This is a genomic window from Burkholderia paludis, from assembly GCF_000732615.1.
Lineage (GTDB): Bacteria > Pseudomonadota > Gammaproteobacteria > Burkholderiales > Burkholderiaceae > Burkholderia > Burkholderia paludis.
Map to the genome: position 1 here is coordinate 56936 of NZ_JPGL01000015.1, position 55698 is coordinate 112633.

The following is a 55698-nucleotide window of genomic DNA, read 5'->3' on the forward strand; positions in this document are numbered from 1 at the left end:
GAGTTTCTCCGGATGGTGCGGTGTTGTCAACGACAATTTTAGAGATAAGCTGAGGGCGTCGTCGCGCTTCACGTGCTTCACGTGGCGGCCGCACACCCGGGCGGCGATGCGTTCGTCATTCGCGACTTCGCCATCGGTCGCGCAGCAGGCCGCGCATCCGGGCGAGGGCGCGCGCCGGCCACCCGCCGCGTTTCATCGGGTACGCGGTCGTGATCGATGCCGCGGCCGGGCGGTCGTCGTCGGTGCCTATCCAGATGCGGTCGCCACGTCGCACGCGCAGCATGTCGCCGGGGCGCAACCGGAAATCGTCGACGCAGCTCAGCCGTGTGATCCACAGCGTCGCACCGTGCACGCGGATCTCCGCGTCGTGCCGCGCGCGCCATGTCAGCGTCGTGCGCGGCGCGACCGTGAAATGCATCTCGATCTTGGGCAACGCGATCGCGTCGGTGCGGCACCGGTCGCGGCATACCATCAGCCGGCTTGCATGGTTCATCGTCATCTCCGTTCGTTGAGCCGGGCGGGACGACGCGCTCCATGAAAAAAAGGCCTCGTCCGTTTCCGGCGAGGCCTTGTGACATGCGTAACTGAATCTCGATGCTAACGCACAAGCGCCCCCCGTGATCGCCGCGTATGGGCGTTCACCGGTTTTGTAGTCGCGATGGCGTTGGGCTTGAGCATGGGCATGCGGAGCAGTGTGTCTTGGCAGCGCCGCAATGTCAACGGCGTTTTTGAGATAAGACGGGTTATGCGTCGCGTTGCGCGAGCCCGTTCACGAGCAGTTCGGACAGCAGGCCCGTCATCCCTTCCGGGTGCGTGGCCGCGCGCGCCTTGAGCTGTTCGACGAGCTCGGCGTTGAGCTTGCACGCGAACGGCACGAGGCCCTGTTCCTGGTCGAGCTTGCGTTGTGCGCGACGGTCGAGCTTGGCCGCATCGTCGGCGCTTTTGCCGAAACGCGCGGAGCCCGACTGCTTCATCGCGTGCGTCAGCTTGAGCGCCTTGTTCTTTTCGAGATCGGTTTTCTTCATGGCCATCGCGGCACCTCCGGGAAATGAAGCCGCGATTGTACGCATTTCGGCGGACGACGCCCGCCGGGCCGGCAGAAAATCCGGTCAGGCGCCCTTCGTCGTGCCCCAGTTGCCGCCGTGCGCGGCCGCCTGCGCCGCCGGCGAGCGGGCGAGGTAGGCGAGCGCCTGCTCGGTCGAGCCTTCGTGGTGCGGCGTATAGCCCGGTTTGAAATAGCGCAGCGCCGCGCCGATCACCTTCCAGAACGACGGCAGGTGCCCGCGCCGCGAACCTTGCCACCACGCGAGCACGAAGCCCGGGTAGCGGCCGGCGCCGGGGTCGCGCCGGTACATGAACTTCGCGCCCGTCGTGATGTAGTAGAGCAGCAGCACGATCACGAACGTCATGTGCAGGCAGCGCTCCGGATAGGTGCCGCCCATGTGCCGGTAGATGTCGAACGCGACGGTGCGGTGCTCGACTTCCTCGGCGCCGTGCCAGCGCAGCAGGTCGACCATCGTCGGGTCGGCGTTGCCTGCGTCGAGCCCGTGCGCGTTGAGCACCCAGTTGCCGAGATAGCCGAAGAAATGTTCGAGCGACGCGATCACGGCCAGCTGCTGCCGCAGCCAGAAACGCGTATGGCCGATCTTCAGCCCGAGCGGCTGTTCGCCGAGCACGCGCGTGAACAGCCGGTTCAGCTTTTGCGTGAACGGCTTCGTGTCGATCCCGTGCCGGTCGTAGTAGTGCTTGAGCACGCCGCCGTGCGAACGCGAATGCACGGCTTCCTGCCGCAGGAAGCCTTCGGCCTCGTCGCGCAGGCGCGCGTCGGTGATCAGCGGCAGCGCCTTGTTGTACACGCGGCAGAACCACAGCTCGCCTTCCGGGAACAGCAGGTTCAGCGTGTTGATGATGTGAGTGCTGCCCGGGTCGTTCGGCACCCAGGTGACCGGCGTGTCGCTGAAGTCGAACTTCACGTGCCGGGCCTTGATCTTGTGATAGTCGGCGGTATCGGTCATTCGTGTCTCCCTGTGCGGCGGCGTGCGCCGTCAATGCGATGCCATGCTGACGCGGGCGATCATCCGGCCCAGCCACGGCATGAAGCGGCCGACGAAGCGCAGCGCGTGCGCCTCGCCGCCGACCGCGACGACGGGGCGGTTGCGCAGCACGCCGTCGACCATCGCCTGCGCCACGGTTTCGGGTTTCAGTCCGCGCATCTGGTACAGCTTCGTCGCGCGCTTGCGCAGCCGCGCCTCGTCGCGTGCGTCGGCGCCCGCGTACTGCGTCGACGCCATGATTCCGGTTTCCGCGAAGCCGGGGCATACGGCCGTCACGCCGATGCCTTTCTCCGCGAGTTCCGCGCGCATGCATTCGCTGAGCATCAGCACGGCGGCCTTCGTCGTCGCATAGGCGGGCAGGTCGCGCGACGGCCCGAACGCGGCGGCCGACGCGGTGTTGACGATGTGGCCGCCAGTGCCGCGCGCGGCCATCTGCCGCGCAAACAGCCGCGAGCCGTGAATCACGCCCCACAGGTTCACGTGCAGGATGCGTTCCCAGTGCCGCGTGCTCGTGTCGAGGATGCCGCCGGCCATGCCGATGCCCGCGTTGTTGATCACGACGTCCGCGCCGCCGAGTTCGCTGCCGACCCACGCCGCAAGCGCTTCCATCTCGTCGGCGGACCCGACGTCGACGCGTTTCGCGATCGCTTGCGCACCGGTCAGCCCGATCAGCAGCGCGGTGCGTTCGGCGCTCGCGGCATCGATGTCGCACGCGACGACCGTCGCGCCTTCGCGGGCGAACGCGAGCGCCGCGCAGCGGCCGATGCCGCTGCCCGCGCCGGTCACCACCGCGACCTTGCCGCTGAACGGGCCGCTCGTCGGGCGGCGGCGCGCGTTCGCGAGCGCGGGCGGTTCGTTGCCCGATTCGACCGCGTCGATCAGTTCTCCGGCGAGGCCCGCGAAGCGGGCCGGGTCGGAGAGCGGCAGCCAGTGGCCGGCCGCGACTTCGCGGCGGTAGTACTGCGGCACCCAGCGCGACAGGTTCTCGGACAACGCGGGGCTCACGTACTTGTCGCCGAGCGGCACGATCGTCTGCACCGGCGCATGCGCGTGGCGCTCGCGCGGCGTGAACAGGCAGCGGATGAAGTTCGCGCGATAGAGGCGCACGCCGCGCGCGCCGTCGTCGGCCTGCGTCGGGCGCGGCGCGGCGGGCGTCTTCTCGAGCCGGCGCAGCAGGCGCGGCCACGCGCGGCCGAGCCACAGCCGCCAGCCGAGCTCGGGGATGAACGGCAGGTGAAACAGGTACACGTACCACGACCGCACGAGCTGGCCGCCGAGCCTCGCGAGCGACGCGGGCGTCGGGCGCAGCAGGCGTTCGCGCAGCCAGAAGCCGACATGGTCGAGGCACGGCCCCGAGCACGACGTGTACGACGCGATGCGGCCGGCGAGGCGCGGATCGGTGACGAATTCCCAGCCCTGGATCGAGCCCCAGTCGTGCGCGACCAGATGGACGGCCCGGCCGGGGCAGAGCGCGTCGATCACCGCGACGAAATCGTCGGTCAGCTTCGCGAGGTGGTAGTCGGCCGTGCGCTTCGGGGCGCCGGACAGGCCCGCGCCGCGCACGTCGTACGCGATCACGTAGTGCTTGCGCGCGAGCAGCGGCGCGACGTGCTGCCAGACGCTGCTGTCGTCGGGATAGCCGTGCACCAGCACGACCGGCGGGCGGGCCGGGTCGCCCCAGGTCCTGACCGCGAGCGTCAGGTCGCCGGAGGCGACCGCCGTCTCGCTGTGTACCGATTCGAACAGGGCCAGCGGCGCTTCGTCGGAGAGAGGCTGCATCGTGAGTCCGTCGTTCAGGGAGTCGGGAGGAAGAAGGGCGCGCGTCAGGCGGCGGCCGGCACGGTCGCCGCGGCCTGCGTGCGTTCGGCCAGGCGGTGCTGCCAGCGGCGCACGTGCGGCAGGTCGTCGTCGAGCCAGTACGCGTCGTCTTCCGTGATCACGAGCAGCTCCTCGAACTTCGCGCCGACACCGGCGAAGCCCAGGTGCGGCTCGACGGCCCACAGGCCCGGGACGGGCGCATGCTCGGAGCGGCGGTCGATCGACCACAGCGGCGACCAGCCCTGCTGCTTCGCCGCGCGGCCCTGGTCGAGCAGCAGGTTGCGCGTCGCGTTCAGCCCGAAGCGCGCGACGAAGCGCGGCTTCGACAGCGTGTGGATCTTCGCGACGCGATGCGCGAGCACCTTGAACGGATAGGCCTTGTGGCGCGGCTCGACGCCCTGGCGGCGGCACAGCGCGTCGACTTCCTGCGCGACCTCGGCCATCGGGCGGCGCGCCTTCACGAGCCGCACGATCAGGTCGCGATGGTCCATCAGGTCGTCCTGCAGTTGTTCGAGGATCGGGTTGTGGCCGAGGCAGTGCGCGTAGCCGACGTCCGCGACGATGCCGTCGAGCACGGGCGCGACGTCGAGGATCACCGGCATGTCGGTTTCGAGCTGGCGATTGCCCGGGAAGAACGCGAGATTGAAGCCGCCCATGTGCCTGAGGCCCGAGAAGCCGGCGAACGCGGTGCGGTCGCCGAACCAGGCGAACGGCTTGTGCAGCCAGTCGCGCACGCCGTTGTCCTGCAGCCATTCGGTCAGCAGGCGCGCGGCTTCCTTCTCGGTGATGCCCGGGTAGAGCATCGCGCCGACGGTTTCGACACAGCGGTAAGCCAGCTGCTGGACCGCGCGGAACTGCGGCAATTCGTCGAGGTGGACTTCCGGCAGCGAATGGCGGTCGGCCATGATGCGTCTCCATGTGTTGGCCCGCGCCTGCGCGTCGGCGCGGCTCGGGTCCGGTTCAAGGCGGGGTGCCGATCCGGAATGCATCCGCGCCGTTGTGTCGCGAATTATTCAGTCAGCATTTAATGTGCCATTGAGCAATGTAATTATCATAGCCGGTTCGCCGTGGCGCGCCAGCCCCCGAAGGTGAGGATTTCTCCTAATGGAAGGGGGAAATGGAGGGGACGCTCTAGGTTTCCGTCGCTCGGGGAGGGGGGAAGCCGCATGCGCGTGCGGGCCGGCGGGATCGGCCGGAGGGCGGTGCGGGCGGCTCCGGCGCCGGGCCGGCAGGTCGCGCCGGATCAACTTCGCGTCGTATCGCGGCGGGACGCTGTCAAATTGCCGAAATAATTTCGTCACATCATTCGCCCCCTGTTCCAGGCCGCCCGGCCGGGCGGTGCCGGTGCATCGCGCGCGGGGCGGCCCCGAAGCCGATTCGACATTTCACGGAGAGAGACCATGCAACGCCGCCAGTTCATGAACACCCTTGCCGCGGCGACCGCCGCGACGTCGCTGATGCTCAAGGCCGGCACGGCCGACGCGGCAAGCGCATCCGCGCCGGACGCGCTGGACCCGGGCCGCTGGTCGCCGTTCAACGCCGCGCGTCTGCAGGCGGTGCTCGACGCGCATGGCGTCGCGAGCGCTCGCTACGACGGCAAGCGCCGCCCGTACGCGGTGTTCGACTGGGACAACACGTGCATCATGAACGACTGCGAAGAGGCGTTGCTGATGTACCAGATCAATCATCTGCAGTACCGGCTGACCCCGGACGAATTCGTCGGCGTGATGTGGAAGGACGTGCCGAAGGGCGCGTTCATGAAGGATTACACGACCGTGGACGGCAAGCCGGTGACGATGGAGGATCTCGCCGCCGACGTCGAATCCGACTACCGCTGGATTTACGCGAACTACAAGGGCTTCGGCGGCGACAAGAGCCTCGACGAGATTCGCGAGACCGACCAGTTCAAGGATTTCCGCGCGAAGCTGTACTTCATGTACGACGCGATCTGCGACACGCATCCGCTCGAAATCGGCTACAAGTGGATCCTCTACTTCTACAAGAACATGACGACCGCCGAGTTGCAGGCGATGGCGGAAGCGTCGAACAACTACGGGATCGGCGACGCGCTGCGCAAGGTCCGCTACGAGAGCCCGAAGGCGCTGCCGGGCAAGGCCGGCGTGGTGGCCGACACGCATTTTCACGGCATCCGCATTCACGAGGAAATCCGCGCGGTGATGCATACGCTGCGCGCGAACGGCATCGACGTGTACGTGAGCACGGCGTCGCTCGACGACGTCGTGCGCGTATTCGCCGGCAATCCCAACTACGGCTACGGCGTGCCGCCGGAAAACGTGATCGGCCTGCGTCTCGACATGCAGGACGGCAAGTACACGAGCACCTATCCGGCCGGCTGGCATTTCAACTGGGGGCCCGGCAAGACGGTGGGCATCCGCAACGTCCTCGCGTCGAAGAAGGGCTATGGCCCGCTGCTGGTGTTCGGCGACAGCGACGGCGACGCGTGGATGCTGCGCGACTTCAAGGACACCGCGGCCGGCGTGATCGTCAACCGGATGAAGACGGGCGAGATCGGCGCGGACAGCAAGCTCGCGGCCGGGCAGATCGGCAACCCGGACGCGCGCTTCCTGCTGCAGGGGCGCGACGAGCACACGGGCCTGATGATTCCGGACGAGAAGTCGATCAAGTACGGCAAGACCGAGCGCAAGCTGCTGGCCTGACGCCCGACGGGCGTTGAAGCGCACGGGCCGGGCCCCGCGCGCTTCACCCCTCCCGCTTCCCGTTCCACCGCTCCAGCAACACCCCCAGCAGGTCGATCGGCAGCGGAAACACGATCGTCGAATTCTTGTCCGCCGCGATCGTCGTCAGCGTCTGCAGGTAGCGCAGCTGCATCGCCTGCGGCTGCTGCGCGAGCCGTTGCGCGGCCTGCAGCAGCTTTTCCGACGCCTGCAGCTCGCCCTCCGCGTGAATCACCTTCGCGCGCCGCTCGCGTTCGGCCTCGGCCTGCCGCGCGATCGCGCGGATCATCGTTTCGTTGAGGTCGACGTGCTTGATTTCCACCGTCGACACCTTGATCCCCCATGCATCGGTCTGCGCGTCGAGCGTCTTCTGGATGTCGGCGTTCAACTGCTCGCGCTCGGCGAGCAGCGCGTCGAGTTCGTGCTTGCCGAGCACCGCGCGCAGCGTCGTCTGCGCGAGCTGGCTCGTCGCCTCGAAGAAGCGCGCGACCTGGATCACGGCTTTCTCCGGATCGACCACGCGGAAATACACGACCGCATTCACCTTCACCGACACGTTGTCGCGCGTGATCACGTCCTGCGCGGGCACGTCGAACACGACGGTGCGCAGGTCGATCCGCACGACCTGCTGGACGATCGGGATGATCAGCACGAGCCCCGGCCCCTTCACCTTCCAGAACCGGCCGAGCATGAACACCACGCCGCGCTCGTATTCGCGGAAGATGCGGATCGACGACGCGACGAGCACCGCGACGAAGACGATCAGGACGCTGCTGAAGCCGAACGTGTAGCCGATCATGACGGCTCTCCTTGATGTTGTTCTTGCGCGGCCACGTCATAGAGCGGGGCGACGGTGAGCAGCAGCCCCTGGCGGCCGGTGACGCGCACGCGGCAGCCCGCGGCGAGCGGTGCATTGCTGGCGACGCGCCAGCGCTCGCCGCGCACGCGCGCCCAGCCGGCGGCGGACGGCGCGACGCCGCCCGCGCCGTGCGGCTGGTCGGCCAGCAGCCCGTCGTCGAGCACTTCGCCGATGCTGCCGACCATCGCCTCCGCGCCCGTCACGACCGGGCGGCGTCGCGCCCGCAGCGCGACGCTCGACACGCCGGCGACGAGCAGCCCGCCGCCGAGCGCGAGGCTCGCGATCACGGGCCACGGAATCCCGTAGCCGGGCACGTCGGTGTCGATCAGCATCAGCGCGCCGATCGTGAACGACACGATGCCGCCGAAACCGAGCACGCCGAAGGTCGGCAGGAACGCCTCGGCCACCAGGCAGCCGAGGCCGAGCAGCACGAGGCCGAGCCCCGCATAGCTGACCGGCAGCAACTGCATCGCGAACAGCCCCACCAGCAGGCAGATCGTGCCGACGACGCCCGGCAGCACGAAGCCGGGGTTCGCGAATTCGAAGAAGAGGCCGTAGATGCCGATCGTCAGCAGGATCAGCGCGACGTTCGGATCGGCAATGATGGCCAGGAAGCGGCTGCGCCAGTCGGGCTCGACCACGACGAGCGGCGCATGCGCGGTCGCGAGCCGCACCGTGCCGGCGGCGGTCACGGCGGTGCGGCCGTCGAGCTGGCGCGCGAGGTCGTCGGGATCCTGCGCGATCAGGTCGATGACGTGCTGCGCGCGCGCCTCGTTCGCCGACAGGCTGACGGCTTCCCGCACCGCCCGCTCGGCCCACGCGGCATTGCGCCCGCGCAACTGCGCGAGGCCGCGGATGTACGCGGCGGCGTCCTGCGTCGCCTTGCGGATCTCGGTGGACTGGGTGTCGTTCGGCAGCGCGGCCGACGTGGCGGCCGCATCGGACCCGCCCGCCGCGCCCGGCGCCCGCGGAGCGGCCGGGTTCGCGCCCGGCGGCGCGGCGCCGCCGATGCCGAACTGCACGGGCGACGCCGCGCCGAGATTGGTGCCGGGCGCCATCGCCGCGAAGTGGCTCGCGTAGACGAGGTAGGTGCCCGCGCTCGCGGCCCGCGCGCCGCCGGGCGCGACGAACGCGGCGACCGGCACGGGCGAGCCGAGGATGGCCTTGATGATCTGCCGCATCGACGTATCGAGGCCGCCGGGCGTGTCGAGCTGCAGGATCGCGAGCGGCGCGTGACGGCGCGCGGCGCGGTCGAGCGAGCGGACGATGAAATCGGCGCTGGCCGGCCCGATCGCGCCGTTGACGGGGATCACGACCACCGGGCGATCGGCGGGCGCTTCGACCGGCTGGGGCGCGGCGACCGCGGCGCATACGACGAGCAGCGCCGCGAACAGCGCGGCGCGCGCGACCCGCGCGGACAGCGGGTGACGAGGGTGGCCGCCGGGCGTGGCAGGCGCCGGCGGCGGCCCATGACGGTGAACGAGCATCGGGACGTCCGGGCGGCGCGCGGCCGCGCGCCGTCCGGCTTGCGGAAAGGGCGTGGGCCCGATGCTTAAAGATTAGGCGGTTTCGGCGGAAAGCGCGAAGCGCCGGCCGGGTCAGCTGGCGCCGCCGCCCCGCGCGAGCACTTCGTCGCGATAGTCGGCCGGGCTGCGCCCGCTCCATTTGCGAAACGCGCGGTAGAACGCGCTCGGCTCGGCGAAGCCGGCCGCCGCCGCGACGTCGGCGATCGTGCGCGCGGGGTCGGCCAGCGCCTCGAATGCGAGATCGCGCCGCAGCGTGTCCTTGATCGACTGGTACGCGTGGCCTTCCTGGTGCAGTTTGCGCCGCAGCGTGGCCTCGGCCACGTGCAGCCGCGCGGCCATCCCGCCCGCGCCCGGCCACGCGGCGGGCGGCATGCCGCGCAGCACCGCGCGCACGCGCTGCGCGAGCGCGTTCGGATTGCGGTACTTGACGATGAAACTGGCCGGCGCGTTGCGCAGGAACGTCTTCAGCGTCTTCGCGTTCTGCACGACCGGCAGCGTCGCGAATTCGGGATCGAAATCGACATACGAGTCGGGCTCGTTGAAACGCATGTCGTCGCAGAACATCGCCGGGTATTCGTGATCGGCCGGCGGCGTGTCGCAGCGGAAGCTCGCGTGCAGCAGCGGAATGCGCCGCCCGATCAGCCAGCAGGTGAGCCCGTAGACGATGATGAAATAGGTCGCGTACGTGAACATCGCGGGCGTTGCGCCGTTGTTGCGGTGCACGAAGCGCAGCCGCACGCGCTGCGGGGTCGCGTCGAGTTCCGCGTGCAGGTCGTCGAGCACGCAGTGCATGAAGTTCACCGCGCGCGCCATCGCGTGCAGGCCGTCGCGCGCGGACAGCGCGGCCTGGCTCATCGCGATGAAGCTGCCGCTGCGCATCGGGTGGCGATCCTGCCCGAAAAACTCGTCGTCGAGCGTGCGCGCGATTGCGTTCCACAATGCGCCGTATTGTTGCGCGGACACGCGTGCGCGAGGCTGCCCGAGCAGCGCGGGCGCGATGCCGGCCTGCGCGAGCAGCGGCTCGGCCTCGACGCCGCGCCGGGTGGCGAGCGCGACGCTGTAGGCGACCAGGCTGATCGCGACGGTTCCCTTGTCTTCCTGCTTCATCCGTGCCGCCGGTGTGGCAAAAACGCTCAGTGTAAATGAGCGACGCGAGCATCGAACAGTCGGGCGTGCTTGCCTACACTTGTTGCATCGAAACGCAAGGACGGTCGCGCCCGGCGGCCGCGGGAGACAGCAGCACCATGGACGAGCTTTACACCGAAGACCAGCGGATGATCCGCGATGCCGCGCGCGCGTTCGCCACCGAGATGCTGGCGCCGAACGCCGCGCAGTGGGACCACGACGCGCAGCTGCCCGACGCCATCGTCGCGCAGCTCGGCGAACTCGGCCTGCTCGGGATGATCGTGCCGCAGGAGCTGGGCGGCTCGTATACGGACTACGTGGCCTACGCGCTGGCGATGGAGGAAGTGGCCGCCGGCGACGCGGCGTGCGCGACGATGATGAGCGTGCACAACTCGGTCGGTTGCGGGCCGATCCTCGGCTTCGGCACGCCCGCGCAGAAGGATCGCTGGCTGGCCGACATGGCGTCCGGCCGCGTGATCGGCGCGTTCTGCCTGACCGAGCCGCACGCCGGCTCCGAGGCGAACAACCTGCGCACGCGTGCGGAGCTGCGCGACGGCAAATGGGTGCTGAACGGCGCGAAGCAGTTCGTGACCAACGGCCAGCGCGCGGGCGTGGCGATCGTTTTTGCCATGACCGACCCGGAGGCCGGCAAGCGCGGCATCTCGGCGTTCCTGGTGCCGACCGATACGCCGGGCTTCATCGTCGGCAAGCCTGAAAAGAAGATGGGCATCCGCGCGTCGGATACGTGCCCGATCACGTTCGAGAACTGCGCGATTCCGGAAGAGAACCTGCTCGGCCAGCGCGGCGAGGGGCTGAAGATCGCGCTGTCGAATCTCGAGGGCGGACGCATCGGCATCGCCGCGCAGGCGCTCGGCATCGCGCGCGCCGCGTTCGACAAGGCGCGCCGCTATGCAGGCGAGCGCGTGCAGTTCGGCAAGCCGATCGCCGAGCATCAGGCGATCCAGCAGAAGCTCGCCGACATGGCCGTGCAGATCAACGCCGCGCGCCTGCTCGTGCATCACGCGGCGAAGCTGCGCACGGCCGGGCTGCCGTGCCTGTCGGAAGCGTCGCAGGCGAAGCTGTACGCGTCCGAGATGGCCGAACGCGTGTGCTCGGACGCGATCCAGATCCACGGCGGCTACGGTTATCTGGTCGATTACGAGGTCGAGCGTCACTACCGCGACGCGCGCATCACGCAGATCTACGAAGGCACGAGCGAAGTGCAGCGGATGGTGATCGCGCGACAGCTTTGAGTCGCGCCGGCCATCGCCGACGAAACATCATGCAGGACACGAGGAGGCCAGGGCGGTGAACGCGGCGCGCAATGACGCGACCGTGCGCCGCATCGGAGGGGATCGGGCATGCGCCGCGGCGCGTGCGCCGGTCGACCGCGAAGCACGGGGCCCGCGCAGGCGCGGAAGCGCCAACGTGGGCCGACCGCGCAAGGCATGGGGCCCGCGCAAGCGCTGAAGCGCCAACGTGGGCCGACCGCGCAGGGCATGGGGCCCACGTAAGCGCTGAAGCGCTAACGTGGGCCGACAGGAGACGACACGATGACGGTACAGGCATTCCTGGACGCACGCGACTTTCTGCTGCGCCATCGCACGGACTACGACACCGCATACCGCGATTTCGCGTGGCCGGCGCTCGATGCGTTCAACTGGGCGCTCGACTACTTCGACCCGATGGCGCGCGGCAACGACCGGCCCGCGCTGTGGATCGTCGATGCGGCCACCGGCACGGGCGATCCGTATTCGTTCGCGCAGATGTCCGAACGTTCGTCGCGGATCGCGAACTGGCTGCGCTCGATCGGCGTCGTGCGCGGCGACCGGATCCTGTTGATGCTGCCGAACCGCGTCGAACTGTGGGACGCGATGCTCGCCGCGATGAAGCTCGGCGCGATCGTGCTGCCCGCCACCACGCAACTGTCGCCCGACGACGTGCGCGACCGCGTGCAGATCGGCGGCGCGAAATACGCGATCGTCGACGAGAACGAGACCGCGAAATTCGAACAGCCGGATCTCGGCCTCGCGCGGAAGATCGTCGCCGGCGCGCCGCGCGAAGGCTGGCTCGCGATGAACGACGGCTACGCGGCGAGCGCCGCGTTCGAACCGGACGCCGTCACGCACGCGAACGATCCGATGCTGCTGTACTTCACGTCGGGCACGACGTCGAAGCCGAAGCTCGTCGAGCATACGCACCGCACCTACCCGGTCGGCCATCTGTCGACGATGTACTGGGTCGGCCTGCAGCCGGGCGACATTCACTGGAACATCAGCTCGCCGGGCTGGGCGAAGCACGCGTGGAGCTGCTTCTTCGCGCCGTGGAACGCGCAGGCCTGCGTGTTCGCATTCAACTACGCGCGCTTCGAGCCGAAGGTCGTGCTCGATGCGCTCGTCAAATACCAGGTGACGACGCTGTGCGCGCCGCCGACCGTGTGGCGCATGCTCGTGCAGCAGCCGCTCGCGTCGTTCGACGTGAAGCTGCGCGAGATCGTCGGCGCGGGCGAGCCGCTGAATCCCGAGATCATCGAGCGCGTGAAGAAGGCGTGGGGCATCGCGATCCGCGACGGCTACGGCCAGACCGAGACGACCTGCCTGATCGGCAACTCGCCGGGCCAGCCGGTCGTCGCGGGCTCGATGGGCCGGCCGCTGCCCGGCTACCGGATCGCGCTGCTCGACCCGGACGGCGCCCCCGTGACCGAAGGGGAGGTCGCGCTGCCCATCGGCGCCGACGCCGCGCGCCCGGTCGGGCTGATGAGCGGCTACGCGAACAACCCCGATGCGACGGCCCACGCGATGCGCGACGGCCACTACCGCACGTCCGACATCGCGATGCGCCGCGACGACGGCTATTACGTCTACATCGGCCGCGCGGACGACGTGTTCAAGTCGTCCGACTACCGGCTGAGCCCGTTCGAGCTCGAGAGCGTGCTGATCGAGCATCCGGCGATCGCCGAGGCGGCCGTCGTGCCGAGCCCCGACCCCGTGAGGCTGTCGGTGCCGAAGACGTTCGTCATGCTGCGCCAGGGCTACGAGGAAAGCCCGGCGCTCGCGCTGGAGATCTTCCGTTTCTCGCGCGAGAAGCTCGCGCCGTACAAGCGCATCCGCCGCCTGCAGTTCGCGGAGTTGCCGAAGACGATCTCGGGAAAGATCCGCCGCGTCGAGCTGCGCCGTCGCGAGATCGAGCGCGGCGACGACCCGAGCGCGCGGATGCCCGGCGAATACTGGGAAGAAGATTTCGCCGCCGAATTGAAGTGATCGACCGCGGGCCGTGCGCGCCGCATTCCGCGGCCGCGGCCCGCAGCCGGATTGAACCGGCCGCGCGGCGACATGACGCTGCGCGGCCCTCTGCCAGGAGATGGGATCGATGAACGCGAATCCGACGCCCCGCACGGGGCAAGACGTGCCGACGGTCAAGCTGCTGATCGACGGCGCTTTTGTCGAGTCCGCCACGAACGAGTGGCGCGACATCGTCAACCCCGCGACGCAGCAGGTGCTCGCGCGCGTGCCGTTCGCGACCGTCGCGGAAGTCGACGCGGCCGTGCAGGCCGCGCACGCCGCCTTCGCGACGTGGAAGAACACGCCGATCGGCGCGCGCATGCGCATCATGCTGAAGTTCCAGGATCTCGTCCGTACGAACCAGCAGCGCATCGCGAAGATGCTGACCGCCGAGCAGGGCAAGACGATTCCCGACGCCGAGGGCGACATCTTCCGCGGCCTGGAAGTCGTCGAGCACGCATGTTCGATCGGCACGTTGCAGCTCGGCGAGTTCGCGGAGAACGTCGCGGGCGGCGTCGATACCTACACGCTGCGCCAGCCGCTCGGCGTGTGCGCGGGCATCACGCCGTTCAACTTCCCCGCGATGATCCCGCTGTGGATGTTCCCGATGGCGATCGTGTGCGGCAACACCTTCGTGCTGAAGCCGTCGGAGCAGGACCCGCTGTCGACGATGGCGCTCGTCGAGCTCGCGATCGAGGCCGGCGTGCCGAAAGGCGTGCTGAACGTCGTGCACGGCGGCAAGGAGGTGGTCGACGCGATCTGCACGCATCCGCTCGTGAAGGCGATCTCGTTCGTCGGCTCGACCGCGGTCGGCACGCACGTGTACAACCTCGGCAGCGCGCACGGCAAGCGCGTGCAGTCGATGATGGGCGCGAAGAACCACGCGGTCGTGCTGCCCGACGCACACCGCGAGCAGGCGATCAACGCGCTCGTCGGCGCGGGCTTCGGCGCGGCCGGCCAGCGCTGCATGGCGACCTCGGTGGTCGTGCTGGTCGGCCGCGCGCGCGACTGGCTGCCGGACATCGTCGAGAAGGCGAAGGCGCTGAAGGTCAACGCGGGCGCGGAAGCCGGCACGGACGTCGGGCCGGTCGTGTCGAAGGCGGCGAAGGAACGCATCCTGTCGCTGATCGACGCGGGCGTGAAGGAAGGCGCGAAGCTCGAACTCGACGGCCGCGACGTGAAGGTGCCCGGCTACGAGCACGGCAACTTCGTCGGCCCGACGATCTTCTCGGGCGTGACGACCGGCATGTCGGTCTACACGCATGAAATCTTCGGGCCGGTGCTGGTCGTGATGGAAGCCGACACGCTCGACGACGCGATCGCGCTCGTCAACGCGAACCCGTTCGGCAACGGCGTGGGCCTGTTCACGCAGAGCGGCGCGGCCGCGCGCAAGTTCCAGAGCGAGATCGACATCGGCCAGGTCGGCATCAACATCCCGATCCCGGTGCCGGTGCCGTTCTTCAGCTTCACCGGCTCGCGCGGCTCGAAGCTCGGCGACCTGGGCCCGTACGGCAAGCAGGTCGTGCAGTTCTACACGCAAACCAAGACGGTCACCGCGCGCTGGTTCGACGACGACGCGACGGCGGGCCCGGTGAATACGACGATCCGGCTGCATTGAGCGGCGGAGGACACGAACATGAAAATCGGTTTTATCGGCCTCGGCCACATGGGTGCGCCGATGGCGCTGAATCTGCTCAAGGCCGGCCATGAGGTGCACGCGTTCGACCTGAGTGCGGACGCGCTGCGCGCGCTGCAGGACGCCGGCGGGCAGGTGGCCGCGTCGCCGCGCGATGCGGCGTCGGGCGCGACCTTCGTCATCACGATGCTGCCGGCCGCGCCGCACGTGCGGTCGGTGCTGTCCGGCGAAAACGGCGTGCTGGCCGGCCTCGGCGCCGGCGCGACCGTGATCGATTCGAGCACGATCGATCCGGCCAGCGCGCAGGCGTTCGGCGCGCTGGTGCGCGAGCATGGCGGCGCGTTCGTCGATGCGCCCGTGTCGGGCGGCACCGGCGGCGCGGCGGCCGGCACGCTGACCTTCATGGTCGGCGGCAGCGATGCGGATTTCGAGCGCGTGAAGCCGGTGCTGGCCGGCATGGGCAAGAACATCGTCCACTGCGGCGCGACGGGCATGGGGCAGGTCGCGAAAGTCTGCAACAACCTCGTGCTCGGCATCTCGATGGCGGCCGTATCGGAAGCGATGTCGCTCGGCGTCGCGCTCGGCATCGACCCGAAAGTGCTGGCCGGCATCGTCAACACGTCGACGGGCCGCTGCTGGAGTTCGGATACCTACAACCCGTATCCGGGCGTGATCGACACCGCGCCGTCGTCGCGCGGCTACTCGGGCGGCTTCGGCACCGACCTGATGCTGAAGGATCTCGGCCTCGCCAACGACGCGGCGAAGCAGGCGCGCCAGCCCGTCTATCTCGGCGCGCTCGCGCAGCAGCTGTATCAGACGGTGAGCAGCCGCGGCGACGGGCAGCTCGATTTCTCGGCGGTGATCCGCCTGTACCAACCGGCAACGAAGAAGGACGCGTGATGATCGAACTGGACTACGTCGACGACGGCGCGATCGCGTGCGCGACGCTCAAGCGTCCGCCCGCGAACGCCTTCACCGCCGACGGGCTGCAGCAACTGCAGGCAACCGTTGCCGAACTGAACGCGAATCCGCGCGTGCGCGCGCTGGTGATCACGGGCGACGGCCCGAAGTTCTTCAGCGCGGGCGCCGATCTCAACACGTTCGCCGACGGCGACCGCGCGGTCGCGCGCGCGATGGCGTCGCGCTTCGGCGCGGCGTTCGAGGCGCTGCACGATGCACGCGTCGTGACGATCGCGGCGATCAACGGCTATGCGATGGGCGGCGGGCTCGAGTGCGCGCTGGCATGCGACCTGCGGATTGCCGAGACGCATGCGCAGATGGCGCTGCCCGAGCCGTCGGTCGGCCTGCTGCCGTGCGGGCTCGGTACGCAGACGCTGCCCTGGCTCGTCGGCGAAGGCTGGGCGAAGAAGATCATCCTGACCGGCGCGCGCGTCGACGCGGCCACCGCGCTGCGGATCGGCCTCGTCGAGGACGTCGTGGAATCGGGCGCGGCACGCGATGCGGCGCTGGCGCTTGCGCGCAACGTCGTGCGGCAGAGCCCGCATGCGGTCGCGTACAGCAAGGAGCTGATCGGCCTCGCGCGCCGCGGCGTGCCGCGCGGCGCGGCGCTGGCGGTCGAGCGCGAGCGCTTCGTCGACCTGTTCGACACGAACGATCCGCGCGAGGGCGTGGCCGCGTTTCTCGGCAAGCGCGCGCCGCAATGGCACACCGACGGGGAGCCGCAACGATGAGCACGCCGGTCTCGACTCCCGACGCCTTCGCACAGCCCGCGCCGGAGGTGCTGTTCCGCGTGGTGAACCGCGTGGCGCTGATCACGCTGAACCGGCCGGCCGCGCTCAACGCGCTGTCGTACGCGATGATCGGCGAGCTGGCCGCGCTCCTCGCGCGCTGCCGCGACGACGACCAGATCGTCGCGGTCGTGCTGCGCGGCGCGGGCGAGAAGGGCTTCTGCGCGGGCGGCGACGTGCGCGCGCTGCACCGGATGGTGGCGCAGCGCGAGACCTGGCTGCCGTTCTTCGTCGACGAATACCGGCTCGACTACGCGATCCACACGTTCCCGAAGCCGGTGGTCGCGCTGATGGACGGCGTGACGATGGGCGGCGGCATGGGCCTCGCCCAGGGTGCGGCGCTGCGCGTCGCGACGGAACGCAGCAAGATCGCGATGCCGGAGACGCGCATCGGACTCGTGCCCGACGTCGGCGCGACGCATTTCCTGTCGCGCATGCCGGTGGAACTCGAACTGTACGTCGGGCTGACCGGCGCGCTGCTGTCGGGCGCCGACGCGCTGACCGCGAAGCTGGCGGACCTGTGCGTGCCGTCCGCGTGGCTCGACACGTTCGAGACGCGCATCGAGAGCGTCAAGTGGGACGGCGACGTGCTGCCGCTGCTGCGCAAGGTGTTCGAGCCGCCGTGCAACGTCGTGCCGCATGCGGCGCTCGACGGGCAGATGCCGTGGATCGTGCGTCACTTCGACAAGCGCTCGGGCGTCGAGCGGATCGTCGCGACGCTGACGCAGGACCTGGCGCGCGACGAACTGGCGCGCGAGCACCGTCAATGGCTGCAGGCGACGCTCGATGCGCTCGCGAGCCACTCGCCGACGATGCTCGCCGTGACGCGCGAGGCGCTGCTGCGCGGCCGGCAGATGACGCTGGCCGAATCGTTCCGGATGGAACTCGGCATCGTCGCGCGAGCGATCGAGGAAGGCGACTTCTGCGAAGGCGTGCGCGCGCATCTCGTCGACAAGGATCGCAAGCCGCGCTGGGCGCCCGCGTCGCTCGTCGAGCTGCGCGCCGAACGCGTGCGGCATTTCCTCACGTCGCCGTGGAAGCTGTTCGCGCATCCGCTGGCCGATCTCGGCGCGGCGTGACGACCCGACGCGCCGCCCGGCGCGTCGGCTTCCATTCATCTCATCGCGTCCTGTCCCGGCGCGCGTCGTCCTGGCGTCCGATCATCGGCGGCACGGCCTGCGCGAGCGCGTCGATCACGCAGCGCGTCTTGCGCGGCAGGTAGCGCGTCTTCGGCCAGAGCGCGTGGATGTCGCCTTCGCAGACGAAGCAGCGGTCGAGCACGACCGTCATCTCGCCGCGCTTCACGTAGTGATCGAGCAGCCAGCTCGGCAGCCATGCAATTCCGAATCCTGCCGCGCCGGCCGCCGCGATCGCCTGCACGTCGTCGAAACTCAGCTGGTGCGGCATGTCGATACGGACCGTCGAGCCGTCCGGCGCGCGCAGGTCCCACGGTTGAACCACGCCCGAACGTGAATACGCGATCGTCCGGTGGTGCTTCAGATCGTCGAGCGACGTCGGCATCCCGTGGCGCGCGAGATACGACGGCGCCGCGCCGAGGCTGCCGTATTGCCTGCCGAGCCGCCGCACCGCGAGGCTCGTGCTGTCCGCGAGCGTGCCGATCCGCACCGCGAGGTCGATGCCTTCCTCGACGAGATCGACGAAGCGGTCGCTGATCGATACGTCGATCCGCAAGTGCGGATAGGTGCGCGCGAGATCGAGCACGACCGGCGTCACGCAGTGGTGCCCGAACGCGAGCGGCACGCTCAGGCGCAGCTTGCCGCGCGGCTCGTTGCGGCCGCAGTCGAGGTCGGCCTCGGCCGCTTCCAGCTCCGCGAGCGCGCGCACGCAGCGGTCGTAGTACGCCTGGCCGTCGTCGGTCAGGCTCTGGCTGCGCGTCGTGCGCTGCAGCAGCCGCGCGCCGAGCCGCTTCTCGAGCCGCGCGACCGCCTTGCCGACGGCCGAGCGCGTCATGTCGAGCCGCTCCGCGGCCAGCGCGAAGCTGCCCGATTCCACTACCTGGACGAAGGTCGTCACGCCGTCGAGTCTGTCGGTCATGGCAGGGTGCGTCGATTGGGTCCTGTAATTCCCGAGTCTGGCGAAACGGGTGCGTCAATGGGGATCGAGATTCTCACTATAGTACCGATTCCCGTCCAGCGTGCGTTGCCGGCCGCACGCGGGCCATCCTTCTCACCTGGAGGTGCGCGGCCCGTTGCCGGGCCGCCGCGCAATACGCATGACGCTATCCGACTCCCGCAGGAATGCGGTCGCGCTCGCGGCCGTCTGTCTCACGTCGCTGATGTTCGGCCTCGAAATCTCGAGCGTGCCGGTGATCCTGCCGACGCTCGAACACGTGCTGCATGGCGATTTCAACGGCATGCAGTGGATCATGAACGCGTACACGATCGCATGCACGACCGTGCTGATGGCGGCCGGCACGCTCGCCGACCGGTTCGGCCGCAAGCGCGTGTACGTGATCGGCACCGTGCTGTTCGGCGCGACGTCGCTGCTGTGCGGGCTCGCGCCGAACGTGCCGGTGCTCGTCGCGGGGCGGCTGCTGCAGGGCGCCAGCGGCGGCGCGATGCTGATCTGCCAGATTGCCGTGCTGTCGCACCAGTTCCGCGAGGGCCGCGAGCGCGGCCGCGCGTTCGGGATCTGGGGGATCGTGTTCGGCATCGGGCTCGGTTTCGGGCCGATCGTCGGCGGCGCGATCGTCGCGCTGGCGAGCTGGCCGTGGGTGTTTCTCGTGCACGCGCCGCTCGCGGCCGTCGCGCTCGCGCTGATCGGCGGCGCGGTGCGGGAATCGCGCGATCCGCATGCGGGCAGGCTCGACGTGGCGGGCATCGTCACGTTGTCGCTCGCGGTGCTCGGCCTGGCGTTCTACATCACGCAAAGCGCCGAACTCGGGCTGACCAGCGCCGCCGGGCTCGGCGTGCTGGGCGCGACCGTGCTGGCGCTGGCCGGCTTCATCGTCGCGGAACGCGCCAGCGCGCGGCCGATGTTCGACTTCTCGGTGTTCCGGATCCGCGCGTTCACCGGGGCGATCTTCGGCTCGATGGGCATGAACTTCAGCTTCTGGCCGTTCATGATCTACCTGCCGATCTGGTTCCAGGTCGCGCTCGGCTACGACAGCGTGACGGCCGGCCTCGCATTGCTCGCGTACACGCTGCCGACGCTGGTCGTGCCGCCGGTCGGCGAGCGGCTCGTGCTGCGCTACGGGCCGGGCGTCGTGATTCCGGGCGGCCTGTTCACCATCGCGGCCGGTTTCGCGCTGATGCGGCTCGGCAGCGCGGCGGAGCACGCGAGCTGGCTGACCATGCTGCCGGGTTGCGTGATCGCCGGCATCGGCCTCGGGCTGACGAACACGCCTGTCACCAACACGACGACGGGCGCGGTGCCGAGCGCGCGGGCCGGGATGGCGTCGGGCATCGACATGAGCGCGCGGATGATCTCGCTTGCGCTGAACATCGCGGCGATGGGCTTCGTGCTGGTCGCGGGGATCGTCGCGAGCCTGAAGGCCGGCGTCGCGGGCGCGATCGGCGATGCGGCGTTGCGCACGCTCGCGCAGGAGATCGCGTCGGGCCGCGTCGACGGGCTGCAGGCCATCGCGCCGGCGCTCGCGCAGGCCGATCCGACCGGCGCGGCGCTGCACGCGGCGCTCGTGCACGGATTCGGCTGGGTGATGGTGTACGGCGCGGCGGGGGTGGCCGTGCTCGCGGCCGCGAGCGCGGTGGCGTTCGCGCCGGCGCGGCGCGAGGCGGCCGTGTGCGAATGACGCCGGGCGCGGCCGACCCGGCGCGCGCGCCGGTCAGGACATCCCGCCGCCGAGCGCGCGGTACAGCGTCATCTGGTTGTTGAGCCGGTTCAGGCGCGTCTGTTCGTCGGCGCCTTGCGCGTCGCGCAGCCGCTGTTGCTGGTCGAGCCACGGCTGCACGGCGGTCGCGCCGGCCGCGAACCGCGCGGCGGCCAGCCGCTCGGCGCGCTGCGCCTGGGCCAGCGACAGCGCGCGCTGCTCGGCCTCGCGTTCGAGCTGCACGCGTGCCGACAGTGCGTTCTCGACTTCCGCGAGCGCCGTATAGAGCTTCTGGCGGAACCCGACGACGGCCTCCTCGTACTGCGTCTTCGATACCTTGACCTGCAGTTGCATCGTGTTCCACTGGATGAACGGCAGCGCCAGGCCGAGCCCGAGCGTGCCGACCGGATTCGCGAGCACGCGCTCGAGGCTCGTGCTCGACGTGCCGGCCTGGCCGGTCAGCGTGAAGGTCGGATAGAAGCTCGTGCGCGTGGCGTCGACCTGCGCGAGCGACTCGCGCAGCCGGAACTCCGCCGCGCGCAGGTCGGGGCGCCGGCCCAGCAGGCTGGCCGGCAAATCGGCCGCCACGTCGGGCGGCGCCGCGTCGGGCAGCGCCGCCGGCTCGGCCGCGCGCTGCTGCGGCGGCCGGTCGAACAGGATCGCGAGCGCGTGGCGGCTCTCGGTGCGCTGCTGGATCAGCTGCGTCTGGGCGGCGCGTTGCGCGGCGAGGCTCTGTTCCGCCTGCGCGAGATCGAGCCCCGACACGGCGCCGGCCGAGTGCCGCGACCGGACGATGGCGAGCGTGCGCTCCGCATACGCGATGTTCGCGTCGCCGAGCGCGATCTGCCGGTTCAGATAGCCGAGCCGCCAGTACAGCGACGCGGTCGTGCCGATCAGCGACAGCCGCGCGGCTTCGAGATCGGCGGCCGTCGCGTCGGCTTCCCAGCGCGCGGCATCGCGCAGCGCGGCCAGCCGGCCCCACAGGTCGATTTCGTAGCTGAGCGAACCGTTCACGCCGCTCGAGCGGCTCATCTGGTGCGTATCCAGCGTGCGCGACACGGCGCCGTTCGCGCCGACCGTCACGCTGGGCGTCAGGTTCGTATCGGCCAGCCCGGCCTGCAGTTGCGCGCGATACACGCGGATCGCCGCGATCGCGAGGTCGTTGTTGGCGCGCAGCGCGTCGTCGATCAGCGCGTCGAGTTGCGGATCGCCGAAGCTGCGCCACCAGTCGCGCGTCGCGGCCGGCGCGCCGGCCGCGACCGGCGCCGCCCAGTTCGCGGGCATCGCGACGGCGGGCAGCGGGGCATGGCGCGCGTCCGTGCAGCCGGCCAGCAGCGCGGCCGCGCATGCGAGTGCGCCCAGGCGGTGAAGCGGTGAGGTGTACGTCATGGCAGTCTTTCGTCAGTCGCGCGCGAGCGCATCGATCGGATCGAGCCGCGACGCATTGCGCGCGGGCATGAAACCGAAAATCACACCGGTGAGCGTCGAGCAGACGAACGCGGTGACGATCGCGCCGGCCGAGAACACCATCTTCCATTGCGCGACGAACATCGAGAACACCGCACCGAGGCCGAACGACAGCGCGATGCCGATCGTGCCGCCGAGCAGGCAGACCAGCACGGCCTCGACGAGAAACTGCTGCAGGATGTCGGACTGGCGCGCGCCGACGGCCATCCGGATGCCGATCTCGCGCGTACGCTCGGTGACCGACACGAGCATGATGTTCATCACGCCGATCCCGCCGACCACGAGCGAGATCACGGCGATCAGCGACAGCAGCAGCGTCAGCGACTGGCCGGTCTTCTCGACGGTCTTCACCACGCTGTCCATGTTGTACGTGAAGAAATCCTTGCGGCCGTGGCGCTGGGTCATCAGCTTCTCGAGGCTTTTCTCGGCGGCGGCGCTCGGCTGCCCGTCGCGCACGCGCACGGTGATGCTGTCGAGATGGCGCTGCCCGAACAGGCGCCCGCTCGCGGTCGTGTACGGCACCCACACGTTCAGGCTTTTCACGCTGCCGAACGCGCTCTTCTTGTCGGCCGTCACGCCGATCACGACGCACGGCACGTTGTCGACCAGGATCACCTCGCCGATCGGGTTGCGCGCCGCGCCGAACAGCTTGCGGCGCGTATTCTGGTCGATCACGGCCACCTGCACCTGGCGGCGCACCGCGTCCTCGTCGAACGCGACGCCCAGCGCGAAGCGCATTCCGCGCGCCTGGAAGAAGCGGTCGCCGACGCCGCTCACGAGCGCGTTCACGTCGACGTTGCGATAGCGCAGCAGCAGCGTGCGCGACGTTTCGGGCGTCGCGCTGTCGACGTACGGCTGCTCGGCGAGCGCGGCGACGTCGGCGGGCACGAGCGTCTGGATCGCGTCGGCGCGGCTGTCGCCCCAGTCGGCGCCCGGATAGATGTTGATCGTGTTCGTGCCGATGCTGCCGATCTCGTCGAGCATGTAGCGCTTCGCGCCTTCGCCGATCGCGACGATCGATACGACCGACGTGATGCCGATGATGATGCCGAGCATCGTCAGCAGCGTGCGCAGCCGGTGCGACACGAGCGCGATCCACGCCATCCGGCACGCCTCGGCGAAGCGGCCGGTGCCGGCCGCGAAGCGCCGCGCGTGCGTGCCGGTGCCGGCGTCGCCGGGCGGCGGCGCGGCGTCGTGCGCGGATGCGGATACGGATACGGATGCGGATGCGGATGCGGATGCGGGCGGCGTGCCGGCCGCCGCGTCGGCCGCGTGCGTCGCATCGATGCCGGCTTCCGCGAGCGCGTCGGCGTATTGGCGGTTCGGCCGGTCGGCGACGATCTCGCCGTCGCTGATCTCGATGATGCGCCGCGCGTGGCGCGCGACCGCCTTGTCGTGCGTGACGATCACGATCGTATGGCCGAGCGCGTTCAGCTCGTGCAGGATGCGGAGCACGTCCTGGCCGCTTTTCGTGTCGAGCGCGCCGGTCGGTTCGTCCGCGAGGATCACCTGGCCGCCGTTCATCAGCGCACGCGCGATGCTCACGCGCTGCTGCTGGCCGCCGGACAACTGCCCGGGGCGGTGGTGCGCGCGATCCGCGAGGCCGAGGCGCGCGAGCAGTTCGCGCGCGCGATCGTGCCGCTCGGCGCGTGCGGTGCCCGCATAGATCGCGGGCATTTCGAGGTTCGCGACCGCATCGACGTGCGGCAGCAGGTGATAGCGCTGGAACACGAAGCCGAAGTGCTCGCGGCGCAGTTGCGCGAGCTCGTCGCTGTCGAGCATGTGCGTGTCGCGCCCGCCGACCGTGTAGGTGCCTTCGCTCGGATGGTCGAGGCAGCCGAGGATGTTCATCAGCGTCGACTTGCCGGAGCCCGACGCGCCGACGATCGCGACGATCTCGCCCGCATGGATCGACAGGTTGACGTCGTTCAGCACGACGATGTCCTTGTCGCCGGCCGGAAAGCGTCGCGTGACGGCGGATAGTTTCAGCAGGGGCCGGCGCATCGTCATACCGCGTCCGCCAGCGGCGCATGGTCGTCCGCGGCCGCTTCGCCGATCACGACGCGCTCGCCGTCCTTCAGGCCGGCCAGCACTTCGACGCGCACGTTGTTGTTGATGCCGATGTGGATGCCGCGCGTTTCCGTGCTGCCGTCGGCGCGCAGCACGCGTACCGCGTAGGTGCCGTCCTTGTTCCGTTCGCCGAGCGCGGCGGCCGGGATGTTGAGCGCGTTGCGCGCGTTGCCGAGCACGATGCCGACTTGCGCGGTCATCGAGATGCGCAGCCGGTGCGCGGGGTTCGGCACTTCGAACAGCGCGTTGTAGAACACGGCGGCGTTCGACTTCGCGCCGCCGCCCGCGCCGCCGCCGAGCGCGCCTTGCGCGTCGGCGTAATTCTGCGGCGCCGGTTCGATCGCGCGCAGCTTGCCGTAGTGGCGCCTGTCCGGTTCGCCGAGGATCGTGAAATACGCGGCCTGGCCGGCGCTGACGCGGATCACGTCGGCTTCCGACACCTGCGCCTTCACGGTCATCGTGTCGAGATCCGCGAGCTTCAGGATCACCGGCGCCTGCTGCTGGGCGATCACGGTCTGGCCTTCCTGCGTGACGATCGCGACGACCTCGCCGTCGATCGGCGCGACGATGCGCGTATAACCGAGATTGGCCTGTGCGGTCTCGATCTGGATGCGGGCCGAGCGGATCTGCGCGGCGAGCGACGCGAGCGTCGCGCGCTGCACGTCGAGCGTGGCGCGTGCCGCCTCGAACTGCTCGCGCGACGTCGCGTCGTCGGGCAGCATCGCCTGCTGGCGACGGAACGCGAGTTCGGCCTGCGTGAGCTGCGCGGCGGTCGACCGATGTTGCGCGCGCAGGTTGTCTTCGCTGGCGCGTGCCTGGCGCAGCGCGTTTTCCGAAATAACGGGATCGATCTCGGCGAGCCACTGGCCCTTCGTGACCTTGTCGCCGAGCTTGACCTTCAGCGTCTTCAACTGCCCCGAGACCTGCGCGCCGACGTCGACCTGCCGGAAGGCCTGCAGCGCGCCGGTTGCGAGCACCGCGTTCTCGAGATCGCCGCGCGTGACGGGCGCGGACAGGTACTGCGGATGCTTGTCGGGCGCGCACGCCTTCAGCGTGACGCCGGCGGCGATGACGACAATGGCGGCGGTAGCCAGCGCGATGCGCCGGCGGCGATGGGTCTTCAGAGTCATGAGAACGCGGCGAGGATGAAGCGGTGCCGGCGATGCGTGCGGCCGGGCGGGACGATCCGGCCGGCGTCGCATGCCGGGCGCGTGGCCCGCGACGGTGCCCGCGTACGCATCGCGCGGGCGTGCCGGTTCGAATCAGCCGTTGATGGTAAGCGAGGATTTCACGAGAAGTCGTGTAGAAATTGTGCTGAATTGTGCTAGCACCGCACTGGCGTGCGCGCCGGGCGGCGTCATTGTTGCGGTCTGTGAATACGGCGCGCGAAGGCGCCGCGAGCTTACGGGTGCTGCGTACCCGCGTCGATCCTGCGTTGCGTATCGCCGTCGACGATTTCGCGGATCGCGCTGAACAGCGGCGCGGCGTCGGTATGGCGGCGGCCGTAGCCGAGATTGAACGCGTAGTCGAAATCGGGCGGATTGCTGCCCTGGTTGTGCTGCAGGATCGTTTCCAGCTTGTCGAGCGCCTTCGTCGCGCGTGCCTCCGGCGACGCGGCCGCTTCGTACTCGTCCCACAGCGCGACGATCTCGTCGCGCAGCGGTCGATCGAGCGATGCCGTCAGCGTCAGCAGGTCGTCGCGTTCGTGCGCGCTTTTGTCGGGATGCGCAGCCTGCTCGATCGCGGGGATGTCGCCGTGCAGCGCTTCGCCGAGATCGTGGACGACGCAGAGTTTCAGCAGCTTCAGCGTGTCGATGCCGGGCAGCGCGTCGGCGAACACGAGCGCCATCAGGCACAGCCGCCAGCTGTGCTCGGCCGTGCTTTCCGCGCGCCCGGCCGATGTGTGGCCGCTGCGCAGCACATCCTTCAGGCGTTCGGCTTCGCGCAGAAAATCAAGCCGCGCGTGGAGCGTATCGGGGGTCATGGTGGGTGTCCTTGCGATGGGCCGTCAAGCGTACTGCGGCCGCGCGCGGCTCGTCCACGCATGAAATATGCGCGGCGGCTGGCGTGCGTCGGCGCGCCGCTATTTCAGCGAGAGCCCGGCCCAGCAGAACAGCGCGAAGAAGCCGGCCTGGAGCAGGACGACCAGGCCGAAGATGCGGGGGTGGTGGCGGCGCGCCACGCGCCTGCCGCCGGCGTTCGCCACACCCGAGCGAAGCGCGATCAGCACGGCGGCGCCCGTGTAGAGCATGAACGAGACGATCACGAGTTCCCGGACAACGAGTCGCAACATAGGACTTATCTCCTCGGGGTGCCGCCGTTCACGGCGGCGTCTTTCGCATGATGCGCCGCGCGTGGCGGAATGCGCGTCACCGTCGGCTGCAGGCGCTTCGTCGCGACGCGTTGCTCACGCGTCCTGGAGTGTTTCCACGAGCCGGGCGGCCGAGCCGTCCGACAGTGTCATCCGTGTCCACCGGCACCGGCTGCCGCGAATCGGCACGACGCGCGATGCATTGGCGCCGGTGTCGAACTCGACGCTCGGCGGTCCGGCGCGGTCATGCCAGCCGAGCGTGTCGAGCGCGGCTTCCATGCGCGCGATTTCCGGCGTCGCGTAGCGCCACAGCGACGTGCCGAGCAGCATCGGCAGCGGTTGCGAGAACTCGGCCGCGCGCGCGGGCGAACTCGCGAGCAGGCGGTGCGTGAGGTCGCACACGAGATGCATGCGGCCCGCGCTGCCCGCGACCAGCCGCGCAAGCGCGCGGTCGCCCGCCGAATCGAGGCGCGCGGCGAGCAGCCGCTCGGCCGTCGCGCGCTCGTCGGGCGACATCTGCTGGACGCCGGCTTCCCAGCGGGAGATCGTCGATTGTGCGACGCCGAACAGTTCGGCCGCATGGCTTTGCTTGACGCGGTGCAGCGCGCGCCAGCGCTTGAGTTGCGGTCCGAGCGCCGGGGCGTGAAGCGGTGAGGCGGGCATGGCGGTGCTCCGTTCGGGGTGGGTGTCGCGTTGGCGCCGGCATGCGATCGATCCGGTCATGGTGCGGCCCGTCTCTTGCGCGGTCCGGCTTCTGACGCCCTCGTAGCGGGATTCTGGCGCATCCGCCCAGGGTTGTCGAACGGGAAGTCTGCCGTGGCAGCGTTGCCGGTTCCGCGCCCTCCGGCGCGTGCCGCGACGCCCCGGCCCGCCGACAACGTTTTCGTCGCGCTTTGAAGCATCGCCGCCATATCTTATGATTCGGCCGGTGCGGACCCGTACCGGCCGCCATCGGTCATGTCGAGGCATGACGCGCCGGTACGAATTACCGTCCGTCGGCCGGCGCGTCGTGCGATGCGCGGTCGAAACGACAGGACACGCGTGGCCAGCGCGTTTCCCGAAAAATGACGAGAGGGCACGATGGTACGACTGGTCTTGCTGCTGCCGGGCATCGAATACCTGCGCACCCGCTGGCGCGGGCTGGCCTTGCCGGGCCGGGTGCGGGCCGTCGCGGGCGTCGCGGGCGTCGCGATCTGCGTCGACGCGCTCGACGGCGTGCTGCATTTTCCGATCCGGATCTTTGCGTGGCTGTTCCAGCCCGACCACGCGACCGGGTCGAACGCATGGCGCCCGTCGACCGTGCGCGTGCGGAGCCGCCACTACGATCCGGCCAGGCTGCACGCATTCGGGTCGTCGTGCCGGCAGGACGCGACGTACAACCTCACGCACCGCAACTGCTCGAGCACCGTGTCGAACGCGCTCGAAGCCACGCTCGACGGCGCGATGTGGCGGCTGAAGGGCGCGCGTACCGGCTGGGGCGCGTTCGTGCGTCGGCTGGTCACGCCCGAGCCGCGGGTTGCCGCGCAGATCCGCAAGCGCGCGGTGACGATGGCGTGGACGCCCGGGCTCACGCTCGACCATGCGCGCGCGCCCGGCATGCTCGCCGACCCGCCGCCGTTCGCGTGGTGGAAGGTCGCGCGCTCGGCCGTGAAGGCGATCATCGCGTCGCGTCGCGCCGCGCTTGGCGCGAACAGGGCAGTACGGCGCGGTCGCCCGGCGGATCGAAGGCCGCGCCGATGAAGTGAGCGTGTGCCGCCGGCCGAGGGCCCGGCGACGGTACCCATGACAAGAACCCACAAACGCAAACCACGATGAACAAGACACGCGTTATCCGCATCCTGATTCCGGCCGCACTGGCTCTGACGGGCGCCCGCCTCGCGCAGGCGAACGCCGACGAAGTGCCGCGCATGAGCAACGACGTGTACCGGACTTCGGTGTCGTTCTGCGCGAACGTCGAGGCCGCCGAGAAGATCGAGTGCCAGGGCGACATGATTGCCGCCGGCAGCCGGATCGTCGCGGCGATCGGCGGCTTGCCGCCGTCGTCCGCCACGTCGATCGACGAAGGCGCGCGCAGCAAGCTGCCGGCGGCGGAGCGCAAGGGGCTCGCGCCTGTCGAGCCGGGCGCGATCGACAAGGACGACGATCTCGCCGGTCTTGCCGGCATGGTGCGCCTGTGCGACGTGTACGAATCCGAACCGGCATCGCGCGCGCGGCATCATGCGGCGCTGAAGCAGCAGGCGCCGGATGCCGCGCCGCGCGTCGAGGCGTTGCTGGCCGATGCATCGACGGCGGCGCGCCAGCGCGTCAGCATCGGCGTGTGGCAGATCCTCGCGCTCGAAGGCCCCGAATCGGCCGCGCGCGCGTGCACGCAGCTGGGCACGGGATCGTGAGCGACGGCGTGCCGCCGGGATGGCGGCGCGCGTCGGGCGTGTGACGCGGCCCGTGGCGCGGCAGCGCGCCTGCGCCACGCGGAATCATTCGTCCACCTTCACATTCGTGCCACGTTGCATCGGCAACAATCGGGGGCAGACATTCGACAATCTTGCGGCGCATCCCGCGACCGCAAGTCTTTTCCGAGGAAACGCCATGCTGAAGACGCTCGCCCGCGCCGCCGCCGCACTCGCCGTCGCTTCCGTTTCGCTGCACGCCGCCGCACAGACCAGCTACGACTACCTGTTGCTCGCCGCATCGTGGGAGCCCGGCTTCTGCGCGTCGCACGACACGCCCGAATGCACGAACCTGGCCGGCACGTACGCGGCGACGAGCCTGTCGCTGCATGGCCTGTGGCCGAACAACTACGACGGCAACCAGCCGTTCTACTGCGGCGTGCCGCAGAACGACATCGACCTCGACAACGCGCACCAGTGGTGCAGCATGGACGCCTACCCGATCAGCAGCGCGACCCGCAACACGCTGTCGACGTACATGCCGGGCGTCGCGTCGTGCCTCGACAAGCATGAATGGTTCAAGCACGGCACCTGCTCGAACTCGGCATCGCCCGACGCGTACTGGAACCAGGCATCCGGCATGATCAGCCGGCTCGGCAACACGTCGTTCAACGCGTTCCTGCAGGCGAACGCGGGCAAGACGGTGACGCGCAACCAGTTGCTCGCCGCGTTCGAAGGCGCGTTCGGCAGCAATACGCGCAGCGCGGTGTCGCTGAAGTGCACGAAGACGAACGGCGTCAGCTACTTCAGCGAGGCGTGGATCGCGGTGAAGACCAATGCGACCGCGCAGTTTCCGAGCGCCGCGTCGCTCGTGACCGACGGCAACACGCAGGGCACGTGCCCGACGTCGGGCGTGTATATCGCGAAGTAACGCGGCGTACCTGCCGGGCCGGTGGCGGCATGCCGGCCCCGGCGCTCGCGCCGGGTCAGACGCGCTCCTCGAGCGTCCGGCGCGCGGCGCGCAGCACGTCGCCGCTGTCGAGCCGGGCCGGATGAAACCACGGCGCGAACCAGAACAGCCATGCCGGCGCGATGCGCGTGAACACGCCGGGATGCACGAACAGCCACCATTGCAGCCGCACCCATTCGCGCAGGTTGCGCCGCTGCCGGTCGGCGGCGGCGAGACGGTAGATGAAATACGCGAGGTCGAGGACGAAATACACCGATACCGCGAGCATCGCGCCGCAGCGAATCAGGTAACGCCTGAGCGGGCGCGGCTCGACGGTGGCGAGGACGTCGAACGCGACCGCCTTGTGTTCCGTTTCCTCGACCGCATGCCAGCGCCAGATCGCGGCCATCGTCGGCTCGGCGCCGTCGAGTATCTCCGGATGCGTCAGCAACTGGTCGGCCAGGATCGCCGTGTAGTGTTCCAGGCAGGCCGTCAGCGCAAGGCGCGTGAGGGCCGGCATGGCCGCGAGGCTGGTCTGCTGGCGGCGCCGGATCAGCGCTTCGAGTGCATCGACCGGCGCGCCTTGCGCGGCGAGCCGCTGGTTGTAGGCGCGGTGCTCGCGAATGTGCGTCGCTTCCTGGTGAATGAAACCGGCAACGTCGTCCGCGAGCGGCGTGCCGGCGGGAATCTTGTCGCGGAAGTGGGCGACGCTGTCGATGAAGAACCGCTCGCCGAGCGGAAACATGATCGAGAACGCATCGAAGAAACGCGTGACGTGACACCAGCCTCGGTACCAGTACCGGGGAACGGCGTCGTCGAGCGGAAAACGCAGGTCGCGTCGTGGAATCGGGGGCGACGCCGGGCGGGCGTCGGGCGTGCGCGAGCGCCGGAACGGAAATTTCATGTCGGATCGGTGGCCGGGCGTGTCAGGCGCTTGCTCCATCGGATGCCCGGTTGTTCCAGATAACGGTACGAGAGGGTAGCCGCCAGCGCGATCGCGCCGAGCGAGCCGATCGCGGTCGCGGCCAGTCGCGGCCATCCGGCGTGCGCGAGGCCGCCGGTGCGCCACAGGATTTCGTCGGCGACGAGCAGCACCGGAAGGTGGCAGAGGTAGATCGAATAGGCGCGCTCGCCGATCCAGTCCAGCATGGCGTAGGGCCGGCCGCGGCGACGGGTGTCGTCGTCGCGCTCGCGGGCGGTTGCCAGCCATACGAGGCCGGCGGCGGCCAGCGCGAGGATCGCGAGCGGATCGCCGGGCGAGATCGACGGCGCGCCGACGAGCAGGGCCAGCAATACGATCCCGGCAGGGGCCACGAGGCGCCGGGCGGCGAGCCAGGCGGCCACGCGGCGCGATGCGTGGCTGCGGTGCAGCGCATACACGCCCGCACCGAGCACGAGCGCGTCGATACGCGTGAACCAGCGCAGGTCGAACGCGTGGACGGGCTGCGTGTTGAGCAGCACGACACCGGCCAGCGCCACGACCAGCACCGTGCGCAGGCGGATCGCGAGCAGCGCGGTCGCGAGTACGAGATAGAACTGTTCTTCGAGCGACAGGCTCCAGTAGATCGACGTCAACTGCGGCAATCCGCATCGGGCCGCGGCACCGTCCGCATGGCAGCCGGCCCAGAAGATATTCGCATAGCCGAATGCGCCGGCGGCCGTGCCGCGCAGTTGCGCGGCCAGGTCGACGGGGCCCAGGGCCGTCAGCACGGAGCCCAGCGCGAGGCCGACGGCGAGCCATGTCCATGCGGCCGGCAGCAGCCGGCCCGCGCGCCTGATCCAGAACGCACGCCAGTCGGCCGCATCGATGCGGCCGTTGGCGCGGCCGGCCAGCAGCGAGCGGCTGATCACGAAGCCCGAGATCGCGAAGAACAGGTCGACTCCGCCCCACAGCGACAGGCGATCGGCGACGGTGCCGTCCGGCAGCGCGAGCAGGTAGTGCTGCATCAGCACGAGCAGGATCGCGACGCCGCGCAGCATCTGGATGCCGGGCAGGCGCGGCAGGGCGGATGCGCGATGCGGTTCCGCGGTTCGTGGTTGCGGGTCCGGCAGGGGCGCGAGGGGCCGCGTTCGGAGCGCGTCGGCGGCTTCGGCGGGCCGTGCGGCTTCGGCCGTGGATGGCCCGGATGACGGGACGTGCCGCCCGGTCATCGTGCGGCCGCGCCACAGCAGCGCGACGAGGTCGCGCGATGCCAGCTGCGGTTCGCCGTCGTCCACCGCGTTCGGCAACGCGTGCCACGGCACCGCCGGATTCCGGTGATGCTGCAGGTGCAGGTTGATGTGATACGGCCACACGAGTACGCGGCCGATCCAGCCCGTGCGCCATGAATACGTCCAGTCCGCCCAGCCCGGCGTCGCATGCGGGCCGCCGCTGTGCTCGGCCATGCTGCGGATTTTCTGCAGCAGCACCGACAGCGTGAGCAACGGCACGAACCATAGCGCGGCGACCAGCATGAGCGTGCGCGCGGAACAGGCCCACACGAGCAGTGCGACGATCGCCACCCAGACTGCCGCCGCCGCGTGGAACGGGCGGCCGAGCCGCACGTTCTGCCCGCCCGCGCGACGGAACGCCGCCATGTTGCGCACCATGTTCAGCACGAACAGGTCGCCGAGGAACTGGCGCGCGAGCGGCGCCGCGCCGAGCGGCCGGAACCGCCACGGCTGGCCGTGATAGAGGAAGCGCCGCTCCGGGTCTTGCCCGGTGCCGAGATGGCGGTGATGCGCGAGATGCAGCGGCCGGTAGAACTCGACGGGCACGAGCCCCGGCACGCCGATCGCGAGGTTGATCAGGAAATCGTTGAGGCCGCGTCGGCGCGTGAGGTGATAGTGGGTCGCGTCGTGATACAGGATGAACAGCGCATGCTGTCGCGTCGCGACGACGAGCGCGGCGAGCGCATACGGGAGCCACGAGCCGAATGCGACAGCCACGCGGATCGCCACGACGATGCATGCCCATTCGAACAGCGCGGCCGCCGCCGTGCGCAGGTCGGCCTTCGCGCGCAGCAGCGCGAGCGTTGCCGCGCCGGCGGCGAGGCCGACCGCGCCGCCCCACGCGACATCCGCGATGCGATGCTGGCCGGTGGTCAGCACCGTCGCCATCAGCAACGCGCTCCACGCGACGAACAGCAGCGCCGTGCGTTGCCGCAGCGCCAGCAGCACGAGCGCGATGGCGACCGGCAGCGCGACGTGCCCGCTCGGCGACGCGGCGAGCGGCGTATCGATCCGCTGCAGCCACGCGATCCAGCCGCTGTCGGCGGCCGGCCACGACACGGCGGTGGGCCGCAGCAGATGGCACACGAGGCACAGCCCCGTCGCGAGCGCGCCCGCGAAGAACGCGGGCAGCAGCCAGGCGCGCCCGCGCCCGATCCAGACGAGCGCGGGCATCACGAGCAAGTAGGTCAGATAGAGCGGCACCGTGCCGGGCACCAGCGGAATCGCGCGATCGAGCGCGCTGGCCGGAACGGTCGCGACCGGTCCGAGCGGCAGGTGCGTGACGAAGCGGTAGAGTGCGCCGGTGACGACGAGATAGACGACGAGGAGCAGCCATGGCCGGGCGATCGGCGCGACGTTCGAATCCTGGCGGGAAAGGACGTGGGGCATGGCGGCGGCGGGTGGGTAACGGGCTATCATAGCAAGCTGTTCAGTCTTGCAGGAGTACCCGATGGAGTTGCGTGCCACCGCCGTCGAGCGTGCGGCCCTGGGCCCCGACGACATCGACCGGATGTTCTCGCTGTATGCGGCGTCCTATTGCGACACGGGCCGCGCGCAGTTCGACCGCGACCTCGGCGACAAGACGCACTGCATCGTGCTGCGCGACGGCGGCGGCGCGATCCAGGGTTTCTCGACGCTCAAGCAGTACGACACGCACTGGCGCGACACGCCGATCCGCGTGATCTTTTCCGGCGATACGATCATCGATCCCGCCCACTGGGGCACGCAGCATCTCGCGTTCGCGTGGATCCGCCACGCGGGCGACGTGTGGCGGCAGGCGCCCGCCGTGCCGCTGTACTGGTTCCTGATCTGCAAGGGGCATCGCACCTATCGCTATCTGCGCGCGTTCGCGCGCGACTACGCGCCGCGCGCCGACAACCTGACCGCGCCGGCGACACAGGGCCTGATGGATTACCTGGCCGCGAGCCGCTACGGGCACGCGTACGATCCCGCTACCGGCCTGCTGTCGTTCGACACGCCGCAGGGCCGGCTCGCACCCGCGCTCGCGGAAGTGCCGGTCGCGCACCGGCGGCTCGCCGATGTCGACTATTTCCTCGCGCGCAACCCCGGCTATGCGCGCGGCGACGAACTCGTGTGCCTGTGCGAACTGTCGGCGTCGAACCTGCGGCCGCTCGCGCGCCGGCTGTTCGACGGCGCGTGAGCCGCATCCATGCGGATCCGTCTCGCGCAACCGGCCGACAACGCGCGCATCCTCGAATTCCAGGCCCGCCACGCGATGCAGGGCAGCCTGCCGCTGCGATTCGACCGTGCGCCGGACTACTTCGCGCTGCACCGCTGCCATGCGCGGCACCATGAGGTCTGGCTCGCGGAGGACGAGCGCGCGGCGCTGAAGGGGCTCGCGAGCCTCGTCGTGCGCGACGGCTATCTCGGCGAACGTGCACAGCCGGTCGCCTATCTCGGCGACCTGCGCCTGATGCCCGACCGGCGGCTCTCGCGCGAATGGACCGACTCGGTGCGCGAACGCTTCGCGGCGCTGCGCGCCGAAGCCGGCGTGCGGCACGCGTACTGCTGCATGATCCGCGACAACCGGCTCGCGGTGCAGTCGCTGGCGCGGTCGCGGCGCGAGAACCGGCTGCGCTTCTCGCACTGGCACGGCTACGAGAACGTATCGATCTATGCGCAGCGCGGGGTATCGTCCGCGCCGCGCCGCGCGGACGGCATCCGGATCGTCGACGCGCAGCCGCATCACGCGGATGCGCTGCGCGCGTTTCTCGATGCCGAGTCGCGCCGCCAGCCGTTCGGCGGCGTGTTCTCCGCGGACGAGTTCGCGCGGCGGCTCGATACGTGGCCGTCGTTCGGCATCGGCGCGTTCCTGCTGGCGCTCGACGCGCGCGGCAACCTGCGCGGCTGCGTCGCGCCGTGGGATGCGGGGGCGATCAAGCGGATCGTGCTCGAGCGGCTGCCGTTGCCGTTGCAGGCGGTCCGCGCCGCGTTCAACGCGTGCGCGCCCGCGTTGCGCCGCCCGCGGATCGCGGCGCCCGGCGAGCCGTTGCGCGACGTCTACCTGACGCACCTGCAGGTGCGCGACCGCGCGCCGTCGGTGTTCGCCGCGCTGCTCGACACCGCCTGGCTGCGCGTGCGCAAGCACCATGCGCTGATGCAGCTGTGCCTGTACGACGGCGATCCGCTCGGGCCGGCGCTCGCGCGCTATCGCGCCGCGCGTACGCCGATGGATCTCTACACGCTGTCGACCGGGGCGCCGGCCGAGCCGCTCGACGGCCTGCTGGCCGGCCGCGTGCCGGGTTTCGAGATCTACCTGGTCTGAGCGCGCGTGACGTGCAGCAGGTCGGCCAGCGCGAGCCAGAAACGGCCGGCGTCGAAGCCGAGCCCGCCGAGCACGGGCTGGCCGTGATCGAGCCGCGGCAGGCAGATCTGCGGCACGCCGGCCATCACCTGGTGTTCGAGATAGAACTGCCCGTCGTGCGCGCAGCCGGGACGATGGCCGTTCAGCCGCCCATGATGCGAATCGAAGCGCGTGGACGCCTCGATCGACCAGCTCACGCCGTGCACGAGATGGAGATCGCGCGGCAATGCCGCGAGCATCGCGCCGACGCGCGGATCGCGGTGGCTGCTGATGTCGCGCGTGCCGGCGTCCGCCCAGCGCATGCGCAGCAGGCGCCGCGCGACGCGGTCGGGCCACGGCGCGGCCACGTGCGGCGGCACGCCGTGACGGAAGATCGTATCGACGATCGCAGAGGGGCCGCACGGCGGCTGCACGAGCGCCATGCCCGCGCAACGCGCGGCCAGCGCCGGATCGCCGACGAGCGCGGCGAGCGTGTCGATGCCGCCCTTGCTGTGCGCGAGCACGACGAATTCGTCATCGGCCGGCAACCGTGCGCGCAGGTACGCGCCGATCTGCGCGCCCTGCTCGAACACGCTGTAGGCGGAACGCACGGGCGCCGTCAGCACGCGATAGCCGGCCGCGCCGAGCGTTTGCCGCGCGCCGCGATTGCAGCCGGGCAGCCATTCGGAATACAGCCCGGCAACGAGCACGACCGTCGTCGTCCGCGGCAGGCGGGCCGTGCGTCGCGTCCAGCCGTCGATGAACGCGTCGGTGCGGTCGAGGGCCGGTTCGGCTCGCGCGAACGGCGTGGCCGGGTAGTGGCGGCGCCACGCGTCGAACCCGTCGGGCGTCCATGGCGCGTGCGTCATGCGGGCGATTCCGGTTCGGGCTCGGGCTCGGCGGCGGCGGCCAGGTACGGTTCGAGCGCGGCGCGCGCCGCGCGCAGCGCCGCGTCGCTGTCGATCCGGTCGGGATGGAAGCGCGGCGAGAACCAGAACAGCCACATCGGCATCACGCGCGTGAAGATGCCCGGCGCGACGAACAGCCAGCGCAGCAGTTGCAGCCAGCCGCGCAGGTTGCGGGTCTGGCCGTCGACCGCGACGAGGCGATGCACGAAATGGATCAGGTCGATCACGAAGTAGACCGAGATCCCGAGCATCGCGCCGCAGCGTACGACGTAACGCCGTGCCGCATTCGGCATTGCCGCCGCGAACACGTCGAATGCGACCGCCTTGTGCTCGGTTTCCTCGATCGCATGCCAGCGCCACACGGCCGCCATCGTCGGATCGGCCCCTTCGAGGATCGCCGGGTCGCTCAGCAGGCGATGCGCGAGGATCGTCGTGTAGTGTTCGAGGCAGGCCGTCAGCGCAAGCCGCGTGACGGGCGACACCTGCCGCGCGGCATTGCGCTGACGCGCGTCGAGCAGCGCTTCGAGCGCGTCGACCGGCACGCGTTGCGACGCCAGGCGCGCGTTGTAGAGCCGGTGCACGCGGATATGCGACGCCTCCTGCCGCACGAACGCATCGACTTCGGCCGCGAGCGACGCATCGCCGCCGACGCGGTCGCGAAACGGCCGCACGCTTTCGATGAAGAAGCGCTCGCCGAGCGGGAACATCACGGAAAACGCGTCGAAGAAGCGCGTGACGTGGCACGCGCCGCGATACCAGAAGCGCGGGATGCGGTTGTCGATCGCGAAATGCACGTCGCGCGTCGGCATGCGGGACGCGGCGTCGGCGTCGGGGGCGGTGCGGCGGAACGGGCGCATGCTAGTTCGGCCCCGTCGGGGACGGGGCGTGGGCCGTTGCCGGCGGCTGACGCATCTGTTGTATCCTCCCGTGCAAACAACCACCATTCCGAGCCATGAACCGACCGAGCGCGCAAGCCGCTGCGGCGCAAACCCGACGTTACGATCGCGCGAACCTGCTGGTGCTCGCGCTGCAGAGCCTGATCTGGGCCGGCACGCTCACCTGGCTCTCGCATACGGGCGCGGGCGCGATCAAGTGGCTCGTGCTCGTGCCGTTCTGCCTCGTGATGCAGGGCGTGTTCTCGATGATGCACGAAACCTTCCACGGGTTCGGGCATCGCCGGCCGATCGCGAATTATATGATGATGTGGTGGGCGTCCACGATGTTCGGCGCGGCCGCGACGCTCATTCACGTGAATCATCTCGGCCATCACGTGCGCAACCGCACGCGCGCCGAGCGCGCGGATTTCGCGACGGGCGACGAATCGCTGCTGCGCAAGTGCATCGAATACTACGCGGCGATCCTCGGCGGCATCTGGCTCGGCAGTTTCGCCGGCAGCTTCGTGCTCGCGCTGGTGCCCGGCCGCACGATGCAGCGGCTCGCCGCGCGCGGCGACGACAACACCTACGCGGCCGCGTTCAAGGAATTCAGCGCGGCCGACTTCCGCCGCATCCGCTACGAAACGCTCGCCGGCGTCGCCGCCTGGCTGCTGGCCGCCTGGCTGTTCGACTGGTCGGCGTCGGCGGTGCTGGCCGCGTATGTCGCGTTTGCGTTCTCGTGGTCGTCGCTGCAGTGGGTGTACCACATGCGCACGCCGCTCGACGTCGTCGAAGGCACGTACAACATGCGCGCGCCGACCCCCGTGCGCTGGCTGCTGCTGAACTTCAACTACAACCTCACGCATCATCGCCGCCCCGCGCTGCGCTGGCAGGACATGCACGCGGCATCGGACCTGCGCGAGACGCGGCCGCTGTGGTACGGCTGGCTGACGATCTTCGCGCCGCCGCGCCGGCTGCCCGACGATCTCGCGCAACTCGACAAGACCTACTTCTGATGGATGCTTCCCGCAGCCCGGCCGACGCATGGCGCGCGTTCGCGCGCGCCGCGCAGCCGGACGTCGAGCGCTGGCTTGCCGGCCTCGCGGCGCCGGGCGACGCGCAGGCGCGACGGCTGACGGCGCTGCTCGCCGCGAACCGCGACACGGCGTTCGGGCGCCGGTTCGGCTTCGACCGGATCGACGGCCCCGCGCAGTTCCGCGAGCGTGTGCCCGTGCAGCCGGCCGCCGATTTCCTGCCGTGGCTCGATCGCGTGTCGCACGAGCAGGCGCCGGTGCTGACCGCCGAGCGCCCGGTGTTCCTCGAACGGACGAGCGGCAGCACCGCGCGCAGCAAGCTGATTCCCTATACGCCCGCGTTCCTGCGCGAGCTGCAGGCCGCGATGATCGTGTGGCTGGCCGACATGTACCGCGCGTGCCCGGCGCTCGGCGAAGGGCGTGCGTACTGGTCGATGTCGCCGCCGCTGCATGCGCCCGGCGTGGCGCCCAACGGGATTCCGGTCGGCTCGGCCAGCGATCTCGACTACCTCGGCGACAGCAGCGCGGCCGCGCTCGCGTCGACGCTGCTCGTGCCGCCGCTCACCGGCGACGTGTCGACGTGGCGGCGCGAGACGCTGCGCGCGCTCGTTGCCGACGAGGCGCTCGCGTTCATCAGCGTATGGAGCCCGACGTTCCTGACGAGCGTGCTGCGCCCGCTGTTCGAGCGCGACGATGCCGACAGCGCGCGCGATCTCGCGTGGGTCGATGCGGCGCTGCCGTCGGAGCGGCGCGCGGCGCTGCGTCGTGCGGCGGACGCGGGCGATTGCCGCGCGCTGTGGCCGCGCCTGGCCGCCGTGAGCTGCTGGCTGGACGGCCCGAGCCGGCATTACGCCGACGCGTTGCGCGTGCGATTTCCGCACGTGCAATGGCTGCCGAAGGGACTGTTTGCGACCGAAGGCGTCGCGAGCATTCCGTTCGGCGCGGGTGAAGGCTGCCCGCTCGCGATCGGCAGCCACTACCTCGAATTCGTGCGCGACGACGGCAGCGTGTGCGATGCCGAAGGGCTGCGGCCCGGCGACGACGCGCAGGTGCTGCTGACCACCGGCGGCGGGCTGTATCGCTATGCGCTCGGCGATCGCGTGCGCGTGGTCGGCATGAGTGCGCGCACACCGCGCATCGCGTTCGCCGGGCGCGCGGCGGCAAGCGTCGATCTCGTCGGCGAGAAGCTCGACGAGCAGATCGCGGCCGATGCGCTGCATCGCGGGCGCGGGCCGTGCGACGAAGTCGGCGCGTGCCTCGTGCCGAGCGCGGCGCGAGACGGAATGCCCCATTACGTGCTGTGCGTTGCCGGCGACCTCGGCGACGCGGCGGCCGACGCGATGCGTGCGGCCGTCGAAGCCGAACTCGAGCGAGCGTTCCACTACGCACACGCACGCCGCCTCGGCCAGCTCGGCCCGCTGCGCGTGCGGCGCGTCGGCGGCTCGCCGGCGCGGCTCGGCGACCTGCTGCAGCAGGCGGCCGAGCGGGCCGGCATCCGCGCGGGCGACGTGAAGCCGTGCGCGCTCGTGACGCGGCCGGCGATGGCCGACGCGCTGCTCGCGATGACGAATGAATGACGCGATGAACGACATGATCGAACCACAGGGATGCGGGCGCGAGTGCCCGGCGCGCGACGCGGCGGATGCGCACGAACCCGCGCCGCCGGCCGACGGCCTGCGCGAGCAATGGTTCGTCGCGTGCACCGAACGCGAACTCCCGCGCGACAACCCGCTCGGCGTGCGGATTCTCGATACCGGCATCGTGCTGTTCCGGCAGCGCGACGGGCGGATCGCCGCGCTGATCGACCAGTGCGTGCATCGCGGCACGCGCCTGTCGGCCGGCAAGGTCGACCGCGACACGCTCGTGTGCCCCTATCACGGCTGGCGCTACGACGGCGCGGGGCAGGTCGTCCACGTGCCGAGCATCGACGGCACGCGGCCGACGGACACGCCAGGCCGCTACCCGTTCCGGCAGCGCGCGCTGCCCGTGCAGGTGGCCGACGGGCTGGTGTGGGTGTATCCCGGCGCCGGCGACCCGTCGGCGCGCGCGATCTTCCGGATGCCGTTCCGCGACGTCGCGCCATGGCAGTCGTACTACATGGTCAACACGTTCGACGGCGACATCGCGATGCTCGCGCAGAACTTCATGGACGTGCCGCATACGGTGTTCGTGCACGACGGGATTTTCCGCAGCAGCCGCGGCCAGGCGATGGAAGCGACGGTCGCGGCGACGCCGGACAGCGTCGCCGTCACGTATCACGACGGCGACGACAAGATCGGCTTCTGCCTCGACTGGCTCACGAACCCCGATCGCGTGCCGCTCTCGCACGTCGACCGCTTCATCGCGCCGAACGTGACGCGCTGCGACTATCTGTGGGGCGAGCGCTCGGGTTTCCTGATCGTCAGCCAGATCACGCCGATCGATGCGCGCCGCTCGCGCGTCTATACGTACATCGCCTATCGCTTCAGGTTGCCGCGCGGGGTGCTGCGCGCGCTGCGGCCGCTGCTGAACCTGTACACGCACCTCGTGATCCAGCAGGACGTGCGGATCATGCGCGCGCACCGGCAGGGCCTCGACAACGCGCCGGGCTTTCGTGCGCACAACGTGCGCGCCGACATCGTGCACGTCGCGATCGACCGGCTGCTCGACGCGGTCAGGCGCGACGAGCCGCTGCCGGCCGAACAGTGCGGCGAGAAGGTGATGCGGTTCGAACTGTAGGCGCGCCGCGCGGGGCCGCGCGGCGAGGGCGGCCGGCGAGGGCGTGAACGGGCCCTAGCAGGCTGTTGAAATTAGGAACGGTGTAAACGGGTGCTGCGGGCGGTGCGTTAGAGATATCGTGTTCATGATCTTGGGCAGACGAGAGCGATGCGCGGAATGGACGAGATGCAAGAGCCGCTGTTCACGACGGTGAAGCTGGAAGACGTCGTGCCGGCCGATCATCCGTTGCGACCGCTTCGGTTGCTGGTCAATCAAGCGCTGAAGCGACTTAACGGATTGTTCGGCACGATTTACGCAGACAGCGGCCGTGCGTCGATTCCCCCCGAGAAGCTGCTGCGTGCGTTGCTGCTGCAGGTGCTGTACTCGGTGCGCAGCGAGCGCATGCTGATGGAGCAGATGCGCTACAACCTGCTGTTCCGCTGGTTCGTCGGACTGGCGATCGAAGACGCCGTTTGGGACCACTCGGTGTTCTCCAAGAACCGGGATCGTCTGCTCGAGCACGAAGTGGTCGAAGCGTTCTTTACCGAAGTCATGAGCTTGGCCGACAAGCAAGGGCTGCTCTCCAGAGAACACTTCTCGGTCGATGGCACGCTGATCCAGGCATGGGCCAGCCACAAGAGCTTCCGATCCAAGGACGGTTCGGACGATCCGCCGACCGGCGGTGGCCGCAATGTCGACACCGACTGGAAGGGCAAGCGGCGCAGCAACGACACGCATGAATCGAGTACCGATCCGGATGCGCGCCTGTTCCGAAAGGGGCGGCAAAGCGGAGCCATCCTTTGTTATCAGGGGCACATCCTGATGGAGAACCGCTCGGGCTTGGTGGTTGGCGCCGTGGTCAGCCACGCTGACGGTTTCGCCGAACGCGCAAGTGCGTTGCGCCTGCTCGACTGCGTGCCGGGCCGTCATGCCAAGACGCTCGATGCCGACAAGGGTTACGACATGCGCGACTTTGTCCGGGATTGCCGAGCGCGCAAAGTGACGCCACACGTCGCGCGCAACGACACGCATCAAGGCGGCAGTGCGATCGACGGCCGTACCTCGCGGCACGCCGGTTATGGCATCAGCCAAGTGATTCGCAAACGCATCGAAGAGCACTTCGGCTGGGGCAAGACCGTCGGCAGGATTCGGCAGACCGCGTATCGCGGCATCAAACGAGTCGACCAGCACTTCAAGCTGACGATGCTGGCGAGCAACCTGACTCGAATGGCCCGAATACTGACAGCGGTGCCGCAAGGAGCGACGCGATGAGCTGCCCGAGCGCAGCAGTTGCGTGGCAACACGCCGGCCGGCCCGCTCGCCAGCGGGGCATCCGGCTCGATCCGTCTGCAACTCAGCGGCCAATCGCATACGAAACCCATTTAAACAGCGCCCCGATTGTCAAAGCGAGGCATTTTTCAACAGCCTGCTAGAGCGCGTGACCGTCGAGAAAGGTAAATTATGGCCAGAGGCTACCCTTCTCGCCTAACCCACGTGCAGCCAGGCGGACCTCGGTGTCGTCGTTCCATTTCATGCTGCCCGAAAACAGGCTGACAGAACGAGTAGCCGAAGACCAATCCCGGTCACGCAATGCATTCAGGTCAAGCGCCACGCCCGAAGCGCGAAACTCCCGCAACCGGTCCTGCACGTCTAGTCCGGGTAATTCGGCCAGGTTCCGGCAATTGAACAGCGACAGCCGTTCCAACTTCGCGCCGCACAGGTCCAGCCTCGAAAGCTGCAACTGGTCCTCGATGCGCAGGGTAGAAAGCGAGGGCAAGCGTGATAGGTCGCCCAACGTGGAAAGCCCGCGCACGCGCAGGATTTGCAGCATCTCGATGGTTGTACTAGACAGGTCGTCGATGTCATCGCGACCGCCCAGGATCAGCGTCATTTCCCTCAAGTCCGAGATGGCCGAGATGAAGCCGAGCGGATGCTTTTTTGCGTAGGAGCTGAGCGTCAGCTTGCGCAGGCGGGATAGGCCTGCGATCACGTCGATATCCTTTGAATGGCCTTGGATGAATAGTTCGGTCAGCGATCCGCACCGCGCTAGAGGCGACAGATCGATATTCCGCTTATGGTTTTCAGCCAGCACAAGCCGTTCAAGTCGGCCAATGTCGATCGTGTCGAGGAAGTCGGGCCGATTCAGCTTGAAAACCCCGAAGCTCAGGCGTTTCAGCTTTGGAAGCAGGCCGACTTCTTCTTCATGGACGATCTCGGAAAGGCAATCGACTGCAAGGTCGCGTGTTTCGGGCAAATGGCGCAGCAAGGCCGCATCGAACGGCGTCCAGTAGTGCCCGTAGAACCGGACCTGAAGGCGGTCCCCGGCTAGCCGGCAAGCTTCGTTCAGCGATTGCAGTATCACCGGGTTGTAGGCTTCAGGCGTGCTGAACTGGACAACCAACTGCCCGTGTTCCCCGCAGGCCTCCACGATCTCAATCGGCGAAAGCGTTTTCGGGTCGGTAACCCGGCCACTGTCTACCTGCAGCATGCACTCCCCCGTTATTCGTTAATGGCCTCGTCATTAGACGGCTACGGGCCACATCGTAGCGCCTCCTGAAGCCTACTTAATATTCCGAACTCTGGTGGCACTTACTCAGCGTCGCGCGTTATCCGACAGTGATTTAAACAAGCCATATGAACGAAGCGGCTGCAGCAACGAAGGACGCGTAGCGCTGGGACAATTTATCGTATCGGGTAGCTATGCGACGGAACTGTTTGATTCGAGCAAAGAACCGTTCGACCAGATTGCGGGAGCGATAGAGATGTCTGTCCAATGGACGCTGTTCACGCCTGTTCGTGCGGCTTGGAATGACGGCCTGCGCGCCAATTGCGTGCAGATGCGTAATGAGGGCGTTCGTGTCATAGGCCTTGTCGGCGGCAACGCTGCCGGGCTTGAATTCGCCCAGCAGCGGTAGTGCCTCAGGGCGTCGCCTGCCTGACCACCGGTGAGGCTGAATTTCGCCAGCATGCCCAACCCGTCAACCAACGCGTGAATTTTTGTGCTCAGGCCACCACGAGAGCGGCCTAGCGCCTGGTCACCTTTTTGGGGTGCGCCAGCGGCGTGCTGGTGTGCACGGACAATGGTGCTGTCGATGAAGACCTCCTCGAAATCCGCGTCGCCGGCCAGTGCGGCAAACACCCCGTGCCATATGCCAGCCTGGGACCAGCGCGCGAATCGCTTGTATATGCTGTTCCAGCGCCCGAATTCTTCTGGGAGGTCGCGCCACGGGCTGCCTGTGCGGGCAATCCACAAAACAGCCTCGACAAATTCCCGGTTGTCGGTTGCCGGTCGGCCTCGGCCTCCGGCCTTGCCAGGCAGCAACTGCGCAATGCGTTCGTATTGGTCACCTCGCCACAGCCTCCGCACCATTCCCGCCTCGCAAAAGACAGGATGTAAACAGATTGCCGTTGAAGGTAACAGCGCCGGACGTCGTCTCGTTGCTTTTTGTCAACAGCCCCTAGCGTGCGGGCCCGGATGCCCGGCCTTCGGTCAGGTGACGATGCACGGCCGGCAGATGCTCGAGCGCGAGCGCCGGATACGCGTGATGGACCTGGTGATAGCCGATGTTGCGCGGATACAGCACGAGCTTGCCGATCCAGCCGAACGTCATCGTGCGCGTCATCCGCCAGATCGATTCCGGCGCGCGCTCGTCGATCTCCACGTGATCGTGTTCGAGCAGCACGCGGTTCGCGTTCATGATGCCGCCGACGATCCACGGTAGCCCGTAGTAGGTGAAGAACGGCAGATCCCAGTGCACGACGGCCGCGATCGCGAGCAGATAGCCCGCGCAATGCGGCAGGTCGGCGCGTGCGCACGCAATGACTTCCGGATGACGGCGCAGGTCCTGGCGCGAGCGGTCCTGCATGAAGCCGCGCGCGTACCACGGCCGGAACGCGGGCCACGCGAGCGCGAGCGGCGCCATCAGCGCGCGCAGCGGCCACCAGACCGGCAGCAGCGCGCCGCGCAGCATCATCGCGCGCCGCACCCAGCCGCCGCGCGCGGCGAGCCGGTGCAGGTACGGATCCTCGGCGGTGCCGACCGCGCGATGATGACGCAGATGGTGATAGCGCATCGCGGCGATCGACGATCCGATCGTCCAGCCGGCGAGCGCCTCGACGAGTGCGAGCGGCAGCGTCATGCGCCGCATCGGCAGGTGGCAGGCGTCGTGCAGGATCACGCCGAACGCCTGCAGCCGGCCGGCGATCAGCAGCACGGCCGCCGCGTAGACGAACGGGTTCGGCACGAAGCGGATCGCGGCCCAGCACAGCAGGATGCCGAGCCAGTCGACGCACGCGTAGCGGACGAGCCGCCACGGCCGCGCGCCGGCCGTGAACGGCAGCGTGCGGTTCAGTTCGGCAGGTGTCGGCAGGGCGGATGGGGTCGGCATTCGGTGGTGTCGGGCGTGCCGTGGGCGGCGCGCATGCAGGCTTGTCGGTCGGCAATATACACCGGTTTCGGGCCGCGGTCGGCCATCGTGCATGCGCCGCGGCGGTCAGTTTCCGGCGCAGGGCGCGCCGGACCAGCGCGTTGCCGCGCGGGCAGCGTCGTCGAGGTTCGCACCGTCTTCGCCGCCCCAGGCGACGAAACCGTCGGGCCGCACGAGCACGGCGCGCAATCCGAGCCGGTCCTGCGCGTCGCTCGCGACGTACGCGACCCGGTCGCGCCGGCGGCTCGCCAGCGCCTGCAGCGGCCGGCCCGCATCGAAATCCGGCAGCACGCCCTTGCCGTGCCTGGGGCGTTCGCCGAGCCGCGTTCCGTCGGCCAGCGCGAAGTCCGGCGCGCTGCGGCCCACGAGCGGGTGGCCGCAGCGCGCGTACGCAACGGATACGCCGCACACGCGTTCGGCGAAGTAGGTCGCGCCGTCGGCGCGCCGCGCCCGGGTCCGGGCTTGCGCTCAGGCGAGCAGCCGCAACGCGTCCGCGAGCGACAGCACCGTCGTGCGCGATTCGAACGCGGTGGAGAACAGGTGCTCGTGAACCACCGGGTCCGGGTCGTAGCAGCAGTCCTTGACCGTGTACAGGCGGAAGTCCGCGTCGCTTGCGTGGGCGATCGACGACAGCATCACGCCGGTCGATGCGATGCCGACCATGATCAGCGAATCGATGCCTTGCTCGACCAGCCGCGCTTCGAGGCCGGTGCCGAAGAACACGCTGGCGCGATGCGCGACGATCAGCGGCTCGTCTTCCCGCCGGCCCAGCTCCGGGCACGGGCCGTCGTCGACGAAGCGGCCGAGCTGCCTGATGCCCTGGCCGTTCTTGTTGCGCGGGCTGATTTCCGGATAGCCGGGGCTGAACCGGAGATTCGCGAACCAGACGCCGATGCCGCCGGCGCGCGCCGCGTCGCAGAGCCGGCGCGTATCGGCGAGCAGCCCGGGCGCGACCGACGGAAAGAGCCCGAGGATGTCGGTCTGGTAGTGCATGACGAGCACCGCGGTGCTCGACGCTACGATGGCGGGAACCGGCGAGGGGTGGTCGCCGGTGTTCGTGCGGGTTGCCGTTGCGATATCCGGGGCGTTTGGCCGAGCCATGAACGAAGGTCTCCGATGGTCCGCGGGGAATGTCAGCGTTCCCGATTTGTACCGGAAAATCGTGCCGGCCGCCGAGGCGTTTTTCGTAGGCGCGTTGTATCGTGTCGTGCTGCGGGCCGGCAATCGTCACGCCGGTGCTCCGTTGCCGCCTGCCGGCCATATACTGGCGGTCGTTTCGTCGACTACCGGTCGGCCGGGCCGGTGCGATGCCGGCTTCGATGGCCGGCCCGAGATGCGCCGCTGTCGGGCTGCCGCTTTCGCGCGGATCGCGTGCGGCGCAGCAACGCCGGCAGGCCGCGCGCCCCTGTCACGTTGTATCCATGCGAGCTACGCGCCATGCCGGTTACCGGATTCAATCACTACAATCTGCGGGCGGACCGGTCGACACTCGACGCGCTCCGCGATTTCTACGTCGACATCGTCGGTCTGCGGCAAGGGTTTCGCCCGCCGGTCAAGAGCTTCGGATATTGGTTGTATGCGGGCACGCAGGCCGTGCTGCATCTGTCGGAAACGCGGCCGGACGAGTCTCGCCCGTCTCACGTCACCAATACGTTCGATCACGTCGCGTTTTCCTGCACGGATGCCGACGCAATGGCGCGCCATCTGACCGGGGCCAACGTGGCATTCACGCGCAAGCACGTTGCGCTCACGGGGCAGGTGCAGATATTCTTCAGCGATCCGGTGGGCCATCGCGTCGAGTTGAATTTTGCGCAAGCCGACGAATGATCGCGCGAGGCGCTTGCCGCCGGGGTCTCACCCGAAACAATAACCATGCGCCAGGTTGGCGCTCTACCCGGAGGAAGGCGGATTCATGGCGGCGGTACATATCGTTTTTGGGGCGCAGGGTGCAGGCAAGTCCACGTACGCGCGCACGCTTGCAACATCCACCGGCGCAACGCGCTTCTCGATCGACGAATGGATGGCGCAGCTGTACGGCCCCGATCTTCCGGATCCGGTCGACCTGAACTGGATCATGGCGCGCGTGCAGCGTTGCGAGAGTCAAATCTGGCGCACTGCCGAACAGATCGCGAAAAATGGCGGGAACGTGGTACTGGATCTCGGCTTCATGAAGGTGCGAAATCGTTCGGCGTTTGTCGAACGCGCCGAGAGTGCCGGTATTTCGAGCGCGCTGCACTATGTCACCGCACCGCATGACATTCGTCGCGATCGTGTGTTGACCCGGAATGCGGAGCAAGGCGAAACGTTTTCGTTTGAAGTCTCGCCGGCGATGTTCGACTTCATGGAAAAGCAATTCGAAGATCCGACGGCGCTCGAGCTGGCATCGGCAACCGTCTTCGATTCTCATCGCCCAGCCGGGGCGTGAAGCTGCCGAGCGCCCGAGCCATCGAGGACCGAAGGGGCGCCGGCGGGCGGTTGAGGAGGCAAGCCGTCGGCGCGGCGAACTGCGGGGCGACGGCGAATCCCGGCTAACGCACGAGATCGCAATGAATCTGCAGGCTTTCCGTGGCGTTGCGGTGAATCCGGAATCCGTGTCGCGTCAGCGCGGCCTGGATCTGCGCCAGGGCCGACGCGCAGCGCCGCACGCGGCGCTGCTGCCAGCCGGGCGGCGTGAATACGCCGAGCGGCAGCATCCGGATGCGACGACCGTTCACGCTGAACGACACGTCGATGTGCGTTCCGTCGACATCGTGTCCGTTGCTGCCGAAAATATCGTCCAGTTCGCCGCGCCGGGCAGGGTAGAGCAGGCGGAACGTGCCGATGCCCAGCGCGCGAAACTGGCGACGGGCAAAACCGAGGCCGGATGCGCGGGGCTCGTAGCCACGTGTCAGGATCAGGTCGATCTGTGCGGGCAATTCGGTCTGGATTGCCTGCAGCTTGCCCAGGACGTGTGTATCCACGTGGACGTGCCGCGCCGGCCAGCGCGGACGGATCTGGACGCCGGCTTGAACGCCGTGCGTCAGGGTGAGGAGATTCGGGGGCATCGTCGGGTTGTCCATGGACGCAACGGGTAATCGGCGAGAGCCGTCGACGGGCGATTTTCGCATCGAGCATGCCGACGTGGGGCGATATCGGCACATCGACGTCTCGAACCGGCCGGTTGCGATTCCAGCGTCAGCGCGCCTGTCCGTCTGAAATATAAACCCGCAGGCGACTCCTTCGCGATGCCGTCGAGACGGCCCGGCCGGGCGAACGTCATGCTGCCTTCGACGTTCGGGATCGGCCGCGGCCGTGCCGCCCGGCTTGCGCCGGGCGGCCTCGACACGACACGCTGCGATGCAGCGCTCGCGCCGAACGCGTCACGCCCGTGGCGCACGGTCCCGCACGCCGCGACCGTACGCCGCCCGGGCAGGCGCGCTCCGATGGCGCCCGGGCGTCAGGAGGCGCTTTTCGCGCTACTGCTGCTGCGCACCGTTTGATTCAGATAGAACAGAACCCCGGATGCGTTCTTGCTTTTGAGTTGAACGATACGGAACGCGGGATCGGCCGTGCTATTGATCGCCCAGAACGCCATGGCGGTGCCATTCCCGCATTTCGCGGCCGGCGCGGTCACGGTGGCCGACGTGACGCCCGGCAAGACGGGAACGTTCGACGATTCGACATCGCAATTGTTGTTGTCACGGGACTGGATGAAGACGCCGGTGGTGGTCAGCGGCGAATTCGCGGGCGGCGGCGTGAAGTCCACGGACATCGAGGTTTGCTGGCCGGCCAGCGATCCCGTTGCCGTCAGGAAAGTCGCCGTGACGTCGCTGCCGAGCACCGGGAAATACCCCGCGTTGTAGGCGTTCTGGCCGAGCGTGGCATCCGCGAAGCTGTTGGGATTGGTCACGCTGTAGGTGCCGAGTGACGTGCCGCTCGAGTTGTACAGGGTGAACTGGTAGACCGCCTGCGGCGGGAGGGTCGACAGATTGATCGGCGTGCCGCCGGAGATCCAGTATCCCACCGACGCGGGCGGCGTATATGACGAAGGCGCCCACGACCAGCGGTACTCGCTCGTTCCGCTGATGCCGGAGGTGGGCGGACGGGTCAGCGCGGTAGACGGCGCCGTGCTCAGCAGATTCATGTCGCCGCTGCTGTCTTTCGCGAGCCACAAGCCGCACGGGCTCGATGCCGACGTCGCGGCCGGATTGCAGGTCGTTCCGCCGGGCAAGCCGGGCCCCGTGACATTGACGAAACTGATATTGGCACCCGAATGCCCCGTACCCAGACTCCCGACCGACAGATTCACGCCCGCATCGAAGAACGGGACATCGGGGTTGCCGGTTGCCGGGTCGGTATAGGTGTCGAGGAAATTCCGGTAAGTGGTCCGCGTCGACACCGACAGGTTGTAGGGAAGCTGATTGCCGATGATGTCCCAGGTTCCCGACGGCGTCTGCTGTACGGTCGTATAGAGCGTGTATTGCCCGTTACTCCCGGATGCGCTCGATAATCCATAAGGAATACCGATCAATGCGCTGGTTCCCGCACTGTTGACGGAGACGACAACCGGTACCGAGCCGTTGAGGTTCAGGCTGGACGAGCTGAGGTCGGTGTTGTACTGCGTGATGTTCGTGAAACCATTCTCCAGGTAACTCGCGTCGATCAGGCCGCTGCATGCCGCGCCGGTTCCGCCTGCCGCGCCGCACGATTGCAGTGCGGCAGGGAGCGTGCCGAGGTAGGTCTGCAACGACACGAGCGCCGCGACCGTGCCCGAGCTGACCGTCGGCGCGACCGGTACGTTGGCCGCCGTCGACGTATTGTTCAGCGTGAGGTAAGCCGCCTTCTGCGACGCTGCGCTGGTCGGTGTCTTGTAGACCAGGTAGGTTACCGCGCCTTCCGGCACGACACTGACCATGTCGATCAGCGCATCCGCGCCCGAGTGATTCGCGGTGAAGGGGGTGCCGACCGGATCGAAGTTCGCAGGCAGGCCCGTTGCCGCCAGCAGATTGGACAGATAGGTGTCGAGCGTACCGGTGGCCGCGGTCACGCTCGCGCCCGTTACCGCGTTCAGTGTCGTCGCGGCGCCGGGCGTGACGAAATCCAGCGGGTTGCCGTCGGACGTCAGCAGGGCACTCAGTGCCGTGGTGAGCGTGGTGACGTTCGAGGTGGCGGTCTGGCCGGCTGTCGGCAAGCTCGCCAGTACCGACACCATCGGGCTGACCTGGGCAGACGGATCGGTGGCCACCAGCGCAACCGGTGCGGTGAGCGCACTCGTGACCAGCGTGAAATTGCCGTTCGTGTCCGCGGTGGCGGTGGCGGTCTTGCCGTTGACATCGGTGGCGGTGACCACGGCATTCGCGACGGGGTTGCCGCTCGCGACCGTTCCCTGGATCGCCGGCGGAGCAGCCAGCGCGGAGCCGCCTTGCGGTCCGCTGTCGGTCCCTCCACCGCATGCGGCAAGCCACAATGCGGCCGACGCGAGCACTGTGAGGCGTCCCCGGCTCGGCGTGATATGAGCAAATTCCATGCTGATTCCCCTGGTGGTCAATTCAAAGAAAACCACTCGATAGCCTGCGTCGATCCCGGCAGACACACGAGCAACCGAGTTTAGGAAATGCTTCGCGACTCTCGGCACGTCGGTCGAAGCGATCGGGCAAGCGACAAAAAATCGTGGCCCCGTGAACGTGCGTGTTCGATGTTCCAACTCTCCTTGCCGGGCCCGCTGCCGTGTTCGGTCCGGCGTTTCGCGATCCCTGGCCATACGTTGCGATTGCAGCGGGCTCGCCCATGCCGTTCGGAGTCGTCGCCGCTCGATCAGGTTGCCTGTATGGTTAGTACTTCTTATCGACGTTTCTGGACTGACGTCCATCGGAAACGATCAGTCAGTCAACCGAACGAAAATGCTCCACATTCCCGGCTATTACAAAATCATTTCGTAAGCTGCCTGTGTGTTTTCCCCGAGCTTGAAGCGATGGCGGTTTGCCGACTTCCGGTTGCCGCTGCGCCGTGTTAACCGCCCGGTACGGTTTCACGAGCAAGATTAGCTTGACGCTGTAAGTGAAGCATCCACAATATTGGGGAAAATCGTCGGGCTCGATGCCCAGGCGAGGCGACAGCGGGTTGGCTATACGACAGGCGGCGGGGAAGCCACGGCAATGAAACGTACAGCAGATGAGGCGATAGCAGCGCTTTACACCGCCGCGGTCGATCCGAACCAATGGGATTCAGCCCTCGATGCATTGACTGCGCTGGCCGATGCACGGGCTGCGAACTGTTTTGTGCACGACGCGCTTTCGGGAAGCTTTCTGGAATATCGCTTCACGGGATACGGCTCGAACTGGGCGCAGGCTTATGCGGAGCATTACCACAGTCTCGATCTGGCGCGCGGCGTGCTGCTCGCCAAGCCGGGCGGAAGAATGTATCCGATGCATCGCTATGTACCCGACAGCGCGGTCCAGCGCAGCGAGTACTACCAGGACTTCTACGTGCGCGAGGGGCTTCGCTATTCCTGCGGCGGCACGCTCCTGGAGGGCGATCAGCGCCTGATCCTTGCGGTCCATCGTCCGGTGGGCCATCGCCCTTACGACGAGACGACTGTCGGCGAGCTTCAACGGGTGCTGAGCCACTTGCCCAATGTCTTTCGCGTGCGAAACCTGGCCGCCAGTACGGCGGATCAAGCACTGATGACCAGTGCCGCGCTCGACGCGCTTCCTCGCGCCGCCATCGTTGTCGACGCGGAACTCAATGTCCGCTATCTCAATCGCGCAGCGGAAGCCGTGCTGCGCGAGTCCACCGCGGTGAATGTTCAGATGAATCGCCTGACCCTCGACGGGCTCGGGCTTGCGCAACAACTGGCGCACAGGGTCCGGCGCGCCTGCCTGACGGTGCCCGAGACGGACGCCACCGCGCTTTACGTGCGCCAGGAGCGCGACGGGCTGGTCATCGAGGTCAGTGTCGTGCCGCTGAAACCGCAGGTGGCGACCGGGCTCGGTTCGCCGCAGCCGCTGGCAATGGTTCTCTTGCGCCGGCCGTTCCGCAAGACGGAATGGCCGTCGTCGGCCGCGCGGTCATTTGCCCTGTCGGGCGCCGAAATGGCTGTTGCAGCAGCGATCGCCGCGGGGCTGACGCCGGGCGAATATGCGGTACGGAAAGGCGTGCAAATCAGTACCGTCCGCAGTCAGATCAAATCGATCCTGCAGAAGACCGGCACGCGGCGCATCACGGACATCGCGATACTGTTTGCCGAGATCGACATGGCCGCGTCGGGCCCCAGGAAGTCGCCAGTGGAAGAGTCTATGTCGGCGCTCAGTACGAGCGAGTGACTGCCTGGCGGTTGGCTTGTGTGTCGCTGCGCGGGTGTTCGCCTGTTGTGTTGCGATAGACGAGTCGCGCCTGACTTTGCCGCTTCACCGTTTCGCCGCCCGGAATCGGCCGAGCGTGGCGTTCGACATCGTCGTCGAAATCTTCGACAATCGGCCGCACTTTCACGAACGACAGCGGCCGCGGGCCGACACCCGGGGCGGCAAGCACGATGGCGAAACCAATCTTGATCCTGGTGCTGAAGGGTTCATTCCCGGATGCTTTTTGCTTTGTCGAGACGCTGCTTCAGTCTCTTGGATTTCTGCTCGTCAATCCTGACAGCGGACGGGTCACACACTGGAGCGACGACGGCCAGCAGAGCGCGGTATCCCGAGCCGGGATCGTTGACGAGGCATCGGCAGGCGTGGTGAAGAACGTGCAGTTTTGGCGGTCCGGCGATGATGACCTATTCGTGTCGTGGATCGATGTGTCGCCGGGATGGGAATTTTCTTTTCATCTCAATGGCGTTACGCCGGAATTGAAGGTCGCGTTGGCAACCGCGCTCTCAAAGGCGGTCCTGGTCGATTTGAAGCTGCAATATGGGGAAGAGAGCGCATTGAGGATCGATTTTGACTGACGCTGCAACCGGGAGCCTTGCCCGGATTCGGTTTGCCAGATCCAGCGACCGGTTTGGGTGCAATTGACTGGCTGTAGGGCAGGTCCGTCTGCAGCCCCCCGGCCTCCGCGCAGCTTGAAGCTTGTCGCATCGACGGGTTGAATCCGCAGCCGATAGTGGTCAGTCGACGATCCGGTTGAAATCCTCGACAATCCGCAGGACGTCGCCGCCTTGCTGTGCGAGGTTGCGAAATCGCTTCCGAAGCCCGCCACCTGTCCTCACAAGGTGCAATGCCTTTACCGCTCGTCTTTTTGCCTGCAATGCCATGCGACGGACGCATGTACGCCGATCAACTCGAAGGGTTGAGCGATCTGGTCGCACCGTCAGTTCGGATACTGGCCTGTCCCACGCTCGCCGAAAGTGCCGAGAGGCTGCTGGCTTCCATCGACGGGCCGTTCATCATCGCAGGCACGGCCTACGGGGGCAGTGTCGCGATGGAAGTCTTCGCGCGCGCGCCCGAACGCGTGCGTGGGCTCTGGTTGATGAACTGTCAGCCGGGAGTCCATCCGTACCCGGATGTCGCTCGCGCCACCAGCCGAAGGATCCGGACAGGAGAGCATGAGCAAGTGCTCGCGGAATTCGCCGAGAACGCGATTCCCCCTGACGACGTCGGCTCGAGAGCCGCGTTCGTTCAGATGGCTCGTGATGCCGGGGCCGAGATGTTTGCACGACAATCCGATGCGACATCGACCCGCTCGGACCATTGGTCGACGCTGGCAACGAGCACGACTCCAACGCTTCTCATCTGGGGAGCAGCGGATCGCTTCGTTCCGGCGGAAGTCGGTCGGCGTGTCGCCAGGCTCATGCCGCATGCGCGATTCGAGTTGCTGGAGGGGTGCGGACACTTTCCGACGCTTGAGCGGCCAGCGCGATGCACGGACATTGCCCGGCGCTGGCTGGTCGAGCAAGTGATCGGCAGCCCGGCCCAAGGCCTGGCAGCTGGATGAGCGAATGCTCAAAACGTCGAGCGAGGACCGATCGCTTCAAGACATCGAGCGGTTGAATCCGCCGCCGGCTGTTCACGGTCACGAGCCGGACACATTCCGCATCGGCTCACGACCGCCGTTCATTGGCTCGTGCTACGATCCGCGAGGCCTGACTGACATACCGACGCAGGCAGTCACTCACCCGTAGCGAACTGCAAAAGACTCTCCTCGCACAATGTACGCAGCTGCCTGGCCTCCCTCGAAAACGCATTGAACGCCACTGGCGATGCAATGGTTGCATCCGCCCTGGCATTCGTTCCGGATCTGCTTGGAATGGCAGTCCGGCGATGTCGCTCGAATCGACTGACCTCATTCGGATTCGTGCGACTGCGTTTTTCAAGAGACCACAACATGCGTATTCTCAACGCGATGGCGGCTCGCGCCATCCCGCTCGTTCCCCGTTCGCTGATCCGCAGGATTTCCCGTCGATATATCGCCGGCGAGACGCTTCGCGATGCGCTTGCGCGCGTCCAGGCGCTCCACGCAGCCGGCTTCCGGACAACCGTCGATGTGCTGGGCGAGAGTGCGATATCGTCCGATCAGGCGGAGTCGATGACCCGCGACTATCTCGATCTCGTCGAGACGCTCGGCATGGCAAATGAACCGGCCGAACTGTCGATCAAATTGACTGCGCTGGGGCTGCATCTCGACGAAGACGCCTGTATGGCGAGAGTCGCGGCGATACTGCGATCGGCGGCAGAACACGGGCTCGGTGCATGCATCGATATGGAAGACATCGGTTGCACCCGGAAAACGCTCGATGCGTTCGCAAAGCTCGAAGCCGACGAATATGCAATCGGAATCGCACTGCAAGCGTACTTGACGCGCACACACGACGACATCGTTCCACTGCTGGCGCGCAAGAGCCGCATGCGCATCTGCAAGGGCATCTATGCGGAAGCAGACGAGCATCTCGTCGACGGTGCATCGAGGGATCGCGCGGCAATCAATGCGCACTTCGCCCGACACGTATCGAGTGCGATACAGGCGGGATCGTTCGTGGGTATCGCGACCCACGATGCGCAATTGATCGATATGCTGACCACCTGGCTGAAACGCGAGCGGATCGACCGGTCCCGGTTCGAATTCCAGATGTTGCTGGGCGTATGCGAGCCGGCGCGCGATGCGCTGCTTGCCGAAGGATTCAATGTGCGTGTCTATGTGCCGTACGGTCGCGACTGGTATGGCTACAGCATCCGGCGAATCAAGGAGAATCCGCGGATCGCCGGATATGTCCTGAGGGCGGCGATACGTAACGATCGGGCGCGCTGACACCTGCAGCGTCCATCCCAGATTGGGGCCAACCAGATGGTTGGTCCCGGTCTTGTGATTATCGGGTGCGTTTGCGAGGTGCTTCCGTGTCGGACGGTGGTCTATGCCGCGAGCGGCGCCATGACGCGTTCGCCGTCGCCGAGGAGGGGCCGCGCTTGTTGACCGCATTCCGCAAACCGGCCCTGTTCACTTTGTCGACCCTGCGCTCGGTGGCACGTTGAGCGTTCTTCGACCGACAAGCGTCGCGCCCCGGCTATCGCCGATCTTGCCGTGTCTGGTCGAACGCTTCGCTAGGGGCGTAGCCGTATCGTGT

The 55698-nt window shown here is 68.4% G+C and carries 50 protein-coding genes and 1 pseudogene (1 of these 51 running past the window's edge); 23 read left to right on the forward strand and 28 right to left on the reverse strand.

Annotation, left to right across the window (positions count from 1 at the left end):
• Positions 1 to 115: 115 nt before the first annotated feature.
• The 5 genes from GQ56_RS0111270 to GQ56_RS0111290 all read right to left on the reverse strand — a co-directional run bounded on the left by GQ56_RS0111270 (position 116) and on the right by GQ56_RS0111290 (position 4777).
• The gene (locus GQ56_RS0111270) at positions 116 to 493 is read right to left on the reverse strand and encodes a DUF2917 domain-containing protein (RefSeq protein WP_031398750.1); all 378 of its coding nucleotides are present in this window, start codon (positions 491 to 493) and stop codon (positions 116 to 118) included.
• 250 nt (positions 494 to 743) lie between these two features.
• Positions 744 to 1031 (reverse strand): hypothetical protein, encoded by a 288-nt coding sequence (locus GQ56_RS0111275; RefSeq protein WP_031398751.1) that lies wholly within the window; start codon positions 1029 to 1031, stop codon positions 744 to 746.
• A 78-nt stretch (positions 1032 to 1109) separates the two neighbouring features.
• Complete coding sequence (locus GQ56_RS0111280) at positions 1110 to 2015, reverse strand: metal-dependent hydrolase (protein WP_031398752.1); 906 nt, start codon at positions 2013 to 2015, stop codon at positions 1110 to 1112.
• A gap of 30 nt (positions 2016 to 2045) precedes the next feature.
• Positions 2046 to 3833 (reverse strand): SDR family oxidoreductase, encoded by a 1788-nt coding sequence (locus GQ56_RS0111285; protein ID WP_031398753.1) that lies wholly within the window; start codon positions 3831 to 3833, stop codon positions 2046 to 2048.
• Between the two features lie 44 nt (positions 3834 to 3877).
• Positions 3878 to 4777 carry a M24 family metallopeptidase gene (locus GQ56_RS0111290; RefSeq protein WP_031398754.1) on the reverse strand — a complete coding sequence of 300 codons (900 nt, stop codon included), beginning with the start codon at positions 4775 to 4777 and terminating at the stop codon, positions 3878 to 3880.
• Between the two features lie 495 nt (positions 4778 to 5272).
• Between GQ56_RS0111290 and GQ56_RS0111295 the strand changes: the two genes are divergently transcribed.
• Positions 5273 to 6550 (forward strand): HAD family hydrolase, encoded by a 1278-nt coding sequence (locus GQ56_RS0111295; RefSeq protein ID WP_031398755.1) that lies wholly within the window; start codon positions 5273 to 5275, stop codon positions 6548 to 6550.
• 43 nt (positions 6551 to 6593) lie between these two features.
• Here the strand turns inward: GQ56_RS0111295 and GQ56_RS0111300 are convergent, their stop codons facing one another.
• From GQ56_RS0111300 to GQ56_RS0111310, 3 genes are all read right to left on the reverse strand, one after another.
• On the reverse strand, positions 6594 to 7367 hold the full coding sequence (locus tag GQ56_RS0111300) for a slipin family protein (protein WP_031398756.1): 774 nt from the start codon (positions 7365 to 7367) through the stop codon (positions 6594 to 6596).
• Positions 7364 to 8914, reverse strand: a complete 1551-nt coding sequence (locus GQ56_RS0111305) for an NfeD family protein (RefSeq protein ID WP_031398757.1) — start codon at positions 8912 to 8914, stop codon at positions 7364 to 7366. The genes GQ56_RS0111300 and GQ56_RS0111305 overlap by 4 nt, the downstream gene beginning before the upstream one ends.
• 111 nt (positions 8915 to 9025) lie before the next feature.
• On the reverse strand, positions 9026 to 10060 hold the full coding sequence (locus GQ56_RS0111310; protein WP_031398758.1) for an AraC family transcriptional regulator: 1035 nt from the start codon (positions 10058 to 10060) through the stop codon (positions 9026 to 9028).
• Positions 10061 to 10197: 137 nt separating this feature from the next.
• Between GQ56_RS0111310 and GQ56_RS0111315 the strand changes: the two genes are divergently transcribed.
• The 6 genes from GQ56_RS0111315 to GQ56_RS0111340 all read left to right on the forward strand — a co-directional run bounded on the left by GQ56_RS0111315 (position 10198) and on the right by GQ56_RS0111340 (position 17822).
• Positions 10198 to 11331, forward strand: a complete 1134-nt coding sequence (locus GQ56_RS0111315; protein WP_031398759.1) for an acyl-CoA dehydrogenase family protein — start codon at positions 10198 to 10200, stop codon at positions 11329 to 11331.
• A gap of 300 nt (positions 11332 to 11631) precedes the next feature.
• Positions 11632 to 13338, forward strand: coding sequence for an AMP-binding protein (locus GQ56_RS0111320; RefSeq protein ID WP_031398760.1), 1707 nt, complete (start codon positions 11632 to 11634; stop codon positions 13336 to 13338).
• A 109-nt stretch (positions 13339 to 13447) separates the two neighbouring features.
• Positions 13448 to 14977, forward strand: a complete 1530-nt coding sequence (locus GQ56_RS0111325) for a CoA-acylating methylmalonate-semialdehyde dehydrogenase (protein WP_031398761.1) — start codon at positions 13448 to 13450, stop codon at positions 14975 to 14977.
• An 18-nt stretch (positions 14978 to 14995) separates the two neighbouring features.
• Complete coding sequence (mmsB, locus tag GQ56_RS0111330; protein ID WP_031398762.1) at positions 14996 to 15895, forward strand: 3-hydroxyisobutyrate dehydrogenase; 900 nt, start codon at positions 14996 to 14998, stop codon at positions 15893 to 15895.
• Entirely contained in the window at positions 15895 to 16686 is a 792-nt protein-coding gene (locus GQ56_RS0111335) for an enoyl-CoA hydratase (protein ID WP_031398763.1), read from the forward strand. Before mmsB ends, GQ56_RS0111335 begins: the two co-directional genes overlap by 1 nt.
• Positions 16683 to 17822, forward strand: coding sequence for an enoyl-CoA hydratase/isomerase family protein (locus GQ56_RS0111340; RefSeq protein ID WP_031398764.1), 1140 nt, complete (start codon positions 16683 to 16685; stop codon positions 17820 to 17822). The genes GQ56_RS0111335 and GQ56_RS0111340 overlap by 4 nt, the downstream gene beginning before the upstream one ends.
• A 40-nt stretch (positions 17823 to 17862) precedes the next feature.
• On the opposite strand, the gene GQ56_RS0111345 is transcribed toward GQ56_RS0111340, so the two are convergent.
• The gene (locus tag GQ56_RS0111345) at positions 17863 to 18798 is read right to left on the reverse strand and encodes a LysR family transcriptional regulator (RefSeq protein WP_031398765.1); all 936 of its coding nucleotides are present in this window, start codon (positions 18796 to 18798) and stop codon (positions 17863 to 17865) included.
• Positions 18799 to 18976: 178 nt separating this feature from the next.
• Between GQ56_RS0111345 and GQ56_RS0111350 the strand changes: the two genes are divergently transcribed.
• Positions 18977 to 20515: an MFS transporter gene (locus GQ56_RS0111350; RefSeq protein WP_031398766.1), complete on the forward strand. Its 1539-nt coding sequence runs from the start codon at positions 18977 to 18979 to the stop codon at positions 20513 to 20515.
• 33 nt (positions 20516 to 20548) lie between these two features.
• On the opposite strand, the gene GQ56_RS0111355 is transcribed toward GQ56_RS0111350, so the two are convergent.
• The 6 genes from GQ56_RS0111355 to GQ56_RS0111385 form a co-directional block, all read right to left on the reverse strand.
• Complete coding sequence (locus GQ56_RS0111355; protein WP_031398767.1) at positions 20549 to 21922, reverse strand: efflux transporter outer membrane subunit; 1374 nt, start codon at positions 21920 to 21922, stop codon at positions 20549 to 20551.
• A 12-nt stretch (positions 21923 to 21934) separates the two neighbouring features.
• A complete protein-coding gene (locus tag GQ56_RS0111360; protein ID WP_031398768.1) occupies positions 21935 to 24004 on the reverse strand; it encodes a MacB family efflux pump subunit in 2070 nt (689 codons plus the stop codon).
• 2 nt (positions 24005 to 24006) lie between these two features.
• A complete protein-coding gene (locus tag GQ56_RS0111365; RefSeq protein WP_031398769.1) occupies positions 24007 to 25200 on the reverse strand; it encodes an efflux RND transporter periplasmic adaptor subunit in 1194 nt (397 codons plus the stop codon).
• A 272-nt stretch (positions 25201 to 25472) separates the two neighbouring features.
• Positions 25473 to 26054 (reverse strand): HD domain-containing protein, encoded by a 582-nt coding sequence (locus tag GQ56_RS0111375; protein WP_031398770.1) that lies wholly within the window; start codon positions 26052 to 26054, stop codon positions 25473 to 25475.
• Positions 26055 to 26153: 99 nt separating this feature from the next.
• Positions 26154 to 26363, reverse strand: a complete 210-nt coding sequence (locus GQ56_RS0111380) for a hypothetical protein (protein ID WP_031398771.1) — start codon at positions 26361 to 26363, stop codon at positions 26154 to 26156.
• A gap of 114 nt (positions 26364 to 26477) precedes the next feature.
• The gene (locus GQ56_RS0111385) at positions 26478 to 27044 is read right to left on the reverse strand and encodes a helix-turn-helix domain-containing protein (RefSeq protein ID WP_031398772.1); all 567 of its coding nucleotides are present in this window, start codon (positions 27042 to 27044) and stop codon (positions 26478 to 26480) included.
• A gap of 585 nt (positions 27045 to 27629) precedes the next feature.
• Between GQ56_RS0111385 and GQ56_RS39295 the strand changes: the two are divergent.
• From GQ56_RS39295 to GQ56_RS0111400, 3 genes and pseudogenes are all read left to right on the forward strand, one after another.
• A pseudogene (locus tag GQ56_RS39295) lies at positions 27630 to 28126 on the forward strand (DUF308 domain-containing protein); the annotation flags it as partial.
• 66 nt (positions 28127 to 28192) lie between these two features.
• The gene (locus GQ56_RS0111395) at positions 28193 to 28771 is read left to right on the forward strand and encodes a hypothetical protein (protein ID WP_031398774.1); all 579 of its coding nucleotides are present in this window, start codon (positions 28193 to 28195) and stop codon (positions 28769 to 28771) included.
• A gap of 196 nt (positions 28772 to 28967) precedes the next feature.
• On the forward strand, positions 28968 to 29699 hold the full coding sequence (locus GQ56_RS0111400) for a ribonuclease T2 (RefSeq protein ID WP_031398775.1): 732 nt from the start codon (positions 28968 to 28970) through the stop codon (positions 29697 to 29699).
• A 55-nt stretch (positions 29700 to 29754) separates the two neighbouring features.
• On the opposite strand, the gene GQ56_RS0111405 is transcribed toward GQ56_RS0111400, so the two are convergent.
• Complete coding sequence (locus GQ56_RS0111405) at positions 29755 to 30621, reverse strand: metal-dependent hydrolase (RefSeq protein WP_031398776.1); 867 nt, start codon at positions 30619 to 30621, stop codon at positions 29755 to 29757.
• A complete protein-coding gene (locus GQ56_RS43090) occupies positions 30618 to 33317 on the reverse strand; it encodes a fatty acid desaturase (protein ID WP_081894891.1) in 2700 nt (899 codons plus the stop codon). Before GQ56_RS43090 ends, GQ56_RS0111405 begins: the two co-directional genes overlap by 4 nt.
• 61 nt (positions 33318 to 33378) lie before the next feature.
• Here GQ56_RS43090 and GQ56_RS0111415 point away from each other — a divergent pair, with 61 nt between their 5' ends.
• Positions 33379 to 34089, forward strand: coding sequence for a hypothetical protein (locus GQ56_RS0111415; protein WP_031398778.1), 711 nt, complete (start codon positions 33379 to 33381; stop codon positions 34087 to 34089).
• Positions 34090 to 34098: 9 nt separating this feature from the next.
• A complete protein-coding gene (locus GQ56_RS0111420; protein ID WP_031398779.1) occupies positions 34099 to 35214 on the forward strand; it encodes a hypothetical protein in 1116 nt (371 codons plus the stop codon).
• On the opposite strand, the gene GQ56_RS0111425 is transcribed toward GQ56_RS0111420, so the two are convergent.
• Positions 35202 to 36101, reverse strand: a complete 900-nt coding sequence (locus tag GQ56_RS0111425; RefSeq protein ID WP_031398780.1) for a lipase family protein — start codon at positions 36099 to 36101, stop codon at positions 35202 to 35204. The two genes, GQ56_RS0111420 and GQ56_RS0111425, sit on opposite strands and share 13 nt — an antisense overlap.
• Positions 36098 to 36997 (reverse strand): metal-dependent hydrolase, encoded by a 900-nt coding sequence (locus GQ56_RS0111430; RefSeq protein ID WP_043301301.1) that lies wholly within the window; start codon positions 36995 to 36997, stop codon positions 36098 to 36100. The genes GQ56_RS0111425 and GQ56_RS0111430 overlap by 4 nt, the downstream gene beginning before the upstream one ends.
• 95 nt (positions 36998 to 37092) lie before the next feature.
• Between GQ56_RS0111430 and GQ56_RS0111435 the strand changes: the two genes are divergently transcribed.
• The 4 genes from GQ56_RS0111435 (at position 37093) to GQ56_RS0111450 (ending at position 42018) form a co-directional block, all read left to right on the forward strand.
• Complete coding sequence (locus GQ56_RS0111435) at positions 37093 to 38031, forward strand: fatty acid desaturase family protein (protein ID WP_031398782.1); 939 nt, start codon at positions 37093 to 37095, stop codon at positions 38029 to 38031.
• Positions 38031 to 39626 carry a GH3 family domain-containing protein gene (locus tag GQ56_RS0111440; RefSeq protein WP_031398783.1) on the forward strand — a complete coding sequence of 532 codons (1596 nt, stop codon included), beginning with the start codon at positions 38031 to 38033 and terminating at the stop codon, positions 39624 to 39626. The genes GQ56_RS0111435 and GQ56_RS0111440 overlap by 1 nt, the downstream gene beginning before the upstream one ends.
• A 13-nt stretch (positions 39627 to 39639) precedes the next feature.
• Positions 39640 to 40767, forward strand: coding sequence for an aromatic ring-hydroxylating oxygenase subunit alpha (locus GQ56_RS0111445; protein ID WP_235212686.1), 1128 nt, complete (start codon positions 39640 to 39642; stop codon positions 40765 to 40767).
• A 156-nt stretch (positions 40768 to 40923) separates the two neighbouring features.
• Positions 40924 to 42018 (forward strand): IS5 family transposase, encoded by a 1095-nt coding sequence (locus GQ56_RS0111450; RefSeq protein ID WP_081894893.1) that lies wholly within the window; start codon positions 40924 to 40926, stop codon positions 42016 to 42018.
• A gap of 187 nt (positions 42019 to 42205) precedes the next feature.
• Here GQ56_RS0111450 and GQ56_RS0111455 read toward each other — a convergent pair whose 3' ends face one another.
• From GQ56_RS0111455 to GQ56_RS0111470, 5 genes are all read right to left on the reverse strand, one after another.
• Positions 42206 to 43234: a hypothetical protein gene (locus tag GQ56_RS0111455; protein ID WP_031398786.1), complete on the reverse strand. Its 1029-nt coding sequence runs from the start codon at positions 43232 to 43234 to the stop codon at positions 42206 to 42208.
• A gap of 133 nt (positions 43235 to 43367) precedes the next feature.
• Positions 43368 to 44116 (reverse strand): IS5 family transposase gene (locus GQ56_RS41115; protein ID WP_407638586.1). Its coding sequence is split into 2 segments (ribosomal slippage): positions 43368 to 43672 and positions 43672 to 44116, totalling 750 coding nucleotides; the frame shifts between segments, so codons are not numbered across the junction.
• A gap of 88 nt (positions 44117 to 44204) precedes the next feature.
• On the reverse strand, positions 44205 to 45134 hold the full coding sequence (locus tag GQ56_RS0111460; protein WP_031398787.1) for a fatty acid desaturase family protein: 930 nt from the start codon (positions 45132 to 45134) through the stop codon (positions 44205 to 44207).
• A 105-nt stretch (positions 45135 to 45239) separates the two neighbouring features.
• Positions 45240 to 45584: an aromatic-ring hydroxylase C-terminal domain-containing protein gene (locus GQ56_RS0111465; protein WP_031398788.1), complete on the reverse strand. Its 345-nt coding sequence runs from the start codon at positions 45582 to 45584 to the stop codon at positions 45240 to 45242.
• Positions 45585 to 45641: 57 nt separating this feature from the next.
• Positions 45642 to 46274 (reverse strand): isochorismatase family cysteine hydrolase, encoded by a 633-nt coding sequence (locus GQ56_RS0111470; RefSeq protein ID WP_031398789.1) that lies wholly within the window; start codon positions 46272 to 46274, stop codon positions 45642 to 45644.
• Positions 46275 to 46610: 336 nt separating this feature from the next.
• Between GQ56_RS0111470 and GQ56_RS0111475 the strand changes: the two genes are divergently transcribed.
• Positions 46611 to 47000: a VOC family protein gene (locus GQ56_RS0111475; protein ID WP_031398790.1), complete on the forward strand. Its 390-nt coding sequence runs from the start codon at positions 46611 to 46613 to the stop codon at positions 46998 to 47000.
• 85 nt (positions 47001 to 47085) lie between these two features.
• Complete coding sequence (locus tag GQ56_RS0111480) at positions 47086 to 47598, forward strand: AAA family ATPase (RefSeq protein WP_043301309.1); 513 nt, start codon at positions 47086 to 47088, stop codon at positions 47596 to 47598.
• Between the two features lie 103 nt (positions 47599 to 47701).
• Here GQ56_RS0111480 and GQ56_RS0111485 read toward each other — a convergent pair whose 3' ends face one another.
• The gene (locus tag GQ56_RS0111485; RefSeq protein WP_031398792.1) at positions 47702 to 48232 is read right to left on the reverse strand and encodes a hypothetical protein; all 531 of its coding nucleotides are present in this window, start codon (positions 48230 to 48232) and stop codon (positions 47702 to 47704) included.
• A 377-nt stretch (positions 48233 to 48609) separates the two neighbouring features.
• Entirely contained in the window at positions 48610 to 50679 is a 2070-nt protein-coding gene (locus tag GQ56_RS0111490) for a carboxypeptidase-like regulatory domain-containing protein (protein ID WP_152601726.1), read from the reverse strand.
• A 628-nt stretch (positions 50680 to 51307) separates the two neighbouring features.
• Here GQ56_RS0111490 and GQ56_RS0111495 point away from each other — a divergent pair.
• Positions 51308 to 52474: a nitrogen regulation protein NR(II) gene (locus tag GQ56_RS0111495; RefSeq protein ID WP_235212687.1), complete on the forward strand. Its 1167-nt coding sequence runs from the start codon at positions 51308 to 51310 to the stop codon at positions 52472 to 52474.
• Here the strand turns inward: GQ56_RS0111495 and GQ56_RS0111500 are convergent.
• The gene (locus tag GQ56_RS0111500; protein WP_031398795.1) at positions 52458 to 52682 is read right to left on the reverse strand and encodes a hypothetical protein; all 225 of its coding nucleotides are present in this window, start codon (positions 52680 to 52682) and stop codon (positions 52458 to 52460) included. The genes GQ56_RS0111495 and GQ56_RS0111500 overlap by 17 nt on opposite strands.
• A 1-nt stretch (position 52683) precedes the next feature.
• Between GQ56_RS0111500 and GQ56_RS0111505 the strand changes: the two genes are divergently transcribed.
• The 3 genes from GQ56_RS0111505 to GQ56_RS0111515 all read left to right on the forward strand — a co-directional run bounded on the left by GQ56_RS0111505 (position 52684) and on the right by GQ56_RS0111515 (position 55385).
• Positions 52684 to 53088: a hypothetical protein gene (locus GQ56_RS0111505; protein ID WP_031398796.1), complete on the forward strand. Its 405-nt coding sequence runs from the start codon at positions 52684 to 52686 to the stop codon at positions 53086 to 53088.
• A gap of 317 nt (positions 53089 to 53405) precedes the next feature.
• Positions 53406 to 54074, forward strand: a complete 669-nt coding sequence (locus tag GQ56_RS0111510; RefSeq protein ID WP_235212688.1) for an alpha/beta fold hydrolase — start codon at positions 53406 to 53408, stop codon at positions 54072 to 54074.
• A gap of 390 nt (positions 54075 to 54464) precedes the next feature.
• Positions 54465 to 55385 carry a proline dehydrogenase family protein gene (locus GQ56_RS0111515; protein ID WP_031398798.1) on the forward strand — a complete coding sequence of 307 codons (921 nt, stop codon included), beginning with the start codon at positions 54465 to 54467 and terminating at the stop codon, positions 55383 to 55385.
• Positions 55386 to 55638: 253 nt separating this feature from the next.
• Here the strand turns inward: GQ56_RS0111515 and GQ56_RS0111520 are convergent, their stop codons facing one another.
• Positions 55639 to 55698 carry the final stretch of a helix-turn-helix domain-containing protein gene (locus GQ56_RS0111520; RefSeq protein WP_052007248.1) on the reverse strand. Its footprint extends 840 nt past the window's final position, so only the last 60 of its 900 coding nucleotides appear in the window; its start codon lies beyond the right edge, outside the window — the gene reads right to left on this strand; its stop codon occupies positions 55639 to 55641.

What these genes read in the sequence shown, in the direction of transcription:
- GQ56_RS0111355 (WP_031398767.1), bottom strand. Translation starts at nt 21,922, where the DNA reads ATGACGTACACCTCACCGCTTCACCGCCTGGGCGCACTCGCATGCGCG.
- GQ56_RS0111280 (WP_031398752.1), bottom strand. Translation starts at nt 2,015, where the DNA reads ATGACCGATACCGCCGACTATCACAAGATCAAGGCCCGGCACGTGAAG.
- GQ56_RS0111320 (WP_031398760.1), top strand. Translation starts at nt 11,632, where the DNA reads ATGACGGTACAGGCATTCCTGGACGCACGCGACTTTCTGCTGCGCCAT.
- GQ56_RS0111290 (WP_031398754.1), bottom strand. Translation starts at nt 4,777, where the DNA reads ATGGCCGACCGCCATTCGCTGCCGGAAGTCCACCTCGACGAATTGCCG.
- GQ56_RS0111445 (WP_235212686.1), top strand. Translation starts at nt 39,640, where the DNA reads ATGATCGAACCACAGGGATGCGGGCGCGAGTGCCCGGCGCGCGACGCG.
- GQ56_RS0111270 (WP_031398750.1), bottom strand. Translation starts at nt 493, where the DNA reads ATGAACCATGCAAGCCGGCTGATGGTATGCCGCGACCGGTGCCGCACC.
- GQ56_RS0111425 (WP_031398780.1), bottom strand. Translation starts at nt 36,101, where the DNA reads ATGACGCACGCGCCATGGACGCCCGACGGGTTCGACGCGTGGCGCCGC.
- GQ56_RS0111305 (WP_031398757.1), bottom strand. Translation starts at nt 8,914, where the DNA reads ATGCTCGTTCACCGTCATGGGCCGCCGCCGGCGCCTGCCACGCCCGGC.
- GQ56_RS0111295 (WP_031398755.1), top strand. Translation starts at nt 5,273, where the DNA reads ATGCAACGCCGCCAGTTCATGAACACCCTTGCCGCGGCGACCGCCGCG.
- GQ56_RS0111350 (WP_031398766.1), top strand. Translation starts at nt 18,977, where the DNA reads ATGACGCTATCCGACTCCCGCAGGAATGCGGTCGCGCTCGCGGCCGTC.
- GQ56_RS0111345 (WP_031398765.1), bottom strand. Translation starts at nt 18,798, where the DNA reads ATGACCGACAGACTCGACGGCGTGACGACCTTCGTCCAGGTAGTGGAA.
- GQ56_RS0111510 (WP_235212688.1), top strand. Translation starts at nt 53,406, where the DNA reads ATGTACGCCGATCAACTCGAAGGGTTGAGCGATCTGGTCGCACCGTCA.
- GQ56_RS0111460 (WP_031398787.1), bottom strand. Translation starts at nt 45,134, where the DNA reads ATGCCGACCCCATCCGCCCTGCCGACACCTGCCGAACTGAACCGCACG.
- GQ56_RS0111385 (WP_031398772.1), bottom strand. Translation starts at nt 27,044, where the DNA reads ATGCCCGCCTCACCGCTTCACGCCCCGGCGCTCGGACCGCAACTCAAG.
- GQ56_RS0111470 (WP_031398789.1), bottom strand. Translation starts at nt 46,274, where the DNA reads ATGGCTCGGCCAAACGCCCCGGATATCGCAACGGCAACCCGCACGAAC.
- GQ56_RS0111400 (WP_031398775.1), top strand. Translation starts at nt 28,968, where the DNA reads ATGCTGAAGACGCTCGCCCGCGCCGCCGCCGCACTCGCCGTCGCTTCC.
- GQ56_RS0111450 (WP_081894893.1), top strand. Translation starts at nt 40,924, where the DNA reads ATGGACGAGATGCAAGAGCCGCTGTTCACGACGGTGAAGCTGGAAGAC.
- GQ56_RS0111395 (WP_031398774.1), top strand. Translation starts at nt 28,193, where the DNA reads ATGAACAAGACACGCGTTATCCGCATCCTGATTCCGGCCGCACTGGCT.
- GQ56_RS0111420 (WP_031398779.1), top strand. Translation starts at nt 34,099, where the DNA reads ATGCGGATCCGTCTCGCGCAACCGGCCGACAACGCGCGCATCCTCGAA.
- GQ56_RS0111285 (WP_031398753.1), bottom strand. Translation starts at nt 3,833, where the DNA reads ATGCAGCCTCTCTCCGACGAAGCGCCGCTGGCCCTGTTCGAATCGGTA.
- GQ56_RS0111435 (WP_031398782.1), top strand. Translation starts at nt 37,093, where the DNA reads ATGAACCGACCGAGCGCGCAAGCCGCTGCGGCGCAAACCCGACGTTAC.
- GQ56_RS0111325 (WP_031398761.1), top strand. Translation starts at nt 13,448, where the DNA reads ATGAACGCGAATCCGACGCCCCGCACGGGGCAAGACGTGCCGACGGTC.
- GQ56_RS0111485 (WP_031398792.1), bottom strand. Translation starts at nt 48,232, where the DNA reads ATGGACAACCCGACGATGCCCCCGAATCTCCTCACCCTGACGCACGGC.
- GQ56_RS0111475 (WP_031398790.1), top strand. Translation starts at nt 46,611, where the DNA reads ATGCCGGTTACCGGATTCAATCACTACAATCTGCGGGCGGACCGGTCG.
- GQ56_RS0111340 (WP_031398764.1), top strand. Translation starts at nt 16,683, where the DNA reads ATGAGCACGCCGGTCTCGACTCCCGACGCCTTCGCACAGCCCGCGCCG.
- GQ56_RS0111415 (WP_031398778.1), top strand. Translation starts at nt 33,379, where the DNA reads ATGGAGTTGCGTGCCACCGCCGTCGAGCGTGCGGCCCTGGGCCCCGAC.
- GQ56_RS0111335 (WP_031398763.1), top strand. Translation starts at nt 15,895, where the DNA reads ATGATCGAACTGGACTACGTCGACGACGGCGCGATCGCGTGCGCGACG.
- GQ56_RS0111505 (WP_031398796.1), top strand. Translation starts at nt 52,684, where the DNA reads ATGGCGAAACCAATCTTGATCCTGGTGCTGAAGGGTTCATTCCCGGAT.
- GQ56_RS0111440 (WP_031398783.1), top strand. Translation starts at nt 38,031, where the DNA reads ATGGATGCTTCCCGCAGCCCGGCCGACGCATGGCGCGCGTTCGCGCGC.
- GQ56_RS0111310 (WP_031398758.1), bottom strand. Translation starts at nt 10,060, where the DNA reads ATGAAGCAGGAAGACAAGGGAACCGTCGCGATCAGCCTGGTCGCCTAC.
- GQ56_RS0111515 (WP_031398798.1), top strand. Translation starts at nt 54,465, where the DNA reads ATGCGTATTCTCAACGCGATGGCGGCTCGCGCCATCCCGCTCGTTCCC.
- GQ56_RS0111365 (WP_031398769.1), bottom strand. Translation starts at nt 25,200, where the DNA reads ATGACTCTGAAGACCCATCGCCGCCGGCGCATCGCGCTGGCTACCGCC.
- GQ56_RS0111495 (WP_235212687.1), top strand. Translation starts at nt 51,308, where the DNA reads ATGAAACGTACAGCAGATGAGGCGATAGCAGCGCTTTACACCGCCGCG.
- GQ56_RS0111375 (WP_031398770.1), bottom strand. Translation starts at nt 26,054, where the DNA reads ATGACCCCCGATACGCTCCACGCGCGGCTTGATTTTCTGCGCGAAGCC.
- GQ56_RS0111315 (WP_031398759.1), top strand. Translation starts at nt 10,198, where the DNA reads ATGGACGAGCTTTACACCGAAGACCAGCGGATGATCCGCGATGCCGCG.
- GQ56_RS0111405 (WP_031398776.1), bottom strand. Translation starts at nt 30,621, where the DNA reads ATGAAATTTCCGTTCCGGCGCTCGCGCACGCCCGACGCCCGCCCGGCG.
- GQ56_RS43090 (WP_081894891.1), bottom strand. Translation starts at nt 33,317, where the DNA reads ATGCCCCACGTCCTTTCCCGCCAGGATTCGAACGTCGCGCCGATCGCC.
- GQ56_RS0111430 (WP_043301301.1), bottom strand. Translation starts at nt 36,997, where the DNA reads ATGCGCCCGTTCCGCCGCACCGCCCCCGACGCCGACGCCGCGTCCCGC.
- GQ56_RS0111275 (WP_031398751.1), bottom strand. Translation starts at nt 1,031, where the DNA reads ATGGCCATGAAGAAAACCGATCTCGAAAAGAACAAGGCGCTCAAGCTG.
- GQ56_RS0111360 (WP_031398768.1), bottom strand. Translation starts at nt 24,004, where the DNA reads ATGCGCCGGCCCCTGCTGAAACTATCCGCCGTCACGCGACGCTTTCCG.
- mmsB (WP_031398762.1), top strand. Translation starts at nt 14,996, where the DNA reads ATGAAAATCGGTTTTATCGGCCTCGGCCACATGGGTGCGCCGATGGCG.
- GQ56_RS0111480 (WP_043301309.1), top strand. Translation starts at nt 47,086, where the DNA reads ATGGCGGCGGTACATATCGTTTTTGGGGCGCAGGGTGCAGGCAAGTCC.
- GQ56_RS0111380 (WP_031398771.1), bottom strand. Translation starts at nt 26,363, where the DNA reads ATGTTGCGACTCGTTGTCCGGGAACTCGTGATCGTCTCGTTCATGCTC.
- GQ56_RS0111300 (WP_031398756.1), bottom strand. Translation starts at nt 7,367, where the DNA reads ATGATCGGCTACACGTTCGGCTTCAGCAGCGTCCTGATCGTCTTCGTC.
- GQ56_RS0111455 (WP_031398786.1), bottom strand. Translation starts at nt 43,234, where the DNA reads ATGCTGCAGGTAGACAGTGGCCGGGTTACCGACCCGAAAACGCTTTCG.
- GQ56_RS0111490 (WP_152601726.1), bottom strand. Translation starts at nt 50,679, where the DNA reads ATGGAATTTGCTCATATCACGCCGAGCCGGGGACGCCTCACAGTGCTC.